The sequence below is a fragment of the Streptomyces sp. NPDC056503 genome, from assembly GCF_042794995.1.
GTDB lineage: Bacteria > Actinomycetota > Actinomycetes > Streptomycetales > Streptomycetaceae > Streptomyces.
Genome location: NZ_JBHTST010000004.1, coordinates 1 through 57,671, shown reverse-complemented (window position 1 = coordinate 57,671; position 57,671 = coordinate 1). Strand labels below are relative to the sequence as shown.

Here is a 57,671-nt window from a genome sequence, read left to right as displayed (position 1 = left end):
ACGCTGGTCGTCTCCCGCGCGACCAAGGTGGTGCTGCTGACCAAGCTGGGCCGGTACGAGAACGCGGGCGACTGGAACGCCAAGCCGCTGCACGCCGCACTGGGCGCGCTCTCCACCGACTACGCGACCCTGCTCGGGCGCCACGCCCCCTTGCACCAGGCGATGTTCGACGGTTCCAGCCTCGACCTCGACGTCTCCGCCGCGGACCGCCGGCTCTCCACGTCCGAGCTGACCGCACGCCAGAACGGCAACCGCTGGACGGTCGACATCGCGCTGATGGAGCGGATGTACGACTGCGGGCGGTACCTGTTCGTCAGCTCCAGCGGCATCCTGCCGCCACGCCTGACCGGGCTGTGGGCGGGCAGCTGGAACGGTGCCTGGGCCGACGACTTCACCACCGACGCCAACGTCAACCTCCAGGTCGCGGGCGGCAACATCCTCGGCCACGGCACCGCCATGAACGGCTTCTTCGACCTCGTCCTCGGCCAACTCGACGACTGGCGCAGGAACGCCACGAACCTCTACGGCGCACGGGGCTTCCTCGCCCCGTCGCGCACCGACGGCGAGCACGGCCACATGCTGCACTTCAACGACGGCGACTTCCCGGGCCAGTGCTGGACCGGAGGCGCCGACTGGATGCTGTACCCGCTCCTGGAGCACTACCAGGTGACCGGCGACGAGGCGTTCCTCCGGGACAAGCTCGGCCCGGCCCTGATGGAACTCGCCCTGTTCTACGAGGACTTCCTGACCCGCACCGACGCCGACGGCAAGGTCGTCTTCGTCCCCTCGTTCTCGATGGAGAACTCCCCCTCCAACACCGGCCAGATGCTCTCCACCAACGCGACCGGCGACATCATGGCCGGCCGCCACGCCCTCCAGGCGGCCGTCGACGCCGCGAACAAGCTGAACGTCGAGCAGGGCAGCGGGCAGGGAGTGGCCCGGTGGACCGAGCTGCTGTCCAGACTGCCCGACTACGCCGTCAACGGTGACCAGGCGCTGGCCGAATGGTCCTGGCCCGGCCTGAACGACCGCTACAACCACCGCCACGCGCAGCACCTGTACGGCGCCTGGCCCCTGCACGAGATCAACCCCGAGGAGAAGCCGGAGCTCGTCTTCGCCGCGCGCAAGGCCCTCAGGATCCGCGGGGACGAGAACTACTCGGCCCACGGCAGCCTCCACCGCGCCCTGGCGTGGAGCCGGCTGAAGGACGGCGCCGGCGTCTACGACAACATCCGCAAGATCCTCGGCAGCGACATGGTCTTCCGCTCCCTGGTGACCTCCCACAACCCCGACCTGCACACCTACAACTGCGATGCCGCCAACGCCCTGCCGGCGATCATCGCCGAGTCCCTGATCTACACCAGGCCGGGGATGCTGGAGATCCTGCCGGCCCTGCCCGAGCAGTTGGCGCGGGGCGCGATCCGCGGCGTCCGGGGCCGCAACCGGGTCCTCGTCGAGAGCCTGACGTGGGACACGACGGCCCGCACCGCCACCGTCACCCTCGTCTCCGACGTCACCCAGACCCTGGACTTCGTCTGTCGCCGCGGCATCACGTCGCTCTCCACCACGGCCTCCGTGGCGGCTTCCCCCCTCGGCGACCACGCCAGGAGGCTGTCCCTCACGGCGGGTACGCGTACGGAGGTCACCGTCGGCCTGCTCACCGGGACGTACCGGGTGGTCAACCGGGCCAGCGGCAAGGTCCTCGACGTGGCGAACGAATCGACCGGCAACGGGGCGTCGGTCATCCAGTGGCCGTGGTCGGGCGGGGCGAACCAGCAGTGGCGCCCGGCGCCGAACTACGACGGAACCTTCCGGCTGTCCAACGTCCACAGCGGCAAGGTCCTCGACAACCCCGGGGCGTCCACGACCCACGGCCAGGCGCTGGACCAGTGGACGGACACCGACAGCCCCAACCAGTGGTGGGACCTGGTGGCCGCCGGCGCGAGCGGCCGCTACCACCTGGTCAACCGGGCCAGCGGTCTGCGGGCGGCCGTCGAGAACGGTTCGACGGACGACGGCGCCAGGATCGTCCAGGTCCCCGCCGACAGCTCGGCCGGCCAGGAATGGGAGCTCGTCGCCCTCTGACCGCGCGCGGGGTCGCGGGCGACGGCGGCCCGCCGGCCGCCTCGCCCGTGCCCGTCGCCTCGCCCGCGACCGCCGGTTCGCCTGGGCCCTCCGGGGTCTCGCGCGGCCCCCTTCCCCTCGCGAGTCCCGGGCACGACCGCGGCGGCGGGCGACATGACCGTCGCACCGCCGGTGGCGGAGAGCCTCCTCGCCGTCCGGCCCGTCGCGGGCCCGGCGGAGCGCCCCCCTGACGGTGGGGCCGCTCCGGTCAGTCCGAGGTCGCGACGGACTGGTCGACCGCCGCCGGGCTGAGGGTGTCCTCGATGACCATGACGGCGGCTCCGATCACGCCGGCGCGGTCGCCGAGTTCCCTTCCGCGGATGGACAGATGCTGGGTGGCCAGCGGGAGGGACCGGCTGTAGATGACCTCACGCACCCCGGCGAGCAGGTGCTCCCCGGCTTCCGAGATGTCGCCCCCGATGATGATCACCCCGGGGTTGAAGAAGTTCACGAGCGCGGCCAGGACGTCGCCGATGTCCCGGCCCGCCTGGCGGATCAGCTGGATGGCGGTGGGGTTGCCGGCGCGGACCAGTGCGACCACGTCGCGGCCGTCCGCGGCGTCGAGGCCCGCGTCCCGGAGGCGTGCGGCGAGCGCGCCGCCGCCGGCGACCGCTTCGAGGCAGCCGGTGTTGCCGCAGCGGCAGGGCTCGTTCGCCGCTCCGGCCACCCGGATGTGGCCGATGTCGCCGGCCGAGCCCTGGGCGCCGCGGTGGAGGCGGTGTTCCGTGATGATCCCGCACCCGATGCCGGTACCGACCTTCACGAAGAGGAGGTGCTCGACCTCGGGACTGGCGGCCCAGTGTTCGCCGAGGGCCATGATGTTGACGTCGTTGTCCACCAGGACGGGTGCGCCGAGGCGGGGGGCGAGCCAGCCGGGCACGTCGAAGCCGTCCCAGCCCGGCATGATCGGCGGATTCACCGGTCGGCCCGAGGTGTGCTCGACGGGCCCGGGGAGGCCGATGCCGACGCCGCACACGTCGGCGAGGGTGCGGCCGGCCTCGCTCAGCAGCTCCGTGAACTCGTCGACGAGCCAGCTCAGGACGGCCTCCGGGCCCTCCGTGATCCGTACGTCGCGGGTGCGTTCGGCGAGCACGCGGGTGGCCAGGTCCGTCACCGCGATCCGCGCGTGGGTGACCCCGAGGTCGGCGGCGAGGACCGCCCGTGCCTCGGAGTTGAAGGAGAAGGCCACTGCGGGCCTGCCGCCCGAGAAGATCGAGTCCTCCGAGGGGCGGATCCACTGCTGGTCCGCCAGGGCGTCGAGTCGCTGGGTCACGGTCGACCTGGCGAGGCCGGTGAGCTGCACCAGTTCGGTGCGGGTGCGGGCGCGGCCGTCGCGCAGGATCGCCAGAAGGGCGCCGGCGCCTGCCGGTTCGGTGGTCAACTCCCCGTCTCCATCCATGTCGGTGCTGCGGGATTGGTCTGAGCCTTATTAATCATAACTGTCGACGTCCTTATGGTTGACGGTCGGAATAAGTCGTCTCTAGGATCCGAAACATGCTCGATATACGACGACAGTCGGCGGAAGTCAGGGTAGGTATCGTCGGAACTGGCTTCATCGGCCGGATCCACGCCCGAGCCGCGCGACAGGCCGGCGCCCGCTTGGTGGGCGTCGCCGGGGCCGACCTGGCGAACGCCACGGAGGGCGCCGAGGCGCTCGGCGCCGAGAAGGCCTTCGAGTCGGTCACGGAACTGATCGACTCAGGCCTGATAGACGTCCTGCACGTCTGCACCCCCAACCACCTGCACGCGCCCATCGCCCTGGAGGCGATGGAGGCCGGCCTGGCCGTGATCTGCGAGAAGCCACTGGCGACCGAGGCCACCGCGGCCCGGACGATGGCCGAACGGGCCAAGGACACCGGAGTGACGGCGGCCGTCCCCTTCGTCTACCGCTTCCACCCGATGGTCAGGGAGGCCAGGGAACGACTGACCGCGCTCGGCCGCGTCAGCCTCATCCAGGGCAGCTACCTCCAGGACTGGCTGATGGAGTCGACCGACGACAACTGGCGGGTGGACCCCAAGCAGGGCGGGCCCGGCCGCACGATCGGCGACATCGGCTCGCACTGGTTCGACCTCGTCGAGTTCGTGACCGGGGACCGGATCACCAAGCTCTGCGCACAGACCTCGGTGGTCGTTCCCGAGCGCGCGGGCGGCGGACCGGTCCTCACCGAGGACCTCGCCACCGTGCAGTTCGTCACCGCCTCCGGGGCCCTCGGCTCGGTCGCCGTCAGCCAGGTCGCCCCGGGCCGCAAGAACCGCCTCTTCCTGGAGGTGTCCGCCGCCTCCGGAAGCCTCGCCTTCGACCAGGAGAACCCCGAGCAGCTGTGGCTCGGCGGCCGGAGCGGCTCCCAGGCCCTCGTCCGCGACCCGCTGAGCCTGTCGGAGGCCGCCAAGCGGTACTCGCCGCTGCCGGCCGGGCATCCGCAGGGCTTCCACGACTGCTTCGACGCCTTCGTGGCGGACGCCTACGCCGCGATCGGCGGGGACGCCCGAGAGGGGCTGCCCACCTTCGAGGACGGCGCCCGCGCCGCCCAGCTCACGGACGCCGCCCTCCGGTCGGCACAAGAAGGGGGGTGGGTCGAGTGCTGACCATGACCGGCATCTGCAAGAGCTTCCCCGGCGCCCGCGTCCTCACGGACGTCGACCTCGACGTGGAGCGCGGCGAAGTGCACGCCCTCATCGGCGAGAACGGCGCCGGCAAGTCCACGCTGATGAAGATCCTCGCCGGCGTCCACACCCCCGACGAGGGGACGATCGCCCTCGACGGCCGGACCGTCTCCTTCAAGCACCCCACCGACGCCCAGCGGGCGGGCGTGGCGATCATCTACCAGGAACTCACCCTCCTCCCCGAGCGGACCGTCGCCGAGAACGTCTTCCTCGGCCGTGAGCCGAAGCGCCGCGGCCTGGTCGACAGCGCGGCGATGGAATCGGCCACCGCGAAGCTCCTCGAAGAACTCGGCGAAGGCTCCTTCGGCCCCCGGGACCTGGTGCGCCGGCTCTCCGTGGCCCAGCAGCAGGTGGTCGAGATCGTCAAGGCGCTCTCGGTCGACGCCCGCATCGTCGTCATGGACGAGCCGACGGCCGCCCTCGCCGAGAGCGAGGTGGAGCTGCTGTACCGGCTCGTCCGGCGGCTGAGCGAGCGCGGCGTCGCCGTCCTCTACATCTCGCACCGGCTGCGGGAGATCTTCGAACTCGCCGACCGCGTCACCGTCCTCAAGGACGGGGCCAAGGTCACCACCCTCCCGATCGGGGAACTCACCACCGCCGGACTCGTCCGGCTGATGGTCGGCCGCGAGCTCACCGACTACTACCCGGCCCGCGCGACGCGTCCGGCGGGTGACGTCCTGCTCTCGGTACGCGGCGGCGGCAACGACTTCCTCGACGGAATCGACCTGGAGCTGCGCGCGGGGGAGATCGTCGGCCTCGCCGGACTGCAGGGGGCCGGCCGCACCGAACTCGCCAAGGCCCTCTTCGGCGCCGAGCCCTTCACCCGCGGCGAGATGACGCCCCGCCGTCCCGGTTCGGTACGGGACGGAATCGCCGCGGGCATCGGGCTCGTCACCGAGGACCGCAAGTCCGAGGGGCTCGCCCTGCACCAGACCGTGCGCGACAACGCCCTCCTCGTGGCCCGGGCCCGCCGCGGACGGGTCGGGACCTCGGTCCTGGAGCTCCTGAAGCGGGTGCGCCTCGCCCCGCCCAGTCCCGAGAAGGAGGTCCGGTACCTCTCCGGCGGCAACCAGCAGAAGGTCGTCCTCGCCAAATGGCTGACGGTCGCTCCGAAGGTCCTCCTGTTCGACGAGCCGACCCGCGGCGTCGACGTCGGGGCGAAGGCCGCCATCCACGAGCTCGTACGGGAACTCGCCGAGGACGGCATGGCCGTCCTGATGATCTCCTCCGAGCTCCCCGAACTCATCGGCATGAGTGACCGTGTCGTCGTCCTGAGGGACGGCCGCATCGCCGGCCACCTGCCCGCAGACTCCTCGGAGGAAGCCGTGATGCACCTGGCGGCCGGATCATGACCCAGCCACCCCAGACCCTCCCCGTGAAGGGAATCTCCGTCCGGGGCTTCGCCGCGGACAGTCCCGCCAGGCCCGTCTTCGTGGCCCTGGGCGTCATGCTCATCGTGGCGTGGGTCCTGTTCGCCTTCGACGGGGGCCAGTTCTTCAGCGAGAGCAACATCGTCGGGATCCAGCAGCGGTCCGCGGCCCTCGGCATCGTCGCCGTCGGACAGACGCTCGCCATCCTCGCCGGTTCGCTCGACCTGTCCGTGGCCTTCCTGATGAGCCTCTGCTCGCTCGTCGCCGCCGAGACCATGGCCCAGTACGGCGTGCTGCCGGCGATCGGAGCCGTCCTCCTCGTCAGCGCCCTGACCGGGCTCGTCAACGGCTTCGCCATCACCACGCTGAAGGTCCACGCGTTCATCGCCACACTCGGGGTCTCGCTCGTCATCAAGGGCATCCTCGAATACCGCTACGACGGACCCGCCGGTCGCGTGCCGGAGTCCTTCCAGCACCTCGGGTACGACCGCGTCGGACCCGTGCCCGTCTCGGCCCTGCTCTGGCTGGCGATCGCGGCGGCGGCCTGGTTCGTGCTCCGCCGCACTCCGCTCGGCTACCGCATCTACGCCGTCGGCGGCGGACCCGAGGTGGCCCGCCTCTCGGGCGTGCGGACCGACCGCGTCATCGTCGCCACCCACATCCTCTGCTCCCTGACCGCGGGAGCGGCCGGTCTGCTGCTCGCCGCCAGGCTCGGCGCGGGAGCCCCCACCGTCGGCACCGACGGCGGCTACGACCTGGAGTCCATCGCGGCCGTCGTCCTCGGCGGCACCGCCCTCGCCGGCGGTAAGGGCGGCGTGGCCGGAACGGTCGGCGGCGTCCTCCTCCTCGCCGTCCTGGACAGCGTCTTCAACCAGATGGAGATCGACTCCTTCGCCAAGGACGTGGTGCGGGGCGTCGTCCTCGTCGCCGCCCTGGCGATCTACGCCCGCCGGAGGTTCGCCCGATGAGACGCAACCTGCCCATCTTCGGCGTCCTGGCCGTCCTCCTGGTGGCGATCGCGATCGCCAACCCCTTCTTCCTCGAACCCGAGGGCTTCCTCGCCTTCGTCAAGCGGGCCGCCCCGCTGGCCATCCTCGCCGCCGGCCAGTACTTCGTCATCGTCTCCGGCGAGTTCGACCTCTCCGTGGGCTCGCTCGTCACCGCCGAAGTGGTGATCGCCGCCCGGCTGATCGACGGGGACTCCGGCGCCACCTGGCCGGTCATCCTGCTCCTGCTCGCCTTCGGAGCCCTCATCGGTCTCGTCAACGGGGTGGTGACCACCCTGCTGCGGGTGCCGTCCTTCATCGTGACCCTGGGCTCGCTCCTGATCCTGTCCGGAGCGGTGTTCCTGTGGACCGACGGATCCCCGCGCGGCGCACTCTCCGAGGAGTTCCGCCAGTTCGGCCGCGGCAGCCTGGGGCCGGTCCCCTGGTCGGTCCTCGTCCTCGTCGCCGTCGTCGCCGCCGTCATCGCCCTGATGCGCTCCGACTTCGGGCGCACCCTGATGGCCGCGGGCGACAACCCGACTGCCGCGGGCCTCTCCGGGGTGCGCGTGCTGCGCGTGAAGACGGTGGCCTTCATCCTGTCCGGACTGTCGGCCGCGGTCTGCGCGGTCCTGCTCGGCGGATTCGCCGGCGTGTCCGCCAAGGTCGGCGAGGGCCTGGAGTTCCAGGCCATCACCGCGGTGGTCCTCGGCGGTGTCGTCCTCGGCGGAGGCCGCGGATCCGCCGTGGCCGCCATCGCCGGCGCGTTCACCCTGCAGGCCCTCTTCACCCTGCTCAACCTGTACGGGATCTCCGGCGCCCTGGAATACACCGTCCAGGGGCTCATCCTCGTCATCGCCGTCGCCCTCGGGGCCGTCCAGTTCCCGCGGCGCGCCAAGTCCGCCTCCACCACCGCATAGAGGAAGCATCATGTCGCACATCCAGAGAAGCGTTCTCGCCGCCACCGCAGTGGCCGCCCTCGTCGCGCTGACCGGCTGTTCCAGCGACCTGCCCGGAGGCGGGGCCGGTTCCAGCGCCTCGTCCGACGCCCAGAAGGGCAAGGACGGGGAGAAGAAGACCGGCGAGCAGTCCTCCTTCTTCGTCCAGGCCGACTACGACGCCCAGCTCGCCATGCGGACCAAGCAGCCCACCGGCCCCGCCGACAAGCCGTGGGAGCAGGCCATCGACCCGCAGCCGGTCGACACGGCCGCGTACAAGAAGGCCGGCCCGTACCACCTGTGCTTCTCCAACGCCGCCACCAACAACCCCTGGCGCCAGGTGGGCTGGAAGACCATGCAGGCCGAGGTCGCCCTGCACAAGGAGATCGGCGAGTTCACCGTCCTCGACGCCGAGGGCAAGGACGACAAGCAGATCTCCGACATCGCCGAGCTCCAGGCCAAGGGCTGCGACGCGCTCATCGTCTCCCCGAACACCACCGCCACCCTCACCCCGGCGGTCAAGGGCGCCTGTCCGAAGGTCCCGGTCATCCTCTTCGACCGCGGCGTCGGGACGGACTGCCCGGTCACCTTCATCAAGCCGATCGGCGGCTACGCCTTCGGCGCGGACGGCGCGGAGTTCCTCACCCAGAAGGTCAAGCCCGGCGGGAAGGTCCTCGCGCTGCGCATCTCGCCCGGCGTCGACGTCCTGGAGACGCGCTGGTCGGCCGCGAAGAAGGCCTTCGACGAGAGCGAACTGGACGTCGTGGGGGTGGAGTTCACCGACGGCGACGCCGCCAAGACCAAGAGCATCGTCACCAACTACATCCAGCGCCACGGCAAGATCGACGGCCTCTGGCTGGACTCCGGCGCCACCGCCGTCGCCGCCGTCGAGGCGTTCGAGGACGCCGGCCTGCCCGTCCCGCCGCTCAACGGCGAGGACCAGCAGGACTTCCTGCAGAAGTGGAAGGACGCGAAGCTCACGGCGATCGCCCCGACCTACCCCACGTACCAGTGGCGCACCCCGATCATCGCCGCGCTCAAGGTCCTCAAGGGCGAGAGCGTGCCGAAGGTCTGGAACCTGCCGCAGCCGGCCATCACCGAGGACAAGCTGAACGACTACCTCAAGCCCGGCATGCCGCCCCTGCACTACGCGCTCTGCGGCTGCGAGAAGATGGCGGGCTACCCCCAGAACTGGGGCGGCAAGTAGATGGGTGCCATCGGCGTCAACACCTGGGTCTGGGACTCGCCGTCGACCGACGCCTCGCTCGCCCGGCTCGTCCCGCGCATCGCCCGATGGGGCTTCGACACCGTCGAACTGCCGGTCGAGCAGCCGGGTGACTGGTCCCCCGAGCGTGCCGCCGAACTCCTGCACCACCATGGACTCGGCGCCTCGCTGGTCCTCGTCATGGCCCCCGGCAGGGAACTGGTGGCGGCCTCACCCGAGACGATCCGAGACACCCAGGACTACCTGCGGCACTGCGTCGACGTCGCGGTCGCCGTCGGCTCCCCGACGATCAGCGGCCCCGCCTACGCCTCCGTGGGACGGACCTGGAAGCTCGACGCGGACGAGCGCCGCTCCGTCCTCGCCGAACTGCGCGAGAACCTCCGGCCCGTTCTCGCGTACGCGGGCGAGCGCGGCGTGCGCGTCGGCGTCGAGCCCCTGAACCGGTACGAGACCAGCCTGATCAACACCGTGGAACAGGCCCTCGACGCCCTCCCGGACGAGTGCGGCCTCGCACTCGACACGTACCACCTGAACATCGAGGAAAGGAGCCCCGCCCAGGCGATCCGGGACGCGGGATCCCGCATCGCACTCATCCAGGTCTGCGGCACGGACCGGGGCGCCCCCGGCGCCGACCACTTCGACTGGGCCGCCTTCGCCACGGCGGTCAAGGACGTCGACTACACCGGTCCGCTGGTCATCGAGTCCTTCACTCCGGACAACACCACCATCGCGACGGCGGCCTCCATCTGGCGTCCGCTGGCGACGAGTCAGGACGCGTTGGCCACCGAAGGACTCGCCTTCCTGCGCACCCTGTGACCCCTCTCCACGTGTAGTTCCCTCCCAAGGAGAATCCCCCATGTCACGACCATGGGTGAAGCGCGGCCTCGCCGCCCTCACCGTATCGCTGCTGGGTCTCACCACCCTGCAGGCCGCGCCCGTCCTCGCCCACGAAGGGCACACGGCCGACGCCGAGTTCAAGGTCCTCCTCTTCACCAAGACGGCGGCCGGTGCCTACCGGCACTCCTCCATGGACGCGGCCATCCAGGCCTTCCAGCAGCTCGGTGCCGACAGCGGCATCGAGGTGGTCGAGAGCGACGACGCGAACGTCTTCAGCACCACGGGCCTCAGCACCTACGACGCCGTGGTCATGCTCCAGTCCTCGGGCATGGTCTGGGACACCGAAGCCCAGCGCGCCGCGGCCCAGGAGTTCGTGCGCGACGGCCACGGGATCGTCGCCGTCCACAACGCCACGGACATGAACATCGAGTCCGAGTTCCCCTGGTGGGACGAGGTCGTCATGGCCGGCGCGCACATGACCGCGCACTCCAGCATCGTGCAGGGCACCGCCAAGGTGGCGGACAAGGTGCATCCCTCCACCGTCGGACTCCCGGACCGCTGGGTGCGGACCGAGGAGTGGTACAACTTCGACGAGAACGCGCGCGGCGGCGTGCACGTCCTCGTCACGGCGGACGAGACCACCTACGACGCCGGCGGCGCCAAAATGGGCGCCGACCACCCGATCTCCTGGTGTCGCAACGCCGAGGGCGGCAAGGTCTGGGCCACCGCCATGGGCCACGAGACGGCCTCCTACTCCGAGCCGCTGTTCCGGCAGCACCTCCTCGGCGGCCTCAAGTGGGCCGCGGGCGCGGCCGCGGGCGACTGCGGCGGCACCGTCTCCGACCGCTTCCAGAAGGTCACCCTGGACGGCGCTCCCGACCAGCCCATGCAGCTCGACGTGGCCGCCGACGGCAAGGTGTACTACATCTCCCGCTCGGGCAAGGTCAACGTCATCCACACGCACGACGGCGCGTCCGAGACGCACGTCGCGGGTCAGCTCAGCGTCTACGACGGTGGTGAGGACGGCGGCATCGGCCTGGCCCTCGACCCGGACTTCGCCACCAACCGGTGGATCTACGTCAACCACTCGCCCAGCGGCACCGCCGAGGTCAACCGGGTCACCCGGTTCACCGTCAACGCCGACGACACGCTCGACATGGCCAGCGCCACGACCGTGATCGAGGTCCCGGCCTACCGGGGGTCGGACGAGCCCGGCCACACCGGCGGCAGCCTCGCCTTCGGACCCGGTGGCAACCTCTACGTCGGCGTCGGCGACGACACCAACCCGTTCGAGTCGGACGGCTACGCGCCCATCGACGAGCGGGCGGGCCGCGAGAAGTTCGACGCCCAGCGCTCGTCCGCCAACACCAACGACCTGCGCGGCAAGATCCTGCGCGTGCACCCCGAGGCGGCCGGCGGCTACACGATCCCCGCGGGCAACCTGTTCGCGCCGGGCACCGTCAAGACGCGGCCCGAGATCTACGCGATGGGCTTCCGCAACAGCTTCCGCTTCGCGGTCGACCCGGAGACCGGCTGGATATCCGCCGCCGACTACGGACCCGACGCGAACCAGGAGAACGCGAACCGCGGTCCCGAGGGCACCGTCGAGTGGAACCTGATCAAGGAGCCTGGGTTCTACGGCTGGCCCTACTGCGTCGGTGACAACATCCCCTTCAACGACTACAACTTCGCCACCTCGACCTCCGGCGCCAAGTTCAACTGCGCGGCCCCGGTCAACAACTCGCCGAACAACACCGGTCTGACCACGCTGCCCGCGGCCAAGCCCGCGCAGGTCTGGTACGACTACCACGCCTCGGAGGAGTTCCCCGAGATCGACCTCGCCGGTGGCGCGGCCCCGATGGGCGGCCCGTTCTACCACTACGACGCGGCCAGCACCTCCGAGCGCAAGTTCCCCGAGTACTACGACAAGACTCCCTTCTTCTACGAGTGGAGCCGCAACTTCGTGAAGGAGTTCCGCCTCGACGACGCCGGCGACCTCCTGAAGATCAACCCCTTCGTCGCCCAGCTCGGTCTGCGCGCGCCGATCGACATGAAGTTCGGCCCCGACGGCGCGATGTACCTCGCCGAATGGGGCAACGGCTACGGTCACGCCAACACCGACGACGGCATCTACCGGATCGACTACGTCGCCGGCAACCGCGCTCCGCTGGCCAAGGCGACCGCCTCTCCCGACTCCGGACAGGCTCCGCTGGAGGTCACCTTCTCCTCCACCGGCTCCGCCGACCCGGACCCCGACGACGTGCTCACCTACACGTGGGACTTCGGTGACGGCTCCACGGGCACGGGCCCGAACCCCGCGCACACCTACACCACCAACGGCACCTACACCGCGCGCCTGACGGTCACCGACGCCGACGGCAAGACGGGCACCACCAACATGCCCATCGTCGTCGGCAACACCCGGCCGACGGTCACCTTCACCACCCCGGGCAACGGCCGTGTCTTCTCCTACGGCGACACCATCAACTACCAGATCAGCGTGACCGATCCGGAAGACGGTGCCATCGACTGCTCCGAGGTCGTGGTGACCGCCGCGCTCGGCCACGACAGCCACAGCCACGACACCGGCCAGTACACCGGGTGCAGCGGTTCCATCACCACCGGAGCCTCCGGCCACGACGCCACCGCCAACACCTTCCTCGTGCTGTCGGCCGACTACACCGACAACGGCGGCCTGAAGGGCACCACGAGCGCGACCCTCCAGCCGCGCCTCAAGCAGGCCGAGTACTTCACCGGCCAGTCCGGGGTCCGGATCGTCGACCAGAGCGGAGCCCAGAACGGCAAGCGCATCGGCGACATCTCGGACGGCGACTGGATCTCGTTCAAGCCCCTGAACCTGACCGGCGTCGAGTCGGCCACCTTCCGGGTCTCGGCCCCGTCCCACACCGGTGGATCCATCGAACTCCGGTCCGGCTCGCCGACCGGCGCGCTCATCGCCACCGCTCCCGTCCCGTCCACCGGCGGCTGGGACAACTACGTCAACCTCAACCCCGTCGCGGTCACCGACACCGCCGGAACCCAGACCGTGTACGCGGTCTTCAGGGCACCGTCGGCGGACTCCTTCGACCTGGACTCGATCACCTTCAACGCGCCCGGCACCGGGACGCCCGCCCCGCAGAGCGGTAGCACCTACACCGTGACGAGCGAGCACAGCGGCAAGCGGGTGGACGTGCGGAACGAGTCGAGCGCCGACGGCGCGGCCGTCATCCAGTGGTCGGCGACCAACGGAGCCAACCAGCAGTGGCGGCTCACCGACGCCGGTGCGGGTGCCTTCACCCTCACCGCGCAGCACAGCAACAAGTGCCTGGACCTGGTCTCCAAGAACGCCGCCAACGTCCAGCAGTGGACGTGCGTGGCCGGCGCCTCGGACCAGAAGTGGAAGCTCGTGAGCGCCGGACTCGGCACCTACCGGATCGTCTCGGTGCTCAGCAACAAGTGCCTGAACATCCCCCAGGCCTCGACCGCGGACGACGTCCAGCTGGTCCAGTCGAGCTGCAGCACCACCGCGGCCAGCCAGAAGTGGAGGTTCGGCCAGGTCGGCTGAGCCCCCTCCCGACACCCGGTGCCCGCCCCTCCTGACGGCGGGCGGGCACCGGGCCCCACCCTCCGGCACCCGGTGTCCGCCCGCACCTGACGGCGGACGGGCACCGGGCCCGCCCCTCTCCTCACCCCCCTTCCTCCCCCACCCCCTCCCTCCACCCCTCTTCCTCTCCGCATCCCTTCCCGACCCCAGAGGTGCCTGCGTCATGACACGTCCGATCACCCTCTTCACCGGGCAGTGGGCCGACCTGCCGTTCGACGACGTCTGCCGGCTCGCCGCCGGATGGGGCTACGACGGCCTGGAGATCGCCTGCTGGGGCGACCACTTCGAAGTGGACCGCGCCCTCGCCGATCCCGCCTACGTCCGCCGGAAACGAGAAGTCCTCGACCGGCACGGGCTGGGGGTGTGGGCGATCTCCAACCACCTCGTCGGCCAGGCCGTCTGCGACAACCCCATCGACGAGCGGCACCGGGCGATCCTGCCCGCCCGCCTCTGGTCCGACGACGCCGAGACGGTACGCCGCAACGCCGCGCGCGAGATGGAGGACACCGCCAGGGCCGCCGCCCTGCTCGGCGTCGACACCGTCGTCGGCTTCACCGGCTCCGCGATCTGGCACACGGTCGCGATGTTCCCGCCCGCCACCCCGGGCATGATCGAGGCCGGCTACCGCGACTTCGCCGACCGGTGGCACCCCGTCCTCGACGTCTTCGAAGAGCAGGGCGTCCGCTTCGCGCTGGAGGTCCACCCCAGCGAGATCGCCTACGACTACTGGACCACCCGGCGCACCCTCGAAGCCATCGGCCACCGGGCCTCCTTCGGCCTGAACTGGGATCCCTCCCACATGGTCTGGCAGGACCTCGACCCGGCGAACTTCCTCCTGGAGTTCGCCCACCGCATCTACCACGTCGACTGCAAGGACACCCGCGTCCGCGTCGGCGACGGCCGCCGCGGCAGGCTCTCCTCCCACCTGCCCTGGGGGGACCCCCGCCGGGGCTGGGACTTCGTCTCCACCGGTCGCGGGGACGTGCCCTGGGAGGACTGCTTCCGGGCGCTCAACGCCATCGGCTACACGGGACCGGTGTCCGTCGAATGGGAGGACGCCGGGATGGACCGCCTGGACGGCGCCGCCGAGGCGGTCGGGTTCATCCGCCCCCTCGCCGGGATGAGGCCCCCCGCCGCGTCCTTCGACGCCGCGTTCGCCACCCCCGCACCGAAGGAAGGCACCGCCCATGAGTGACACCCCCGCGCCCGGCACCGGGCGGACCGGCGTCTGGTTCGTCGGCGCCCGCGGTTCGGTGGCGACCACCGCCGTCGTCGGCGCCGCGGCCGTCGCGGCGGGGCTCGTCCCGCCCACGGGGATGGTGGCCGACCTGGCCGAGTTCGCGGACGCCGGGGTGCCGGCGGTCGACCGGCTGGTCTTCGGCGGCCACGACGTGACCGAGGTCCCGCTGCCCAAGCGGGCCGAACAGCTCGCCGCCGGCGGGGTGTTCCCCCCGGCGCTCCTCCCCGCCGTCGCCCGCGCGCTCGAAGCCGCCGACCGCGAGATCCGGCCCGGCGCCCGCACCCCCTCGGACCGCCCCCAGCGGGAGACGGCCGCCGCGCTGGCCCAGGACATCGCCTCCTTCCGCGACCGCCACGGACTCGACCAGGTCGTGGTCGTCGACGTCTCCTCGACCGAGCCGCCGGCCGCCCCGCACCCCGCCCACGACGACCTCGCCGCCCTGGAGGAGGCGCTGGGGGAGACGCCCGGCGTGCTGCCCCCCAGCTCCCTGTACGCCTACGCGGCGCTCCTGGCGGACTGCGGCCACGTGGGCTTCACGCCCTCGCCGGGCCTCCGGCTCCCCGCGCTGCGCGAACTCGCCGCACTCCAGGGCCTGCCGTACGCGGGCAGCGACGGGAAGACCGGCGAGACCCTGGTCCGCACCGCGCTCGGGCCGATGTTCGCCCACCGCGCGCTGCGCGTGCGGTCCTGGTCGGGCACGAACCTGCTCGGCGGCGGCGACGGCGCGACCCTCGCCGACCCCGAGGCGGCCCTCAGCAAGAACACCTCCAAGCGCAGCGGCCTGACCGCCATGCTCGGCGACCAGGTGGAGGGGCTCACCCACATCGACTACGTGCCGAGCATGGGCGAGCTGAAGACCGCCTGGGACCACATCGCCTTCGACGGCTTCCTCGGCACCTCCATGACCCTCCAGTTCACCTGGCAGGGCGTCGATTCGGCACTCGCCGCGCCCCTCGTCCTCGACCTCGCCCGCCTCCTCGCCCGCGCCCGGGAGCACGGGGCCGGCGGGCCGCAGGAGCAGCTCGCCTTCTTCTTCAAGGACCCCGTCCGGGCCGACGGCTCCCCGGCCGAGCACCGCCTGGTCGCCCAGTTCGAGGCGCTGACGGCCTGGTACGCGGAGGCGGGCCGGTGACGGGCGCCGTGACCACGGCCCACGCGCTCGTGGAACTCGTCCGGGCACCGGCCGCGCTCACCGTGCTCGGCGACACCCTCGCGGGCGCCGCCGCCGGCGGCCGCCCGGCCCCGCCGGGGCGGACGGCACGCCTCGCCGCCGCCTCCACCTGCCTGTACTGGGCGGGCATGGCGCTCAACGACTACGCCGACCGCGAGGTGGACGCCGGGGAACGCCCCCACCGCCCGGTCCCCTCCGGCCGGATCAGCCCGCGCACCGCGCTCCTCACCGCCGCCGCGCTCACGGGAGCGGGCCTGACGGCGGCCGCTTCCGCCGGCCGTGACGCCCTGGCCGTCGCCGTACCGCTCGCGGCCACCGTCTGGGCCTACGACCTGGCCCTGAAGAACACGCCGTACGGGCCCGCCGCGATGGCCACCGCCCGGGGCCTCGACGTCCTCATGGGCGCGGGAGTACGGCGGACCCGGCAGGCCCTCGTACCGGCGGCCCTCCTCGCCGGGCACACCTACGCGATCACCGCGGTGAGCCGCGCGGAGACCCTCGGCGCGGCCGCCTCGCTGCCGGCCGGCGCGCTGGCGGCCACCGGCGCGGTCGGCCTGGCCGCCGCCGCCCTGACCCCACCGGCCGCCGCCGGCGCCCACCGGGCCGCGCAGACCGCCCTCCTCGGCGGCTACGTCCTCGCGGCCGGCTCCGCCCAGCTGTCCGCCACGGTCCGCCCCGACCCCACCCGCCTGAAGCGCGCGGTGGGCGCCGGAATCCACGCCATGATCCCGCTGCAGGCGGCGCTCACCGCACGCGGTGGCTCCGTCCGCGCCGCGCTCACGCTCCTCGCCGCCTACCCCCTGGCCCGGAGCCTGTCACGAAAGGTGTCCCCGACATGACCGCTCTGCGCTTCGGCTACGGCACCAACGGCCTGGGCGACCACCGCCTCGACGAGGCGCTGGAGGTGATCGCCGGGCTGGGATACACCGGAGTCGCCCTCACCCTGGACCGCGGCCACCTGGACCCGTACGCCCCGGGCCTGAGCCGCCGGCTCGCCAGGACCCGGCGCAGGCTCACCGCCCTCGGGCTCGGCGTCGTGGTCGAGACCGGCGCCCGCTACCTGCTGGACCCCTGGCGCAAGCACGCCCCCACCCTGCTCGACAGCGACCCCGAAGGACGCGCCCGCCGGCTCGGCCACCTGCGGCGGGCCGTCGGGATCGCCGCCGACCTGGAGGCCGAGGCGGTCTCCTTCTGGAGCGGCACCCCCGAGCCGGGGATGGGCCACGACGAGGCGTTCCGGCACCTCCAGGACGGGTGCGCGGCGGTCGTGGAGGCCGCCGGACTCGTCGGCGTCCGGCTCGGCTTCGAACCGGAACCGGGGATGCTGGTGGCGGACCTCGACGGCTACGAGCGCCTGCGCGAGTCCCTCGGGAACCCGGACGCCTTCGGCCTGACCCTCGACATCGGGCACTGCCAGTGCCTGGAGCCCTTCCCGCCGGACGAGTGCGTCCGACGGGCGGCGCCCTGGCTGGTCAACGTCCAGATCGAGGACATGCGCCGAGGCGTCCACGAGCACCTGGAGTTCGGGCAGGGCGAGATCGACTTCCCCCCGGTCCTGGCCGCGCTGACCGAGGTCGGATACCGGGGACTGGTCTCCGTCGAGCTGCCGCGCCACGGACACAGCGGCCCCCGGACCGCCGCCCGCTCGCTCGACGCCCTGCGCGCCGCCTCGGAACACCCCTGGACGGCCGACGCGGTCCGGCGCGTGCGCGCCGAACCCGCCTCCCTGGCCGAGCTGTTCCCCGTGGCGGCGCGACGGACGGGTGCCGGGGCGGGGGAGGCCGTACGCGCCCGACTGCTCCAGGCGCTGCCCGGTACCGCGCCGGAGCGGGCCGCGGCCCTGGAGGAGGTGTACCGGCGCGGGGACGCGGCCGAGCGGCTCGCGGTGCTGCGTGCCCTTCCGCTCCTCGACCAGGACGGAGCCGTCGGCCCGACGGCGCTGCCCTTGATCGCCGACGCCCTGCGCACCCACGACGTCCGCCTGGTGACGGCCGCCGCCGGCCCCTACGCGGCCCGGTACCTCGACCAGCCGGCCTGGCGCCAGGCCGTACTGAAGTGCGTCTTCATGGGCATCCCGCTGGCCGCGGTCGCGGGTCTGGACCGGCGCACCGACACCGAACTCATCCGCATGTTCACGGCCTTCGCCGCCGAGCGCACCGCCGCCGGCCGACCGGTGCCCGACGACCTGCTGACCCAGCTCGACCTCCACGACACCGGAGAGCGCCATGCGCATCTTTGATCCCCACATCCACATGACCTCCCGCACCACCGACGACTACCGGGCCATGCGGGCCGCGGGTGTCCGGGCCCTCGTCGAGCCCGCCTTCTGGCTGGGCCAGCCGCGCACCTCCCCCGGCAGCTTCCGCGACTACTTCGACACGCTGCTGGGCTGGGAGCCGTACCGCGCCGCCCAGTACGGCATCCGGCACTTCTGCGCGATCGCGCTCAACCCGAAGGAGGCCAACGACCCCCGGTGCCTGCCGGTCCTCGACGACCTGCCCGGATACCTGGTGAAGGACAACGTCGTCGCCGTGGGCGAGATCGGCTTCGACTCGATGACCGACGCCGAGGAGCACGCCTTCACCACGCAGCTGGCACTCGCCCGCGAACACGGCCTGCCCGCCCTCGTGCACACCCCGCACCGCGACAAGGCCGCCGGCACCGCCCGTACGCTGGAGATCGTCCGCGCCGACGGCATCGACCCCTCCCTCGTCGTCGTCGACCACCTCAACGAGGTCACCGCCCCCCTCGTCGCCGCCTCCGGATGCTGGATGGGCTTCTCCATCTACCCCGACACCAAGATGGACCCCGACCGGATGGTGGCCATCCTGGAGCGGCACGGCACGCGCCGCGTCCTGGTCAACTCGGCGGCGGACTGGGGCCACAGCGACCCGCTGCGCACCCACGCGACCGCCCTCGCCATGCTCGACGCCGGGTTCACCCGGGACGACGTGGACCAGGTGCTGTGGCGCAACCCCGTCGAGTTCTACGGGCAGAGCGGCCGGCTCGTCCTGGGTGACATCGAACCCCAGGCGGAGGAGCCGCTGTTCGCCGGGAACTCGATCCGGAGGGGCGGCAGCTGATGCGCCTGCGCCACCCCGGCGGCGACCTCGTCCACCTGGGCTACTGCACCAACGTGCATCCGGCCGAGGACCTCGACGGCATCCTCGCCCAGCTCGACGCCTACGCCCTCCCCGTCCGCGCACGCCTGGAGGAGCCCGTCCTGGGCGTCGGGCTGTGGCTCGCCCACCAGGTCGCCGCCGCGCTCGCCGCCGACGCCCGCCTGACCCGGCGGCTGCGCGCCGAGCTCACCGCCCGCGGACTGGAGGTCGTGACCCTCAACGGCTTCCCGTACGGAGGCTTCCACCAGCCCGTCGTCAAGCACGCGGTGTACCGGCCCGACTGGACCTCGCCCGAACGGCGCCGCTACACCGCGGACCTGGCCCACGTCCTCGCCGGGCTCCTGCCCGACGACGTCGGGGAGGGCAGCATTTCCACCCTCCCGTTCGGATGGGGCGCCGACTGGCGACCGCACCACTCCGACCTGGCGGCACGTCAGATCCGCCTGCTCGGTGCCGAACTCGGCGAGATCGGCCGACGGACCGGCCGGACCGTGCGGGTCGCGTTCGAGCCGGAACCGGGATGCGTCGTGGAGACGACCACGGACGCGGTACGGCACCTGTCGGACCTCGACCCCCGTCACTTCGGCCTCTGCCTGGACGTCTGCCACCTCGCCGTGGCCTTCGAGACGCCGGACGAGGCACTGGGCAGGCTGGCCCGGGCGGGCATCCCCGTGGTCAAGACGCAGGTCTCCTGCGCCCTGCACGCGGAGGACCCGGCGGACCCCGCCACCCGCGCCGCGCTCGCCGCCTTCGCCGAACCCCGCTTCCTGCACCAGACGCGGGCGGCGCGGGCCGCCGCCGGGACGGACGACCTGCCGCAGGCGCTCACGGGCCCCGGGGCCCTCGACACCACGCGGCCCTGGCGGACCCACTTCCACATCCCCCTCCACGCCGACCCGGCACCCCCGCTCACGTCGACCCGGCCGGTGCTCCGTGCCGCCCTCGCCGCGCTGCTGCGCGCCGACACCCCGGTCACCCGGCACTTCGAGACGGAGACCTACACCTGGTCGGTGCTGCCGCGGCCCCCGGCCGACAGCGCCGGCCTGGCCGACGGCATCGCCGCCGAGCTGGCGTGGGCCCGCGACGAACTGCTCGGCCTCGGACTGACCGCCCCCGAACCCGCACCGGCCCGTTCGGCCGATCCGAACAGGAGTGTCCGATGAGCGTCGTCGTCCTCGATGTCGTGGGGCTCACCCCGCGCGTGCTCGCCCACATGCCCCGCCTGCGGGCCGTGGCCGACCCGGGGTTCACCGCACCGCTCGACACGGTGCTGCCCGCGGTCACCTGCTCGGTCCAGTCCACCTTCCTCACCGGGCTGACGCCCGCCGGGCACGGCATCGTCGGCAACGGCTGGTACGACCGCGACATGGGCGAGGTCGCCTTCTGGCGGCAGCACAACGCCCTGGTGCGGGGCGAGAAGGTCTGGCAGACCGCCCGGCGCACCCGTCCCGGTCTCAAGGTCGCGAACATCTGCTGGTGGTACGCCATGGGCGCGGACGTCGACATCACCGTCACCCCCCGCCCCGTCTACCACTACGACGGCCGCAAGTCCCCCGACTGCTACACGGTCCCGGCCGACCTGCGCGACAGCCTCACCGCCGAGCTGGGACCCTTCCCGCTCTTCGACTACTGGGGTCCGAAGGCCGGCATCGCCTCCTCCCGGTGGATCGTCGACGCCACCCGGCGCGTCCTCGCGGACCACGACCCGGACCTCACCTTCGTGTACGTCCCCCACCTCGACTACGACCTCCAGCGGCACGGCCCGAACTCCCCCCGGGCGCGGGCCGCCGCCGGCGAACTCGACACCGTCCTGGCCCCTCTCCTGGACGCCCTGTCGGAGCGGGGGAGCACGGTCGTGGTGCTGAGCGAGTACGGCATCACGGAGGTGCGGCGTCCCGTCGACATCAACCGGGTCCTGCGCCGCGAGGGCCTGCTGGACGTGTACACCCAGCAGGGCATGGAGTACCTCGACCCCTGGACCTCCCGCGCCTTCGCCACCCCCGACCACCAGGTCTCCCACGTGTACGTCGCCGATCCCGCGGACCTGACACGCGTACGGGAGCTGCTGCTGGCGACGGAGGGGGTCGAGGAGGTCCTGGACCGGGACGACCAGGAGAAGGCCGGGCTGCACCACGCCCGTGCCGGGGAACTGGTCGCCGTCGCCTCCGCCGACAGCTGGTTCACCTACTACTACTGGCTGGACGACGAGCGGGCCCCGGACTTCGCCCGCGGCGTGGAGATCCACCGCAAGCCCGGCTACGACCCGGCCGAGCTGTTCTTCGATCCGGCCGATCCGCTGGTCATGGCGAGGGCGGCCATGACCATGGCCAAGTTCAAGATGGGCGTACGGACCGCCATGTCCGTCGTCCCCACCGACCCGTCCTGCGTCCGGGGAAGCCACGGCCGCCTCCCGGAGGACCCGGACGACGGCCCCGTCCTGCTGTGCTCCAGCCCGGCGGGCACCCGGGAACGCTTCCACGCCACCGAGGTGAAGGAGTTCCTGCTCTCCTGCCTGGCCGACGCGGCCGAGAGCTGACGCCCGCGGACGGAGGAGAGGAGCCGGCTCACGGACATCCCCCGGCCGGAGGAGCCGAGCCGCCCCCTCGCCGCCTCCGGCCGGGCAGGACGATCACCCACCCGCACGCCCCGTCCTCCTCCCTGGGGGACACGACACAGGTCAGGTACTCCATGATTCCAAGAAGACGAGAAGGAACGCCGGAACGGTGCCTTCCGAGCCGGGACCCGGACCGGAGGAAGGGGAGGGCCGGGCGTGCCCGCCCGAGGAACCGCCTGGTGTCCGTGTGCATGGCGGTGGTGCTGGGCGTCGGGGCGTACCTGGTGCCCGTGCTGGCCAGCCCTCCGACGGCGGCCGCGGCGGAGCCCACCGGTTCGCTGGCGCCGGTCACCGACGGGTTCGGCTCCTCGCTCGGAAGCAACTGGCGGACGGTCGGCGGGTCCTGGCGGACCAGGTCCGGCGTGCTGAGGGGCAGCGGTGAGCTGCGGCGCCCGCTGTGCGCCTGCGGCCCGGACGAGGAGCTCCGAGAGGCCCGCGTCTCCCTCCGGTTCAAGGTCCCGGCCTCCTCCACGGACTCGTGGGCCTCGGTGGCGGTGGCGCTGAACGGGGCAGGCGACGACGAGAGCCTGTGGGTGACGGCGCTGCCCTACCAGTCGGGTCCGCGGATCCAGATCATGCGCAGGACCTCCAGCGGCGAGACCACGTACGCGGAGACGCTGCGCGACACCACCCTGACGCCCGGCTCCTGGTACCGCCTCGAACTGGAATGGCGTCACGGCATCGCGTTCGCACGCGTCTGGGCGGACGGAAGCGCGCGCCCCGCGACGCCCATGGCCGGCCATGTGCTCGACGCGGTCGACTTCCATCCGGTCTCAGGAGGCATCCGCACCTACGGCCTGCCCTCCGTGGACGCGGACGACTTCTCGGCGACCTGGCTGACCAAGGGCGACCTGCGGAGCGTCACCGACAAGGGCGGTTTCGCTCCCCTCTCGCAGAACCTGGTGGCGCCGCCGACGTACAGCGCGGACAGACTGCCCAAGCCGGTCATCGACGGCAACCCCGAGTGGAAGACCCTGTACGACGAGGCGTGGTCGATCCTTCACGACAGCCACCTCAGGAGGCCCGTGTCCACCTCGCCGTTCGTCCGCACCTACATGGACGAGGCGTTCGACACGGACATCGTCTTCCAGTGGGACACGATCTTCATGACCTTGTACGGGCGGTACATGGGCGGCGATTTCGACGCGATGGGTTCGCTGGACAACTGGTACGCGATGCAGGAACCCACGGGTGCCATCTGGCGCATCTACGTCGAGAGCAGCGGGGCCCGGCACCCCTGGGCCGACGGAGCGAGCGCGGTCAACCCGCCGCTGTTCGCCTGGGCCGAGCTCAAGTCGTACCAGATGACCGGTGACCTCGCCCGGGTGCGCCGGGTCCTCCCCGCCCTGCAGGCCTACGCCGACTGGGTCTCCGTCGGCCGCTGGTCCCAGGAGGCCCCGCACCAGCTGTACTGGAACAACGGCGTGGGCAACGGCATGGACAACCTGCCGACCCAGCCCGGCCACGGCGGAGACGGATACGGCACCGGGCAGGTCGACATGAGCAGCCAGATGGTGCTGATGTGGGACAGCCTGGCCCAACTCCACGCGGCGACCGGGGACACGGCACGGGCCGAGGACTCCGGGGCCCTGGCCGACGCCACCGCCGACCGCGTCAACCGGTTCTCCTGGAACGAGACGGACGGCCGCTACTACGAGCTGACCAGCGCGAACGAACAGTGGAAGATCGACAGCATCGCGGGCTTCTGGACTCTCGTGAGCGGGGTGGCCCCGAGCGACCGCGCCCAGCGCCTGGCCGGCGCGCTCACCGACACCCGGAAGTACTGGACCGACATGGTCTTCCCCGCCCTGGCGAAGGACGAGCCGGCGTACCGCACGCACGGAGAGTACTGGCGGGGCGGTGCGTGGGCACCGACCAACTACGCCACGATCAAGGGCCTGAAGACCTCGGGCAACGCGGCGCTGGCCCGGGCCGCCGCGGAGAAGTACCTCGCGGGACTGGCCGAGGTGTACGACTACACGGGCACCCTGTGGGAGACGTACGCGCCCGAGAGGCAGCCCGGGTCCTGGATCACCGGCTCCCGGAGCGAGGGCGGCCCGGTGGTGGCGCCGGGCAAGTCCCTCGACGCCTCCGCCACGTATCTCTCACCCGCGACCACCTCGTGGGGTGACGGGGCCAACTCCACGGGAGGCACGGACAACATCTCCAAGTCGGACTTCGTGGGCTGGACCGGCCTGGGCCCCATCGCCCTGCTGATCGAGGACGTCATCGGCATCGAGGTCGACGCCCCGCACCGGACCATCGACTGGCGTCTCACCCGCACCGACCGCAACGGGGTACAGGACCTCTCCCTGGGGTCTCTCGGCACGGTGTCGCTCGTGGCCGACGCGCGCTCCGGTGAAGCCAGTCCGGTCCGGGTGTGTGCGACGAGCACGGCCTCGGAGCCTCTGACCTTGAACATCAAGGACAGTGCGGGGCAGACGCGGACGGTCACCATCGCCGCCCACGCCTCCGGCCAGTGCCAGACCGTCTGAAATAAGCCCGGTCGTGCTTCGACCGGCCCGATGCCACGGTCATGGCGGGGGTCGCCATGACCGTGGCCGAGTTCCGGCTGGGGTGGTTCTCGGGGAGGGGCGCGTCGAAAATCAGGGCGCCACCATAGAAGATGTCGCCGCGGATCGCGGATCGCGGATCGCGGATCGCGGATCGCGGCGTCGCTGCCGAGCTGCATCAGCTGGGCGGCGAGGACGACGGACACGCAGAGGAATCGGCCCAGGGCCTCCGAAGGAAACGGCCTAGAACTATTGATCACGAGCGTCGTCAACGCTGTTGGTCTTGATCATGGCGAAGACCTCCGGTGTGGTGAAGGCGTCTAGGCTTCACCCCACACGGAGGTCCTTTCGGCGGCAACATCCCCCACAGCGACAGATGGCGAACCGCTACACGATCACGGGCGCCGGCAGCGTGGTCGACGAACGGGTCTACAAGGGCCGGGGCACAAGCGCCCTCGACATCGTCTGCGGTCAGGTAAGCAACAAGCCGGCCCGATACTTCCTGTCCACCCGACTCACCCACCGGATGCTTGTCACCAACATCCGGCCCACCGTCACTGACGGCGAGCGCGACCAGACCATCTCCGAGTTCGCCCGGAAACCGGCGAGCGCCGACCCGTTCCGCGAACTCGAGTCCCTGCCCCGCCGCCCCGCAGCGCACCGCGGCCGAGGTCATGGCACGAGCGGCGTGGGCACCGCCTACAGGCCCTTAAACGGCCCCATCAGCACATCGTCTTCCTCGCCCAGCCCGACCCGGACGAAGAGCGCTACCTCGACGAGCTCACGCACGACGACGACGACTTCACCGCCCTGAAGGGCACCGCCGTCTGGGAAAAGGTCCTTGCCGTAGGGGAGTTCACCCCCAGGGCGCTGCAGCACAACCTTCGCGACCAGGACTACGGCAAGACCCTCTTTCACCTGTTTGCGTAGACCTGTTTCTTGTGACGCATCACGTGGAGTGCGTGGCGATCCTTGAGCCGGTGAAGTAGGGGCACCAGGTGCAACTGCCTGACTGATGCCTCGCCCGGTTCCCCTTCGGAGGGGTGCGGACGCCCTAGCGTGAAGGTGGCTTCGGTGTGGTCGATGGGGACGGGTGGGTATGGCTGGAGAAGCGGTTCGGGAGTTTCCTTCGGTGCTTCCCCTGGGGGAGCCGTGCTCGCCGCCGGGGGAGTGCGTGACGGTGCGGCGGACGGTGCGGTTGGCCGGCGGTGTGGCGGAGCGGCTCCGGGACGGGCGGGGGCTGCTGGTCGCGGCGGTGGCGCTGCTCGCGGGGCGGTACTGCGACGGTGACGGGTTCCGGGTCGGGGTCCGGCGGGGGGGACGGGCGGGAGTCCTGGACGTTTCCCTGCCGGCCGGGGGCTCGGTCGGTGAGCTCTGTGGCGCCGTCGGGGCGGGACTGGCCGGGGGCTGGGTCGCCGGTGGGTCGGAGGCCGTCGAGGGGCTTCGGGTCCGCTGTGTGGTCGACGGGGCGGTCGAGGGGGTGGCCGGGGACGAGGTGGTGTTCTCCGGTGAGGCCACCGCGGAGGGGTTCTCCGTGTTCCTCGACTGTCATGAGCATGGCTTAGCGGGCGGGTTCGGCGAGCGGATGCTCGGGCATCTGGCGCATCTGCTGGAGCAGATGGCCGAGGACGCCGACCGGCCCGTCGCGCGGCTGAGGGTGCCGAACCGGGCCGAGCAGGCGCTGTTGTCCGGGTTCAACGAGACGCGGCGGGACTACCCGCGGGACGCCTCGATCGTCGCGCTCTTCGCCGAACAGGCGGCCGCCCGGCCCGAGGCGGTCGCCGTGCGGAGCGAGGGCGAGGCGGTCACGTACCGCGAACTGCACGAGCGCGCCGAGAAGCTGGCCGGAGTGCTGTACGCCCTCGGAGTGCGGGCGGGGAGCCGGGTCGCCTTCACGCTGGACAAGTCGCCGCTCGTGCTCGTCGCGATCCTCGCCATCCTGCGCGTCGGCGCCGTGTACGTGCCCGTCGACCGGGCCGTCCCCGCCAACCGCCGGGACTTCCTCCTCGCCGACAGCGGTGCGGGTCTTCTGCTGGCGGAGGGGGAGGAGGCCGTCGTCGGCGGCGTTCCCGTGCTGGACCCGGGCGACGTGGCGGAGGGAGAGGGGGAGGGGGTGTCCCTTCCCGACCTCGGCGGGGTGGCCGGTGAAGCCGCCTACGTGATGTACACCTCCGGGACCACCGGGCGGCCCAAGGGCGTTCTGGTCGGCCAGCGGGCCGTGCTGCGGCTGGTGCTGGGGACCGACTACGTGCGGCTCTCCGAGGGCTCGGCGATCCTCCAGACCGGGGCGCTCGCCTTCGACGCCACCACCTTCGAGTTCTGGGGGGCGCTCCTCCACGGCGGCACGGTGGTGTTCGCCCCCGAGGGCACGGTGCTGAGCGCGGCGGAGCTGAAGGCCGCCATCGCCCGGTACGGCGTGAACACGCTGTTCCTCACCACCGCCCTCTTCCACCAGCTCGTGGAGCAGGACGCCGGGGTGCTGGCGGGGTGTCAGGTGCTGGTCGGCGGCGAGATGCTGTCCTCCGGGCACGTCGCGCGGGCCATGGACGCCTGTCCCGGTAGCTCCTTCGTCCACGTGTACGGGCCGACCGAGAACACCACGTTCTCCGTCGCGCACCCGATCACCCGGCGCTACACCGGACGGGTTCCCATCGGGCGGCCGATCGCCAACTCGACGGCGTACGTCATGGACCGGCACGGCAACCCACAGCCGCTCGGCGTGCCCGGCGAGCTGTACGTGGGGGGCGACGGGCTGAGCGAGGGGTACCTCGGACGGCCCGAGCTGACCGACCGGGCGTTCGTGCGCGGCGGGATCGACGGCGTCGAGCGGCTCTACCGGACCGGTGACGTCGTGTGCTGGACCGGCGACGGGGAGCTGGACTTCCTGGGACGGGTCGACCACCAGGTCAAGGTGCGCGGCTTCCGGATCGAACTCGGCGAGATCGAGAGGCAGTTGGTGCTCCTCGGTGGAGTGCGCGAGGCCGTCGTGCTGCTGGAGGAGCGGGAGGGCGGGGCGGCCTCGCTGCGCGCCTATGTCACCGGCGGCGTACCGCTCGATCCCGGCGAACTCCGGGACGGCCTGCGGGCGGAGCTCCCCGAGTACATGGTGCCGTCGTCGTTCGTCCAGGTCGAGGCGATGCCGTTGACGCGGAACCAGAAGATCGACCGGGCGGCGCTCGCCGCCCTCGCGCCGGCGGCGGCGGTCCGTCCGGCCGATCCGGCCGCCGAGCCGGGGCGGCGGTTGCCGCGCACGGAGCGGGAGGTCCTGGTCGCCGGGGTCTTCGCCAGGGTCCTGGGGGTCGAACAGGTCTTCCTGGACGACGACTTCTTCGACCTCGGCGGGCACTCGCTGCTCGCGATGCGCCTCTGGAGCGGGCTGCGCTCCGCGCTGGGGGTCGAGATCGAGCTGCGGCAGATCCTCGACGCCCCGTCGGTGGCCAGGCTCGTGGCCGGCCTCGACGACGGGCGGACCGGCGGCCCGGCCCGCCCGAAGCTGGCCGGTCGGACGAGCTGACGCGCGTACGCGGTCCTGTCCTGATGCCGGCGGAGGGTCTTTCGTGCCCTGCCGGGCCGACGTGTACCGGGCCGGTGTGTTCCGGGCTGACGTGACCCGGGCCGACCTGTCCTGACCCGAGCCGAGCCGAGCCGAGCGTTTTCTTCTGATGGGGAGTGGTGTGCGTGTTTCCTCTGTCGTCCGCGCAGCAGCGACTGTGGTTCTTCAACCAACTCGAAGGGCCCAGCGCCGCCTACAACGTGCCCGTGGTGATCCGGATCGGCGGCGACCTGGACGTGCCGGCCCTGGAGGCGGCCCTCGGCGACGTCGTGGAGCGGCACGAGATCCTGCGGACCGTCTTCGTCCCGGTCGGCGGGGAGCCCCGGCAGCGCGTGCTGCCGCTCGACGACGCGCGGCCGACGTGCCGCCCGGTGGACGTCGGGGCGGAGCGGGTCGAGGGCGAGCTGCGGGAGCTGGCGCGGCAGCCGTTCGACCTGGAGGGCGACCGGCTCCTGCGGGTGCGGCTCCTGCGGGAGGCGCCGGACCGACACGTGCTGGCCCTCGTGCTGCACCACGCGGTGTGCGACGGGTGGTCGATGACCCCGCTGCTGCGTGACCTCGGCACCGCGTACGCCGCGCGGAGCGGCGCCGGCGCGCCCGTCTGGGAGCCGCTGCCCGCGCAGTACTCGGACTACACGCTGTGGCAGCGACAGCTGTTGGGCGGCGAGGACGATCCCGAGAGCCTGTCCAGTCGTCAGCTGCGCTACTGGTCAACGGAGTTGGCCGACCTGCCGGAGGAGCTGCGGCTGCCCTTCGACCGGGTGCGGCCGCCCGTCGCGAGCCAGCGGGGCGGCGCGGCCGCGTTCGCGATCACCTCGCAGGCGCACGGCGCGCTCGCCGGGCTCGCCCGGGAGACCCGCAGCACGCTGTTCATGGTGGTGCAGGCGGCCGTCGCGGCGCTGTTGTGGCGGCTGGGCGCGGGGCACGACATCCCGCTCGGCACCCCCGTCGCCGGGCGTACCGACGAGGCGCTCGACGATCTCGTGGGGTGCTTCATCAACACCCAGGTGCTCCGCGTCGACGTCTCCGGCGAGCCGACCTTCCGCGAGCTGGTCCAGCGGGTGCGGGAGACCAACCTCGCCGCCTACGAGCGTCAGGACCTGCCCTTCGAGCGCATCGTGGAGGCCCTGAACCCGGTCCGTTCCCGGGCCCGCCACCCGCTCTTCCAGGTCGGCGTCGAACTGCACAGCGGCGGCATGGCCCTCGACCTGGCGGGACTCGACACCCGGGTCGGGCTCCTCCCGTCGGGCGTGGCGCGGTTCGACCTGTCCGTCGTGCTGCGCGAGCCGGCCGGCGGCGCCCCCGACGGCCTCGGCGGGACCCTGGAGTACGCGACGGACCTCTTCGACGCCCGTACCGCGGAGGCGTTCGCGGAGCGGCTCGTCCGCTTCGTGGACGAGGTCGCGGCGGACCCGGACCGCGGGCTCGCCGACGTCGACATCCTCACCCCGGACGAGCGGGAGACGCTCCGCCGGAGCGCCGACACGGAGGAGGAGCAGCCGGACGTCACGGTCGTCGGCCGCTTCGAGGAGCAGGTCGCCCGGACCCCGGACGCCACCGCGCTCGTGGCCGGGGACGTCCGGCTCAGCTACGCCGAGCTCAACGCCTGGGCCAACCGGCTCGCGCACCACCTGCTCGACAGCGGCGTGGGCCCCGAGAGCGTCGTCGGCGTGGCGCTGCCGCGGACGGCGGTGGCCGTCGTCGCGTGGCTCGCGGTCGGCAAGGCGGGCGGCGTCTACCTCCCGATCGACCCGCAGAACCCGCTGGAGCGGATCAGGAGCATCCTCGGCGAGGCCGCCCCCGCCGCCCTGGTCACCACCGAGCGGCTGGCCGCCGACGTGAAGGACGCGGTGCCCTCCCGCGTCCTGGTCACCGAGCACCGGCAGCCGCACCGCCCGGACCACGACCCGACCGACGCGGACCGGCCCGGACCGCTGCTCCTCGACCACGCCGCGTACGTGATCTTCACCTCCGGGTCCACGGGGCGGCCCAAGGGCGTCACGGTGCTGCACCGCGCCCTCGCCAACCTCTGGGAGTACCACACCCGGGTGACCTTCCCGCCGCCCGCGACGCCGGAGGACCGGCTCGGGGTGGCCCTCTCCGCCTCGCTCGCCTTCGACACCTCGTGGGAGGGCATGCTGGCCCTGATCGCCGGCCACGAGCTGCACCTGCTGGACGAGAGCCTCCGGCGGGACCCGGCCCGCATGGTCGCCCATCTCGCCGCGCACGGCATCAAGCAGCTGGACGTCACGCCCAGCTTCGCGCAACAGCTGCTGGAGGAAGGGCTGTTGGAGGGCGAGACGGCCCCCAGGACCCTGATGCTGGGCGGCGAGGCGGTCGGCGAGGCCCTGTGGAGCCGGCTGAGCGCCGTACCCGGCACGACCGTCTACAACTACTACGGTCCCAGCGAGTTCTGCGTCGAGGCGGCCGGCTGCGCGCTGCACGAGCACCCCACCGCGACCATCGGCCGCCCCCTGCGGAACTCCCGCGTCCACGTGCTCGACGAGCGGCTCAGGCCGGTGCCGCCCGGGGTCGTCGGCGAGCTGTACCTCGCGGGCGCCAACCTCGGGCGCGGCTATCTGAACCGGCCCGGCCTGACCGCGGAGCGCTTCGTCGCGGACCCGTTCGGGGCGCCGGGCGAGCGGATGTACCGCAGCGGAGACCTGGGGCGCTGGACCCCGGACGGGTACCTGCTCTTCGAGGGGCGCGCCGACGGCCAGGTCAAGCTGCGGGGCTTCCGCGTCGAGACCGGGGAGATCCAGGCGGTCGCCCTCGGCCACCCGACGGTCGGGGACGCGGCGGTCGTGGTGCGCGAGGACACGCCGGGGGACCAGCGGGTGGTCGCGTACGTCGTCCCCGCCAAGGGGGCCCGTATCGACACCGCGGCCCTGCGCGCCGATCTCGCCGGCCGGCTGCCGGACTACATGGTCCCCGCCGCGTTCGTCGTCCTCGACGCGCTGCCGCTGACCCGGAACGCCAAGCTCGACGAGCGCGCGCTGCCCGCCCCGGAGTACCTCGCCGAGTCCGCCGGCCGGCCGCCCGTGACCGAGAGGGAGAGGAGCGTCGCCGCGCTCTTCGCCGAGATCCTGAAGCTGGACGAGGTCTCCCTGGACGACAACTTCTTCGAGCTCGGCGGGCATTCGCTCTTCGCCACCCGGCTGGTGAACCGCATCAGGACCGAACTGGGCCTGGAAGTCGACCTGATGGCCCTCTTCGAGACCCCGACCGTCGCGGGCGTCGTGGCGAGCCTGGAACGGAGCGGTACGTCCGGGGCCCGCCCGCGCCTGCTGCCCCGCGCCTGACCGCGGACCGGATACGCGGAGGACGCCCGGGGGAGAGGCCCCCGGGCGGGAGCGACCCCCGGCGCGGAGGACGGCCGGGGGGAGACCCCGGCGGGACGCCCGGCGCGGAGGGCGCCCGCCGGGGACACACGCCCCGCCGGGGAGACGCCCCGGCCGGGGACACGCGCCCGGCCGGGGAGACGCCCCCGCCGGGGAGACGCCCCGGCGGGGCAGACGAGGAGACGGGACCACCATGACACCCGAGATCGACGCGTGCTTCGCCGCCCTCAGGGCCGAGCACGGGGCGGACTCGCTCGACCGCGTCGAGGAGATGCTCCAGCCCAGGCGCCGCAGCGAGCACCGCCACCCCCTCCAGGCCGCCGCGAAGTGGGTGCTGCCGGGAATCCCGCAGCTCCCCTGGCACGACCCGTACGGGCACCCGGAGATCCTGCCGCTCGTCAAGGCCCTGGAGGCGGCGCACCCGGAGATCAAGGCGGACCAGGAGCGGGCCTGGGCGTCGAGCCGGGAGCGGTTCTCCGACTACGAGCACTACCTGGTGCGGCAGCGCGACTGGCAGGCGCTCTACCTGTACCGGGACGGGCGGCTCGCCGAGGAGGCGGCGCCGCTCGCCCCGACCGCGTACGCCGTGATGGAGGAGCACGCGGTGGGGACGGGGCTGATCTGTCCGCTGCTCGAATCGCACTTCTCCACGCTGCTGCCGGGCGCCGCGATCGCGCCCCACTGCGACCTGTGGAACTTCAGCATCAACCTCCACCTGGCCATCGACATCCCCGACGGCGCGGGAATCCGCGTGGCCGACGAGACCCGGAGCTGGGAGGAGGGGAAGTGCCTGCTCTTCGACTATTCCTTCGAGCACGAGGCGTGGAACGACGGCGACCGCACCCGCACCTGCCTCCTCGCCGACCTCTGGCACCCGGACACCACCCTGCCCGAACGGGCCGCCCTCACCGTCCTCATGACGGAGATCCAGCGCATGATGGCCTGACCCGAAGGACACAAGGACCATGACCGAGACCACGGCACTCGACCACGTCGACCTCGCCGACCCCCAGCTCTTCGCGGACCCCGACCACCACGGGCTCTTCCGGCGGCTGCGCGACCACGACCCCTTGCACTGGAACCCCGAAGGCGTCGAGCCGGGGTTCTGGTCGGTGACCCGCTACGAGGACTGCCTGGCCGTCCAGAAGGACTCCGTCACCTTCAGCTCGGCCGGCACCAACGTCCTCGGTCAGCAGCGCTGGACGGGCGACGAGGGATCCGGCCGGATGCTCACCCACACCGACGGCAGGCGCCACACCGAGCTGCGCCAGATGGTCAACCAGTCCTTCACGCCCCGGGCCGTCGCCAAGCTCGAACCCTATCTGCGGTCGGTCATCGGGCACTCCCTCGACCGGGCCCTGGAGGAGGGCGAGGTCGACTTCGTCGACACGGTGGCCCTGCTCCCCATCGCCTCCATCGCCGCCCTGCTCGGCGTCCCGAAGGAGGACTGGGAGCTGCTGCTCGGCCTGACCAGCGCGGCCTTCGGCTCGGCCGACCGCGAGCTCCAGACCTCCCCCGACGCCCGGGTCAGCGCGGCCGTCGCCCACAGCCGGCTCCTGCTCTACTGCCAGGACCTCATGGACCAGCGCAGGGTCGCGCCGCGGGACGACCTCGTCACCCGCCTCGTCGAGGCCCAGCGGGACGGGCTGCTGAGCGAGGAGGACGCGATGCTCTTCTTCGACCTGCTGCTGCTCGGCGGGAACGAGACCACCCGGCACGGTGCCGTCGGCGCGCTGCTCGCGCTCATCGAGTCCCCCCGGCAGTGGGAGCTCCTGCGCGCCGACCGGAGGCTGCTGAACTCCGCCGTCGCGGAGGTGCTGCGGTACGTGTCGCCCAGCAAGCACGTGCTGCGCCGGGCCGAGCGCGACGTGGAGCTGCACGGCCGCCGGATCGAGGCGGGCCAGGACGTGGCGATCTGGCACTTCTCGGCCAACCGGGACGAGCGGGCGTTCCCCGACCCGGACGTCTTCGACATCACCCGGAAGCCCAACGCGCACCTCGCGCTCGGTTCCGGCCCCCACTACTGCCTCGGCGCCTCGCTCGCCACGCTCGAACTCGGCTTGTACCTGGACGAGTTGTGCAACCGGGTCGCCTCGGCGACGGTCCTCGCGCAACCCGCCCTGCTCGCCACCTCGGTCATCAACGGCTACAAACACCTCCGAGTGCGGCTGCTGCCCGCGTGACCGCCCCGCCGGTCACCAGAAAGGAACCCCTGTGGAAGGCCAAGCCTCCGCGCCGGCCGAGGCCGAGGTGCGGGAGCCCCGTTCGCTCCTGCGGAACAGACACTTCCTGCTGTTATGGGCGGGCCAGACGGTCGGCGAGCTCGGCGCCCGCATCACCACGGTGGTCGTCCCCCTGGTCGCGGCCACCACCCTGCACGCCAGCGCCTTCCAGATAGCCCTGCTGACGTCCTTCGCCTGGCTGCCGTTCCTCTTCTTCTCCCTGCCGGCCGGGATCCTCGCGGACCGACTGGACCAGCGGAAGCTGATGGTCGGCTGCGACCTGGGCCGAGTGGCGCTGATGACCTCGGTGCCGGTCGTCGCCGGTCTCGGGGAGCTGCCGCTGTGGTACCTGTACGTCGTCGTCAGCGCGTCCGGCATGCTGTCCGTGCTGTTCAGCGTGGCCTACCGGGCCCGGATGCCCGTCGTGGTCAAGGCGCACCACCTCGCCGACGGCACGGCCAAGCTGGAGACGAGCCGGGAGTTCGCCGAGTTCACCGGACCGGCGCTCGGAGGCCTCCTGGTGGACCTCTTCGGCGCCACCCGGGCCTTCCTCGGCAACGGCCTCGCCTACCTGGTGAGCGCCGTGACGCTGTGGTTCGACCGGACCCCTGCCGCCGAGGATCCCGCGGAGGAGACCGAGGCGGCCGAGGAGCGCGAGCCGCTGCGGAAGGAGGTGGCCGAGGGGCTCGCCTTCATCCGGGGCCGGAGCGAGCTGCTCGCCATCCTGGCCTGCTCCACCACCTCCAACTTCTTCGTGATGGCGGTGAGTTCGCTCGGCGTCACCTTCATGGTGCGCGAACTGGACGCGCACTCCTGGATGGTGGGTCTGGCCTCCAGCATCAGCGCCGTGGTCGGCATCGCCGTGGGACTCGTCGCCAACCGCGCCATCCAGCGGATCGGCACCGCCCGGGCGATCCGGCTCGCCATGGCCGTGCCGGGCCCGCTGTACCTGCTGATGCCCCTGGCGCCCGCCGGCTGGGGTTTCGTGCTCTACGGCTGCGGTCTCGCCGCGTTCTCCGTCAACGCGGTGCTGTACAACGTCGCCGCCACCTCCTACCGGCAGCGGATCACGCCCTCCCACCTGCTCGGGCGGGTCAACGCCTCGTTCCTGTGGATCTGTTACGGGGTCATCCCGCTCGGCGCCCTCTTCGGCGGCGCGATGGCCGCCTGGTTCGGTCTGCGGACCGCGCTGCTCGTCAGCGTGCTGGGGATGTGGAGCGCGGCGCTGTTCGTGGTCTTCTCGCCGCTGCGGCGGATGAGGGACCTGCCGGAGGAGTAGGGGACGGCCGCCGCGTACGGAACGCGGGGACGGGGGCGGGGAGACCGGTGCCGACAGAGGCCGGCCTCCCCGCCCCCGTCCTCCGTTCCCGGGCCCTCCCGGACCGGGGGAACGCGGGGGGAACCGCAGGGGAACGGCCTCGGGGATGCTCGATCACGTCGGAAAGAGACCACCCCCACGCCTGAGGAGTCCCATGAAGACCATCGCCATCGGACGGATCGTCGCGGCGGTCGCCGCCACCCTGGCCCTCGCGGTGGGCGCCGCGTGGGAGGCCGCCGACGCGTACCGGCCCGCCACCGTCGCGGGCGACGTGGCGGGCGACAGCGCGGGCGGTGGGGAGAACTCCGACCCGTCGCCCGTGTGAGCACCCGCCCGTGCTGCCACCGACCCGGAGCATCGAGCTCGTCGAGCGCACCTGCGGCCCCGTCCACGCCGAGCAGTTCCGCATCCGGGAATCGGCGCCGAGGCCGCTCGCACCCGGATCGGCCCTGCTGGAGAACGTGTACCTGCTGATCGAGCAGGATGTGGTCCGGCTGCTCACCCGGGGCTGGCAGCTGCACATGCCCATGCCGGGCGGGGCGGCGATCGGCCGCGTGATTGCCTCCCGCACCCCGGCGCTGCCGGTCGGGACGCTCGTCCGGCACGTCACCGGCTGGACCACCCACACCCTGGTGTGGGCGGGGCAGCCCGGTCTCCGGGTCGTCGAGGCGGCCGCGGGGCTCCCGGTGACCGTCCACCTGTCGGCGCTCGGCGCCGCCGGCGCGACGGCCTGGCGGGGCGTCCGCGACATCCTGCGGCTGCGCCCCGGCGAAGTGCTGTACGTGGCCTGCGGCACGAGCGTCACGGGCAGCCTGGTCGGCCAGTTCGCGCGGCTCCGCGGCGCCGGGCGGGTGCTGGCCGGCGTACGCGGGGAGGAGGCGGCGAGGGTGGCGACCCAGGTGTACGGCTTCGACGAGACCTACGACATCCTGGAGTCCGCCGCGCTCGGCCGGCTGGCCGGACCGTCGGCCGGGCGGGTCGACGCGGCGTGGGTGGACCTGGACGACGCCCACGTCGCCGTGGTGGCCAACTCCCTGCACCGGCACGGCGGCCGGATCGCCCACACCACCCAGCGGGTCCGCCCCGCGGGCGCCGCGATGGGGCCCGGGCCGGTGACGCGGGAGACCGCCGTCGGCGGGGCCCGGGTGGTCGTCCACACCTACTTCTCGGAGAACCACGGCTCGCCCCGGCGGGCCATGGAGGCACAGGTCCTCCGGTATCTCGCGACAGGACGGATCATCGTGAACGAGACGATCGTCGACGGTCTCGACCACGTCGTGGGGGCGTTCCTGGGGACCCTGCGCGGAGAGCTCACCGGCGCGGTCATCGCCCGGCTCGCCGACGGGTGAGGGAGCCCGGCCGCCCGACCGCCGAGGGCCTGATGGTCGAGGGCCCGTCCCGCCCGGGCCGCCCGACGCCCGGGCCGCCCGACACCCGCCCTGCCCGGGGTCTCCCGACACCCCGGGTCACCCGACACCCGGACCACCCGACACCTGGACCGCCCGACACCCGAGACGACCGGACTTCACAGGAGACGGCATGGGGAACGAGACGACGGAAACATCCAGCGCCACACGCTTCGGGACGCTCCTCCAGGAGTACCGCAAGCGCAGCAGCTACACCCAGAGCGAGCTGTCCGGGTTCTCCACCGTCAGCGTCCGGGCCATCCGCAACCTGGAGCTGGGGCAGGCGAAGAACCCCCGCCGCGAGACCGTACGGCTCCTCGCGGACGCCCTGCGGCTCGGCGGCGAGCAGCGGGCGGCCCTCCAGCTCGCCGCCGGACTCGGCGTGCACGACGTCGCCTTCGACGACCTGCCCCCGCTGCCCCACGCCGGGGCCCGCCCCCTGCGCGGGAGGGAGGCGGAGGAGGCCCGGCTGCTGCGCCTCTACCGCACGGAGGGCGAACGGCTGGCCTTGATCACCGGTCTCGGCGGCGTCGGCAAGTCCCGGCTGGCCCTCGCCGTGGCGCGGGCCCTCCAGGCCGAGGACGGCATGGCCACGCTCTGGTGGAGCCTGCCCGATCCGGCCGGACGGGAGACGGGGCGCCGCACCGGCGCGCCGCCGCTCGCCGGACTGGACGGGCTGCTCGCCGCGCACGGGGGATCCGCCGCCGACGCCGTCCGGTTGATCGGCGACCGCTCCGTCCTCCTCGTCCTCGACGGGAACGACGGCGAGCGGATCACCGCCGACACCCTCCGGACGCTCCTCGACGGCTGCCGCGGCCTGCTGGTCCTGCAGACCTCCCGTACCGCGCGCGACGGCCGGTGGCCGGGGTTCCGGCTGCCGCTCCACCCCCTCCCCGTACCCGCGCTCAACGCGGTGGAGGACCTCCAGCGGGTCGAGGCCGCGCCGGCCGTCGCGGTCCTCCTCGACCGGCTCGCGGACCTCCAGGCCGGATTCCGCCTCGACCGGGGCAACGCCGCCGACATCCTGGAGATCTGCGCCCAGCTGGACGGACTGCCCCGGGCCCTGGAGTCGGCCGCCTCCTGGCTGGTGGTGTCGTCCGCCGCCGAACTCGTCCACCTGGCGCGCACCGAACCCCAGGTGCCGGCCCGGGCCGTCAGCGGCGGCGACGACGCCGACTGGGTGACGCGGGCGCTCGAACACGCCCTCACGGCGCTGGATCCGGCTCACATCGGCCTACTCGCCGAGCTCGCGGGCTGGGAAACTCCGTGGACGGTGCGGCAGTTCGCCGACGGCCTCGGCATCGGACGCGTCCAGGCGGCGACGGCGGTGCACGCCTACCTCCAGTGCGGGCTGGTCCGCCGGATGCCGTCCGCCCACCACGTCGTCTTCGGCGTCGTCCACGTGATGCGAGCCCCGCTGCTCGACCGCCCGGAACGCGACCGCCGGTGGGACCACCCCACCGCGGAACGGAACGAGGAGAAGAACCATGAGGCCGGAAACAGCGATCGGACTGCTCGCGGACTCGGCTCGGCTGCGGGTCTTCTCCGCGGTCGTCCTGGGCGCGGCGACGCCGCCTGAGGCGGCGCGGGCCGCCGGCACCAGCCCGCGCGAGGCGGCCACCGCCCTCAGGCGGCTCCGGGCCGGCGGCCTCCTGGAGGAAGCCGACGGCCGGCTGCGCGTGCCGGAGGGGGCCTTCGAGGCGTCGGCCCGCGAGGCGTCGGCCCGCGAGGCGTCGGCCCGCGAACCGCAACCCGGGAGCCCCGCCGAGGAGTTCCGTACCGGCGACCCCCGGCGCGACGCGCTGCTGCACCACTACGTGCGCGACGGCCGGCTCACCAGCCTCCCCGGACCGCTCCAGCGCCGCCGCGAGGTGCTGCGGCACCTCGCGCTGAACTCCTTCGAGCCCGGCCGGCGCTACCCCGAGCCCGAGGTCAACGAGGTGCTGCGGGACTGGGCCGGGCGCGCCAGGACCGACCACGTGGCGCTGCGCCGCTACCTCATCGAGCTGAACCTCCTCGACCGCCAGGACAGCGTGTACTGGCTCCGCGACGACATCTGGGCCGACTTCCATGTCTGAACCGCGCTGGACCACCGTCGTACGCCCCGCCACCGGCACGCCCCGGGCCCGCGTGGTCGTCCTGCCCCACTCCGGCTCCGGCCCCAACACCCTGCTGCCCACGCTGAGGCGGCTGCCCGGCGACCACGAGGTCGTGGGGGTCACCCTGCCGGGCCGGGAGCGGCGGTTCGGCGAAAGCTGCGAGGGCGTCGCCGACGACCCCGGCGGGGTGCTCCGCGCGGTGCTCGCGGAACTGACCGCCGCGCCGCCGCTGCCCACCGTCCTGTTCGGCCACAGCATGGGCGCCGTCTTCGCCGCCACGCTCGCGGTGGAGGCCCCCGCGCTCTGCCGGGGGCTGGTGCTCAGCGCGTACCCCGGCGACCCCGCCGCGGCCGAGCGCACCGCGGAGTGGACGGACGAGGAGCTGCTCGACGTCGTGCGCAGGGGCGGCGGGACCCCCGAGGAGGCCCTCGCCGACGCGGCCGTCCGGGAGCACGTGCTGCGGGTGATGCGCTGCGACCTCACCCTGGAGCAGCGCTTCGCCACGAGGATCGCGGCGCGGCCGCTGCCCGTCGCGCCCACCGTGCTGGGCGGGCTGGACGACCGGATCGTGTCGCCGGCGGAACTCGCCGGGTGGGCCGGCCGGGCACCCGCCGGCACCCGGCGGCGCGTCTTCCCCGGCGGCCACTTCTATCTGCTGGACCCCGCCCACGCGGACGCCGTCGCGGCGGAGATCACGGCCGCGCTCCGCGCCGGCGCGGGCGCGGGCGGGCGGCGCTGAGGCCCGTCACACAACGACTCACCCATGAGGGAAGGGAGACGCGGGTATGCGACGCCCCAGGACAGCGGAGCCGCTTCCGCCGCTCGCGGCCTTGGTCTACCGGTGGTCGCTGGACCACGGCGGCGTCTCCAGCGCCGACCGGCCGACCCTGGCGGCGGAGCTGGACGGCGCGGCCGACGAGATCGAGCGCGCGCTCGACGCGCTGCTGGCCCACAAGCTCCTCGTGCCGACCGCCGGCGCGCTCGTCCCCGCCAGCCCGGACTCCGCCATGGCCGGGCTCATCACCCCCATCGAGCTGGAGATCAAGGAGCTGGAGCACTACGCGGGCGACCTCACGGCACAGGTCCACTCGCTGCGCGCGATGTACTTCGAGAGCCGCCGCGAACGCAACCGGCGCGAGGCCGTCGACGTCGTCGAGGGGCACGGCAGGGTCCGCTCGCTCCTCGACGCGTACGCGCGCCGCTGTTCCTCGGAGATCCTCAGCGCCCACCCGGGCACCACCACCCGCACCGAGATCGAGACCTGGCTGCCCCGGGTCCCCGGGCCGGACCGGGGCATCCGGGTGCGCGCCCTCTTCCAGCACCCCGTGCGGGCCAACCCGGGGCTGCGCGAGCTGCTGGACGAGCTCTCCGACGAGGGGGGCGAGGTGCGCACCGGCGACGAACTCCCCGACCGGATCGTGATCTTCGACCGGGAGACGGCCTTCCTGCCCAGCAGGGCGGGGCACGGCGGCGCCGTGGTGGTCCGGGAGCCCTCCACCGTCGACTTCCTGCACCGCGCGGTCGAACAGAGCTGGTCGACCGCGGTCGCCTACGACGCCCACACGATGACCGCCGACCGCTACGCGACCGCCGGCGACGAACTGAAACGCGCCATCGTCCACATGCTCGCCGCCGGCGCCAAGGACGAGCACATCGCGCGCCGGCTGAGCATCTCGGTACGGACCTGCCGCCGCCACATCGCCGAGGTCATGCTGGAACTCCGGGCGTCCAGCCGCTTCCAGGCGGGCGTCCAGGCGCTGCGCTCGGGACTCCTCAGCACGGCGGGGTACGGCGAGGCCTTCGCCGGGGACGACACCCCGGGTCTGGCCGACGTCGCCGGCTGAGCACGCGGGACCCGAACGCGGCTCCGGACCCGAACGCGGCTCCGGACCCGGACCCGGACCCGGACCCGGACCCGGACCCGGACCCGGACCCGGACCCGGACCCGGACCCGGACGCGAACGCGGACCCGGACTCGAACGCGGACCCGGACTCGGCTCCGGCGCCGGACTCGGCTCCGGCTCCTGACCCGGACCCGGGTCCGGCTTCGGACGCGGCCCCCGGGCAGGGCCGTGGGGTACGGCTCCGGTCACGCGGGCAGCTCGCAGACCCCCTGCCGACAGCGCGTGAGCCGGGTCGCGGGCAGCCCCAGGCCGTCATAGATCGCGCAGGCGGCCGCCTGGTGCTCGTCCGCCGCCCGGGTCCTGCCCTCGTGCTCGGCGACGGCCGCGAGCCCGGACCGCGCGCGGGCGCTCTCCAGGCGGTAGCCGGTCGCCTCCGCGTACTCCAGCGCGGCCGTGAAGCACTCGTGCGCCCGGCCCGTGTGACCGAGCGCGAGATGGATCCGGCCCGCCGTGCGGAGCGTGGCGCAGGAGTGGACCGACGGCCCGCCGTCCAGCCGGGACAGCGCCTCGTCGACGCTCTCCCACGCCCGCCGCGGGTCGTCCTCCGCGATGTGCGTCTCGGCGAGCAGCACCAGGGAGTGCACCCCCGCCTGGGTGCCGCCCATCTTCCGGTCCAGGCGCAGCGCTTCGGCGATCCGCTCCCGGGCGCACTCCGGCGCGTCCTGGCGCAGCAGGGAGGTTGCGAGGGCGTTGAGGAGGTTGATCCGCGTGCTGATGTCGACGGCGGCGTCGAGCCGCAGCGCGGACTCGGCGTGCGCGCGGGCGTCGGCGAACTCGCCCTTGATGGAGTACAGCGTGCTCAGCGAGTTGCGCGCGGTGGCCTCCTCCTGGGGGGCGGGATGGTTGCGCAGCAGGGACAGGGCCCGCAGCAGCACCGCCTCGCACTCCGCGTACCGGCCCGTGCGCTCGTGGCAGACGCCCAGCCGGTTGAGGATGCTCACCTGCCCCGGTTCGTCGGCCGCCTCCACGGCCAGCGACAGCGCGCCCTCCAGATGGCGCACCGCCTCGTCGAACCTGCCGAGCCGCCACAGCGCGACGCCCACGTTGGTCAGACTGATCCGGATCAGGTGCCCGTCGCCCAGGGCACGTGCCGCGGCGAGACCGATGGCGGCGCTCTCCTGGAGCAGTTCCGCCGTCCCGCGCATGTGCAGGTAGAAGACGAGGTTGCGGGCGATCGTGCTGGTCAGTTCGTGCCAGGGGCCGGCGGCACCGGCCCGCAGCACGGCGAGCATGCCCCGCTGCTCCGCGTCGAACCAGGTGAGGGCCGACTCCACGTCGACGATCGTCGGCAGGCGCGCGGGAGCCGCGGCCCCGACCTCGACGGGTTCGGCGCGGCCGGGGAAGAGCTGGGCGCAGGCGATGTCGCTGACGCGGGCGAGGTAGCCCATCAGCCGGGCCAGCGGCTCGTCCCCGTCCGCCCCGCTCGCCCCGTCCGTCCCGTCGTGCCGATCCGGCTGCTGGGCGATCGCGAACGCCCGGACGAGATCGTGGAACGAGTACCGGCCCCTGGCCCGCTGTTCGAGCAGATGGACGTCGAGCAGGCCCTCCAGGACCTGCTCGGTCTCCAGCAGCCCCGTGCCGAGGACGGCGGCCGCGGTGTGACTGTCGAAGTCCCTGACCGGCAGGCTCCCCAGCCTGCTCAGCACCGTGCGCTGGGCGGTGCCCAGCGCCGCGTACGAGGTGCTGAGGCAGGCCCACAGGCTCCGTTCGCCGCTGGTCAGCTCGTCGATGATGCGGGACTGTTCGGCCAGCCGGTCGGCGAGCTCCTCCAGCTTCCAGTGCGTCCGGTGCAGCAGCCGCGCCGCGCAGATCCGCAGGGCCAGCGGCAGATGGCCGCAGAGCTCCGCGATCCGCCACGCCTGCTCCTCCTCCGCCCGCACCCTGGCCCGGCCGAGCACCCCCTCCAGGAGCGCGACGCTCTCGGTCGGCGAGAGCATGCCCGGCGACAGCGCGATCGCGCCGTCGAGGTCCGAGAGCCGGCGCCGGCTGGCGACGATGACGAGGCTCTCGGAGGAGTGCGGGAGCAGGGGGCGCACCTGTGCCGCGCTCACCGCGTTGTCGAGGACCACCAGCACCCGGCGCCGGCTCGTCAGCGAGCGCCACCGCGCCGTCAGGAGCTGGGAGTTGGTGGAGAGGCACTCGTCCGGCACGCCCATCGACCCGAGCAGGAAGGCCAGCGCCTCGTGCTCGGACATGGGCCGGGCGCCCGGGGTGAACCCCTGGAGGTCGAGGTAGAGCCGGCCATCGGGGTAGAGCGCGGCGACCCGGTGCGCCGCGTGGATGGCGAGCGCCGACTTCCCCGAACCGCCCATCCCGTCGATGGCGACGATCCGGGGCCCGCCGGGGCTCGCCGCGCCGGAAGGGGACCCGGGGTGGGTGCCCGAGCCGACGGCGTCGAGGAGGTCGAGCACCTGGTTGCGTCCGGTGAAGTCCGGCAGGTCGTACGGGAGGGTGTTGACTTCGGGGGGCTCCGGCGGTTCGGCCGCCGTGATGTCCGGCGCGGCGGCGGGTCCGGCAAGCTCGGGGTCGCCGCGCAGGATGCGCTGGTAGAGCGCGGAGATGACCGGGCCGGGTTCGATCGCGTGCGACTCGTCGAGGACCCCGCGGAGCCGGTGGTACTCGTCCAGCGCCTCGGCCTGCCGGTCGCCGCGGTACAGCGCCACCATCAGCTGGCCGCACAGCGTCTCCCGCGTCGGGTGGTCGTTCACCGCCTCCCGCAGCGCCTCCAGCACGTCGTCCGACTCGCCGAGCGCGATGTGGACGTCGAAGAACTGCTCCAGGGCGGCGATGCGCTGTTCCTCCAGCGCGTCGGAGGCGGCCTGCAGGAGCCGGCTGCCCGGCTCGTCGAGCAGGGGGCCCCGCCACAGCGCGAGGGCGCTCGCGAGGTGCCCGAGCGCGCGCCGCTGCCGTCCGTCCCGCAGCGCCACCCGGGCGAGCGCGGTGCCGGCCTCGAACCGTCCCTGGTCCACGGACTCGTCGGCGAGGAGCAGCCGGTAGCCCGGGCCGACCGCGGTGAGCAGCCCTTTCAGGGGCGGCAGCCGCTGGCGCAGGTCCGAGACCATCTTGCGGATCTGGTGCGAGGCGGTCTCCGGATACTCCTCGTCCCACACGGCCTCCACCAGGCGGGCCAGCGGCACCACCTGGTTCCGGCTCAGCAGCAGGTGCACGAGGAGGCGCTCCTGGAGTCTGCCGCGCAGTCTCACCGGGGCCCCGTCCAGCCGGCACTCCAGAGAGCCCAGAATGCGGAAGTCCAGCCCCGGATCCAACGCGTTCTCTAACACGAGCCCCCACAGTTTCCGCCCACGTCGGGTCAACGACGTCCCAGAAAGAGCGTAGGGATTCTAGTCTCGTTAGTTTGTTCTGCACAGAACTTTATGCGCGGATCGAGCCATGCGGCGATACGTCTTCCTCCCGATCGCCTTGCAGTTCGAGGCCGTTGACGCGGTGCACGCCCCGGGCGGACCGGAACTCGAAGTCGAGCGCGGCCCGCGCCGCCTCGATGGTGCGGATGACCGATTCGTGGCTGTCGCAGACGCCCGAGACGGTGTCCAGCGTCATGGTCTGCGAGGTGCCGGACAGCTCGTCACCGGGGCGCACGAAGTTCCGGTACGCGGTGACCCCCGGCAGCGCCCGCACCCGCTCGGCCCCGTACACCCGCTCCAGCCGGCAGGGGTAGAGCGGAGCCAGGTTGTTGTACTGGAAGTGCACCCGGCCGCCGAACTCGAACGGGCGCAGCTCCGGGTCCCGGTCGAGCGCGATGAGACCGGCCGCCCGCACGAGGTCCACGCCGCACGACTCGCGGGCCATCATGTTGACGTAGCCGGAGATCCGGCCGTTGATCTCGATGACCCGGGGCCCGTCGGGCGTCAGCTTCACCTCGGTGTGCGTCAGTCCCCGCCCGCCGCCCACGGCCTCCAGGGCGCGGGTGACGAGGCCGAGGATCTCGGCCTCCTCGTCGGCGGGCAGTGGACTGGGCCAGATCCTGCCCGTCCCCCGGAACGGCGGCATGACCGGGGTCTTCCCGGTGAGCGCGAAGTGGACGACGCCGTCCCGCGTACAGGCGCTCTCGACCGACACGTAGTCGCCGAACGGCCCGCTCGGCCGGCCCTCGAAGAACTCCTCCACCACGAACGGCGACCAGCCGGCGCTCGCCGTCGCCTCGGTCACGGCCGCCCAGGCGGCCTCGGCCTCCGCCGGCGTGCGCATGCTGTACGTGTCGCGGCTGCACCAGCCGGTGACCGGCTTGACGATCGCGGGCAGCCCCACCGCCGACAGCGCCGACGGCCACGCGTCCGGCGACTCCACCAGCCGGGTCCGGGTGCGCTCGACGCCCGCCTCCCGCAGGGCCCGGCGCTGGAGCGCCTTGTCGGTAAAGAGCCGCGCCGTCCGCGGCGAGTGGCCGGGCAGCCCGCACGCGGCGCCGAGCTCCGCCGCGGTCCGGATCATCCCCTCGCTGAAGGTGAGCAGGGCGTCCGGCCGCAGGGCGCGCACCAGCTCCGCGTCCCGCTCCGGAGCCCCGGTCAGCTCGCGTACCTCGCCGAGGAGCTCCATCACCGGCCGCATCTGCTCGACGTGCGCGGAGCCCGGCGGCACCAGGAAGACGACCTCGCCGAGTTCGTCGAGACCGCTGCCGATCTCGCCGGCCGGGACCGAGCCCGCGTCGTAGACGACCGCCAGCAGCGGCCGGGGTCGGGTGGTCACAGGGAAACCTGCCCTTCGTGGGGGACGGCGGGAACGGAGAGCGCGGCCGGCTCCGCCAGCTCGGTCAGCGCGTCGCGCAGCAGGACGGCGTACGTGTCGACCGCGGACCCGGCCACGAGGTCCGGGTCGAACCCGATGCGGACCTCGGCCGTGTCGCCGTCGATCTCCAGGTTGACGTGGAGGGGGAAGCTCGGCTTGCCGCGCCGCCACCAGCCGCGTACCTCCGGCGCGTGCGCTCCGCCCAGCTCCCGGTAACCGTGGAAGTTCATGAAGTTGAACACCACGTCGAAGGGCCGGCGGCCCAGCCGCTCCACGAGCCTCGCCTGCGGATAGGCCGCGTGCGGCGCGCCCCGGCGCTCGGCCTCCGCGGCGGCCGCCACCAGCGCGTCCCAGCCGCCCGTCACCTCGCCGAACCGCACGGGCAGCGTGTTCAGGAAGAGGCCGGCCGCCAGGTCCGCCCCGGGCACCGGCGGGCGGGTGTTGAAGACCAGGCCGGTCACCACGTCGCGCGTACGGCCCCGCCAGCTCCCCAGCGCGCGGGCGTGCGCCGCCAGCGCCGTGGCCTTCGGCGAGACGCCCCGCGCCCGCGCGGCCCGTTGCAGCCCGGCGACCACACCGGCGCCGAGCGGGAACGCGCGGTGCTCCCGGGCGTCCGGCGTCCCGGAGTGCGCGCCGTCGTCCGGGAGGAGCAGCGGCGGGACCCGCGCCTCGCCGAGCCAGTGGCCGGCCGCCTCCGCCGACTCCGCCGCCTCCCGCTCGGCCCGCAGGAACGCGCGCTGCGCGTCCGGGGACGGCTCGGGCAGCGCGGCGTCCCGTCCGTCGGCCGCCGCCTGGTACAGCGTCATCAGCTCCACCGCGAGCCGGCTCAGGCTCCACCCGTCCAGCAGGGCGTGGTGCGCCGCGAGGACGACGTGGAACGACCCGGGCAGCGCGACGACGTGACAGCGCAGCAGGGCGGGGGAGCGCCAGTCGAAGGAGGTGCTCACCCGCGCGCCCCAGTCCTCCAGAAGACCGAGGGCGGTCTCCTCGTCGGCCGCCCGGACGACGCTCAGCGGCGGCTCGGCACCGGCCCAGACCAGCTGCGCCGGCACCGACAGCCCCTCGAAGTCGAACGAGGTCCGCAGGGCGGGATGGCGCCGGGCCAGCGCGCCCAGAGCCGTACGGAAGGAGCGCTCGTCGAACGGGGCGCGTACCTCCCAGCCGTCCAGGAGGCGGTACAGCAGCGCGTCCGGGCTGAGCTCGCCCAGGTAGATCATGCCGATCTGGAGCGCGGACGCGGGCAGCGCCTCCTCGACGCCCTCCGGGACGGCGTCCCGGTCCTCCGGGGCGAGCAGTGCGAAGGGCCGTTCGGCGGCGCCGCCCGGGGGAGCGGCCTCGGCCGGCGCGTCGCGGCCGGCGCCGGCGGCCACGATGCCGCGCACCGTCTGGTGGACGAGCAGGTCGCGCAGCGAGACCGGCACTCCGCGCCGGCGGGCGTCGGCCACCACGCGGACCGCGATCAGGGAGTCCCCGCCGCTCGCGTAGAAGTCGCTGTCCTCGTCGAAGCCGCCCTCCGGGAGATGGGCCCTGATGACGTCGAGCAGCACCTCCGTCGCGTCCGCCCGCGGGTCCGGAGCCGCACCGGTCCCGGACCGCGGGTCCGGAACCGTACCGGTCTCCGCCCGCGGGTCCGGAGCCGCGCCGGTGCCGGACCGCGGGGCCCCGGCCGCCGCCGCCCGGGCCGCCAGCTCCTCGCAGGCCGCCCGGTCCGCCTTCCCGTTGGCGTTGAGCGGCAGCCGGTCCACGTGGACCAGACGCCGGGGGATCATGTGGGCGGGCAGCCGCGGGCCGAGCAGCTCCCGCAGCCGCGCCGGGTCGCGCACCGCCCCCACGCAGACGGCGGCGAGCTGGAGCCCGCCGCGCCCGTCCTCGACCGGGACCACGACCGCGGCCGTCGCCTCCGCGTGGGCCAGCAGCGCCGCTTCGACCTCCTCCAGCTCCACCCGTCGGCCCTGGACCTTGACCTGGTGGTCCAGGCGTCCGAGGTGCAGCAGCCCTCCCGCCGCCTCCTCCACCCGGTCCCCGGTGCGGTACCAGGCCTCCGGGCCGGGGGGAACGCCGTCCGCGCCCGGGCCGGCGAACCGGCCGAGGTCGTCCGCCGGATCGAGGTAGCCCGCGAACCGCTGCGGTCCGCGCACCTGCAACTCGCCCTCGGCGGAGACCCGGTGCTCCAGATGGGGATGGACCGCGCCGATCGGGACCGTCCCGTTCGCGGTCCGCGGCCACTCCTCGCGGGCGCGCGGCAGCCGGTACGCCGTGACCGTGACGGTCAGCTCGGTGGGACCGTAGAGGTTCTCCACCTCGCTGCCCGGCGCGGCCCGCGCCCACGCCTCCGCCTGCGCCAGGGTGAACCGCTCACCGGCGAACAGGCTCCACCGCAGCGTCGGCATGCTGCCCGGCCGCAGCACCCCGGACTGCTCGGCCACGGTCACCAGCGACGGGACCGAGTACCAGTGGGTGATGCCCCGGCTGTTGACGAAGCCCACCGGATCGAGCAGTTCCGTACGGGACGGGACGACGAGGGTGGCGCCGGAGCCCCAGGCGACGAACATGTCGAAGACGGAGGGGTCGAAGGTCAGGTCGAAGGTCTGCGAGAGCAGGCAGCCGGGCCCCACGGCGTACCGCTCGATGTGGAGGCCGAGGAAGGCGTCGAGGTTGCGGTGGCGGATGGGCACGCCCTTCGGGCGGCCCGTCGAGCCGGAGGTGAAGAGGAGGTACGCCGTGTCGTCCGGGTCCACCGCCACCTCGTCGGCCGGGGCGCCGGGGTCCGTGGCGAACGCCCGTATCCGCTCCGCGTCCAGGACGATCACCCGTGCACCGCCCTCCCGCGCGAACCGGGTGTCCTGGCCCGGCTCGGCGACCACGGCGGTGATCCCCGCCGCCGAGGCGACGGCGGCGTTGCGCTCGGCGGGGTACGCCTCGTTCAGCGGGACGACGCAGCCGCCGGCCCGGAGGACGCCGAGGTACGCGGCGTACGCCACGGTGCTCCGCGAGGCGAGCAGACCGATCCGGGGGCGGGCGGGCGCGTCCTCCCGCACCACCCGGGCCACGTGGCGGGAAGCGGCGTCGAGTTCGGCGTAGCTCAGGCGCTCACCGGACACCACCAGCGCGGTCCCGTCGGGGACCCGCCGGGCGCCGGCGGCGAACCAGCCGTGAAGTGTCTTGTGCGGCATGCGTGTCCTTGGGTCGGTGACGGGCCGGCGGTCGGCGGGACCCGGGGGCGGCGGGACGGGTGGTCCGGCCGGGCCCGGGGCGGCGGGCGCGTGGGTCAGCCGGACTCGGAGGGCTGGAGCAGCGGTCCGGGCCGGCCGGCGGTCCCGCCGCTCAGCAGCCAGCGGAAGAACTCGCGGTACGTGCGGTGGTAGAAGCGGTGACGCCCCTCCAGGGCGACGTGGAGCTCCCCCAGCTGCGCGATCGGCAGGCTCGGCATCAGATGGTGCTCGACGTGGAAGTTGTTGCCGTTGGTGAACCACGCCATGAGCTTCGAGGACCGGATCGACCGGGTGTTGCTCAGCGAGTCGGTGGTGTCGGTGTCGCAGCCGTAGTGCTCCGGCAGCTCGATCAGGGCGTGCACCGGATTGGCCACCACGAGCGGCAGCAGCCACAGCCAGACGGCCAGCATGCTGCCGGTGACCACGGAGGCGGTCACCACGGCGATCAGCACACCCGCCAGCAGCGCGTGGTCCCGCCGGATGCCGCGCATCGCGGTCGGCCTCTCGTCGGGCAGCCGGCGCCCGGCGGCCAGCCTGGCGCAGACGGCGAGGAAGTTCGCGTAGTGCCCGATCATCGAGAAGCGGTACACCCACACGACCGCGTTCCGGAAGCGGGACCCCGACCCCTCGCCGTACTGGTCGCCGTAGTCGAAGAACTCGCGGTTGTCCGGCGTGCCGAGCAGGCGGTGGTGGCGCATGTGCGCGGAGCGGTACGCCGCGAAGGAGATCAGCATCGGGATGCCGAGCAGCACCCCCGCCACCACGTTCCCCCGGCTGCCGCGCAATCCGATTCCGTGCAGCGCCTCATGCTGGAGTTCGATCGCATGGGCGTACATGAGCCCGAGCAGAATGATTCCGAAGGCCATCAGCCAGGCGGTTCCCGAAAGCACGAGAGCAGTGCCGCCGGCGACCAGGGAGCAGAGGACCGCCAGCTTCAGTGCGAATATTCTTCCGTCCACCGGCCGGCGTATGTGCCCCAGCTCCTTGCGGAAGCCTTCCATGGTTCGCATTCCCTTCGAATGAATTCCTGAGAATCGTCGGCGGAAAGCGCGGCGCCGCGGCGCCGCGGCCGGCCGGAAGCGGTGCCGGGGAGAGCGCGGGCGGGCCGGGGCCTACGCGGCGCCGCCCGCCGGGGCCTGCGTCACCAGGCTCGCCGGCCGCAGGTCGGTCCAGTGCTCCTCCACGTACCGCAGGCAGTTCTGCCGGGTGTCCCGGCCGAACGCCACGTGCCAGCCGGCGGGCACCGGCTGCCTCGCCGGCCACAGCGAGTGCTGGCCCTCGTCGTTCGTCAGGGCGAAGAAGACGCCGTCCTCGTCGTCGAATGGATTGGCGGCCATGTCGGCTCCCTCGTCGGCGGAATGATGAAGGACGTGAAACGCTCGTCGGCGACGAGAATAATGACGGCACCGGTACCCCGGAGGCATCATCGCCGGTAGTTCCGAGGTAGCTTCGGGACCTCCGTGCGAGAGCCGTAGTAATTACCTGTCATGCAGCTTCCTGAAGCATTTCCCGGTTGCCCGGAAAGCGTTCGGCGGCCGAGTGTGTACCGGGCCGACATTCCGGTCGGCGGTCCGGACGCGCGGTGAATCAGGAGAGTCCACGTGGTTTCCATGTCCTACGCCCAGCGCCGCCTGTGGTTCCTGGACCAGGCGAGCGGCGGGGCCGCGACGTACAACGTGCCGCAGGCCCTGCGCCTCACGGGGCCGCTGGACGCCGACGCGCTGGAGTCCGCGCTCGGCGACGTGGTGGAGCGCCACGACACCCTGCGGACCGTGTTCCCGCAGGCCGAGGGCGAACCCCGGCCGAAGGTGCTGGCCGCCGGCGAGGCCGGCCCGCCGCTGACGCGGGTCGACATCGCCGCCGACGAGGTGGCCGAAGCCCTGCGCGCCGAGTCCGCCCGCCCCTTCGACCTGACCCGCGAACCGCCCCTGCGCGCCACTCTGTTCACCCTCGGGCCGCAGCGGCACGTCCTGCTCCTGATGCTGCATCACATCGCCACGGACGCATGGTCCGACGGCCCCTTCAACCGGGACCTCGCCACCGCCTACGCCGCCCGCGCCCGGGGGACCGCCCCCGAGTTCGCGCCCCTGCCCGTGACGTACGCCGACTACGCGCTCTGGCAGCGGGACCTGCTCGGCGACGCCGCCGACCCCGACAGCCTCGCGGCCCGCCAGCTCCGGTACTGGCGCGACGCCCTGGCCGGCGCGCCCGAGGAGCTGGAACTGCCCTTCGACCGGCCCCGCCCCTCCGTCGCCCGGCACCGGGGCGCCACCGTGGACTTCCGGGTCGACCGGGAGACGCACGCGCGGCTCGCCGCGCTCGGGCGGGCGGCGCACGCCTCCACCTTCATGGTGGTCCAGGCGGCCTTCGCCGCGCTGCTGTCGCGGCTCGGCGCGGGGGAGGACATCCCCTTCGGCACCGTCGTCACCGGGCGCGGCGACGAGGCCATGGACGACATGGTCGGCTTCTTCGCCAACACCGTCGTGCTGCGGACCGACGTCTCCGGCGACCCGTCCTTCGGCGAGCTGGTGCGGCGCGTGCGGGAGACGGACCTGAGGGCCTTCACCCACCAGGACGTGCCGTTCGAGCAGGTCGTCGAGGCGGTCAACCCGGCCCGGACGCTCTCCCGCCACCCGCTGTTCCAGACCATGCTGAGCTGGCAGCAGTCGGACGGCGGCGACACCGCGCCGCTCTTCGCCGGGGTCGCCGCGCGGCCCGAGCCGCTGGGCACCGGCACCGCCAAGTTCGACCTGGCCGTCGGTCTCGCCGAGCACACCCGGGACGGCTCCCCCGCCGGCCTCACCGGCACCGTCGAGTACGACGCCGACCTCTTCGACCACGCCACGGCCGAGGCCCTCGCCGCCCGCCTCGTCCGCTGCCTCGACGACCTCTCCGCCGACCCGGACCAGCGGATCTCCGCGCTCGACCCGGTCGGCGCCGAGGAGCGGGAACTGGTCCTGCGCACCTGGAACGACACGGCGAGGCCGCTGTCCGGCGCCGGCCTCCCCGAACTGTTCGAGGCCCAGGTCCGCCGCACGCCCGACGCCGTCGCCGTGGAGGACGACGGAACGGTACTGACCTACGCCGAGCTCAACACCCGCGCCAACCGGCTGGCCCGGCTGCTGATCGAGCGCGGCGCGGGTCCCGAGCGGCACGTCGCCGTGATCGTGCCCCGCTCGGCCGGGCTGATCGTCGGCATGCTCGCCGTCTTCAAGAGCGGCGCGACCTATCTGCCCGTCGACCCGTCCTACCCCCGGGACCGCGTCGACTTCATCCTCGGCGACGCCCGGCCCGAACTCGTCCTGACCGTACGGGACCTGGCGGCGGGCCTCGCCGACCACGATCCCTTCGTCCTCGACGGGCCCGGCGCCGAGGCGGCCCTCGCCCGCCACTCCGGCACCGACCCCGACAACGGCGACCGGACGGGTCCGCTCAGCCTCCACTCACCGGCGTACATCGTCTACACCTCGGGCTCCACCGGCCGCCCCAAGGGCGTCGTCGTCACCTCCCTCGTCCTCGTCAACCTGCTGACCTGGCAGAACGGCACCATCCCCGCCTCGCCCGGCACCCGCGTCTCCCAGTTCAGCTCCATCAGCTTCGACGCCTCCGAACAGGAGGTCCTCTCCGCGCTCCTCGGCGGCAAGACCGTGGTGATCCCCTCCGACGACACCCGGGGCAACCCCGACGACCTGGCGGCCTGGCTCCACGCCCAGGGCGTCAACGAGTTCTTCGCCCCGGACCTCATCGTCCGCGCCGTCTACGACGCCGCCGCCGAGCAGGGCCTCGGCCTGCCCGAGCTCCGCGAGGTCATGCAGGGCGGCGAACCGCTCCACCTCACCGACCAGGTGCGGGACTTCCACAAACAGCGCCCCCACATCACCCTCCACAACCACTACGGCCCGTCCGAGACCCACGTCATCACCGGCCTGCCGCTCCCCGCCGAGCGGGACGACTGGCCCGCCGTCGCCCCCATCGGACGGCCCATCTGGAACTGCCGCACCTACGTCCTCGACGCCTCCCTGCGCCCGGTCCCCGTCGGCGTCACCGGCGAGCTCTACCTCGCGGGCGCCGGCGTCGCACGGGGTTACCTCGGCCGTCCCGGCCTGACCGCGCAGCGGTTCGTCGCCGACCCCTACGGCCCGCCCGGCAGCCGCATGTACCGCAGCGGCGACCTCGTCCGCTGGAACCGCCGGGGCGAACTCGTCTTCGCCGGCCGGGCCGACGACCAGGTCAAGATCCGCGGCATCCGCGTCGAACTCGGCGAGATCAACGCGGTCCTCGGCGAACACCCCCACGTCGCCAAGGCCGCCGCCGCCGTGCGCGAGGACGTCCCCGGCGACAAGCGCATCGTCGCCTACGTCGTGCCCGCCGCCCCGCACCGGCCGGACCCCGCCGAACTGCGCGCCCACGCCGCCCGCTTCCTGCCGGCCGCCATGGTCCCGGCCGCGTTCGTCACCCTCCCCGACCTCCCGCTCAACTCCAACGGCAAACTCCACCGCCAGGCCCTCCCCGCCCCCGACTACGCCGCCCTCACCACGGGCCGTCCCCCGCGCACCCCCCGCGAGGCGACCCTCTGCCGCCTCTTCGCCGAGGTCCTCGGCGTCGAACGGGTCGGCGCGGACGACGGCTTCTTCGACCTCGGCGGCCACTCCCTGCTGGCGACCCGGCTGATCGGCCGGGTGCGCGCCGAACTCGGCGGAGAGATCACCATCCGCACCCTCTTCGAGGCACCCACCGCCGCCGCCCTGGCCACCCGGCTCGACGGCGCCGACCCCGACCGGGCGCTCGCGCCCCTGCTGCCGCTGCGCGCCACCGGCGACGCCGCCCCCCTCTTCTGCGTCCACCCCGCGGCCGGCATCAGCTGGGTGTACTCGGGACTCCTGCGCCTCCTCCCCGCCGACCGGCCGGTGTACGGACTCCAGGCCCGGGGGCTGACCGACCCCGAGCGCGCGCCCGAGGAGGTCGGCCGGCTCGTCGACGACTACCTCGCCCTGGTCCGTTCCGTGCGGCCGCACGGGCCGTACCACCTCCTCGGCTGGTCGTTCGGCGGGATCGTCGCCCACGCCCTGGCGGTGCGCCTCCAGGAGGAGGGCGAGGAGGTCGCGCTGCTGTCGATGATGGACAGCTACCCGGCGGAGCCCGGGGACACGATCGGGCGGTACGCCGACGACGACTCGGCCGTCCTGGACGAGGTCGCCGCGTCCATGGGCCACAGCCGCGCCTCCCTGGAGGCCGCCCTCGCCGGGCTCGGCGGGCTCGACCCGGCGGCGCTGTGCCGGACCTTCGTCGCCGCCGCGGCGGCCATGCGGCGCCACACGCCCGGCGTCTTCGACGGGGACCTCGTCTTCTTCCCCGCGACCGCCGACCCCGGTCACGACCCGGTGACGTCCGAGCGCTGGAAGGCGTACGTGACGGGCCGGATCGAGGTGCACGAAGTGCCGTGCGAGCACGGCGAGATGACCCTGCCCGAGCCGATCGCCCGGATCGGGGAGGTGCTCGCGGCACGGCTGGCCCCCGGCGCCTGAACCGTCCGGCCACGTCCCGGCCGCCCACCGTCCCGGCCGCCCCGAGCCGCCAGCCCCCGCCTCCGAACCCGCTCGTACCCACCCCCGCCCCCGAACCCGCTCACTCCCGAACCCGCCCCCGACCGAACGGCCCGCCGTCGTGGCGGCGGCGCCCATGCCCACCACCGTCAGGAGATGCCATGAGTTCCGACCCGTCCGCCGCCCTCGTCACGGACTCGGCCCTGGAGGACCGGATCACGGAGATCATCCGGGACGCCGGCCTGTGCCGTCCGGCGAACCGGTTCTTCGGTGACGCCCGGACCGCCGAGACCGTCACCCCCGTCGCCGCGCTGAAGGTGGGCCGCCAGTGGCAGGCCATGACCAAGGCCTTCATGTTCACCACCATCGCCGGCCTCGGCGTGATGGCCCGCCGCTTCCACCGCGAGGACGCACCCGACCAGGAGGTGCTGGGCGCCTTCCAGACCGCCTACCGCGTCATCGGCGACGACCTCGCCAACCTCGCCCCGGAGTTCAGCGCCGTCTCGCCCAAGGGCGTCTCCGGCGTGCACTACGTGTGGTGGGAGGAGTCCATCCTCGGCCCGCTCGCCGGCGCGGTCTCCGACGCCGAGGCGGCCGACGCCGCACGGCTCCCCGGGCGCGTGCGCGACCTGCTCGCCAACATGGAGCGGCTCGCGGACTCGCCCCTCGGCGCGGCCGTGCAGCTGCGCGTCGTCGAGGCCATCGCCCTCGACATCGCCGTCGCCTTCCGGCGCATGTACTCCAAGGTCCGCGTGGACGGCGCCGGACCGTACGCCGAGGACGGCGCGCTGGACTGGATCGACTCCCACATCAAGGCCGAGACCGTGCACGCCAAGTCGGTCAGCGACGACGAGACCGGCATGACCGTGGTCGCGGCGACCGAGGAGGAGCGCGCGGAGCTGCTGGCCCTGGCCGAGGAGTACGCCGGCCACTGGGCCGGGGCGCTCGACGCGTTCGCCGACGCCCTCGCCGAGGCTCCCGTGCTGGTGGCCTCCGCGCGCTGACAGCCATCCGTTCGTGAAGGAAGGATCATTGCCGTGTCCGACGCAGACACCGACCTCGGGGCGGTCATCGACGAGGTCGACCGGATCAGGGCGGAGCTCGGCCCGCGGGACGCTTTCCGCCGGCCGGAGTTCCTGAAGGACCTCGCCGACCGTCTGGCGGCCTCGCCCGTGATCCGCCGCCGCCCCGCGGGCCAGGCGCTCATCGAGGACCTCAGGAGCTTCGACTCCGACCCCCGCCTCGTCCGCACCAAGGACCACATCAACAACCGGCGGGACAACCACCTCTTCTCCCTCTTCGACGCCTCCTACTTCCCCACGCTCTCCCTGGAGTACCTGACCTACCGCGAGCTGCCCACCGACGAGCACCTGGCCCGGCGGTACGCCAGCAACACCCTGCCCGTCACCATCGAGCGGAGGACGACCGGCTTCGCGTCCCGCGTCGTCGTCGCCCTCTTCCCCGAGAACCACCTCGACGGCATCCAGAACCCCGACGACCAGATCTTCTACTTCATCGACAAGTTCGTGGAGCGGCACCAGCGCCTCACCCGCCGGCTCATCGGGGCCGTCATGGCGGAGGACGCCTTCCCCGCCCTGCGCACCGCCGACGAGACCGACGTCGAGCGCGCCTCGTCCTGGTGGGTGCGCCTGCACGAGTACCACCACCGGCAGGGCGACATGCCCATCCCCGACTACCTCCCCGCCAAGCGGATCAAGCCCCTCGCGGGCCTGGAGGAGCTCCGGACCGACGTCTCCTCGATGCTGGCGTGCCTGCACGACGAGGAGCTGCCGGCGCGGGACGCGCGCCTCGCCTACGAGTACATGCTCGCCGAACGGCTCCTGCGCTACTCCGTCGAGGGCATCCCCCGGCCGAACTACGACGCCGTGGCCTCCCAGCTGTTCTTCACCTACCTGCTGAAGGCCGACGGCATCCGGCTCGTCGCCGACCGGATCCACCTGCTGCCCTGGCTGCCCGACGTCCTGCGCGCCTTCCTCGACGAGATCGAGTCCATCGAGCGGCACATCCGCACCGAGCCGGTCGAGGACGTGCGGCGGCGGCTCCTCGACTTCACCAACCTCTACACGGACTACGACCCCGAGTCCCGCGACTACCGGCACATCCCCTACTTCGCCGAAGTGAAGCAGCGCCTCGGCGTCTGACACGGAAAGGAGCGGCGGATGCGACCCGTCCCGGCCGGCCCCCTCACCTTCCCCCTCCACCAGGTCGACGCCTTCACCGACCGGCTGTTCTGGGGGAACCCAGCCGCGGTCTGCCCCCTGGAGGCATGGCTGCCCGACGCGGTGATGCAGGCGATCGCCCTGGAGAACAACCTCCCCGAGACCGCCTTCATCGTGCCGGCCGGCGACGACTACGAGCTGCGCTGGTTCACCCCCGCCGCCGAGGTCGACCTGTGCGGGCACGCCACCCTCGGCGCCGCCCACGTGGTCTTCCACCACCTGCGGCCCGGCAGCGACCGGGTGACCTTCCACTCCGCGAGCGGCCCGCTCGTCGTGGACCGGGCGGAGGACCGGCTCGACCTGACCTTCCCGGCCCTGGAACACGAGCCCGTGCCGCCGCCGGAGGCCCTGCTCCGCGGGCTCGTCGGCCCCCGCCCGGTCGCCGTGCACCGCTCGATGGACTACCTCGTCGTGTACGAGGACGAGGAACAGCTCCTGGCCGTGCGGCCGGACCAGGACGTGCTGAGGACACTGGACCTGCGGGGCGTGGCCATCACCGCGCCCGGCCGGGCCGGGGACTTCTCCTCGCGCTGGTTCGGCCCCAAGCTCTCCATCCCCGAGGACTCGGTGACGGGCTCCGCGCACTGCGCCCTCGTCCCGTACTGGGCCCGCCGGCTGGGCCGTGACCGGCTCGTCGCCCACCAGTTCTCACCGCGCCTCGGCCGGCGCCGGACCATCCGGCTCGACTGCGAGCTCCGCGGCGACCGGGTCCTCCTCGGCGGCGCCACCCGCGAGTACCTGACCGGCACCGTACGCCTCTCCGCCGCCGACCTCGACCAGCGTCCGGACCCCGGCGGCCACGGCGTTCCCGGCGAGCAGAAGGAGACCGTCCCGTCATGACGCGCACGACCCGGATCACCACCCTGGACCTCGACACCGACCGCCTCGCGACCGACCTGGCCCGCGCCGAGCGCTTCGGATACAACGACTCCTACGGCGAGTTCATCTGCGGCTCCTGGCGCAGCTGCATGCTGTGGAACCGGACGGGAGACGTCGACGACCGCTTCCTGGAGGACTACGCCGGCCCGGCCCGCAGCACCGAGTACGGCGCCGCCCTGCCCTACCTGACCGAACTGATGGAACGACACTTCCTCCTGGAGCACCTGAAGTTCGCCCGGATCGCCCGGCTCACCCCGGGCAGCGTGCTCGTCCCGCACCGCGACTACCTCGAACTCGACGCGGACCTGACGCGCATCCACCTGCCCCTGCGCACCGACGAACTCTGCTCCAGCTCCGAGGACGAGACGATCTACCGGATGCGCCGCGGCGAACTGTGGTTCCTCGACGCCACCAGGGCCCACAGCGCAGCCTCCCGCTCGGACCGCGACCGGGTGCACCTGATCCTCGACTTCTCGACCGCCACCCCGGCCGAGGCGCTGCGCCCCGGACTCCCCGTGAGCACCGGCATACCGGAGGACAGCCTCGTCGCCCGGCGGCCGCTGCGGCCGGGCGAGTACAAGCACTTCGAGGCGCTGGCCGACGTCATCGACGAGACCAACTACCAGGACGTCCTCGCCCTGGTCATCAAGCGGTACTTCGAGGCGGAGCTGAAGGCCGCCGACGTCTTCCGCTGGCTGGAGGGCATCACCCGGGCCAGCGGCCGGCCGGAGCTGGTGGCGCAGGCCGCCCGCCACGAGGAGCACTGCCTGGTGAGCCGCTGACGCCACCGGAGACGACGGTGCGGGGAC

Annotated in this window: 39 protein-coding genes (1 of these 39 running past the window's edge); 33 read left to right on the top strand and 6 right to left on the bottom strand. The window is 73.0% G+C overall.

Annotated features, from left to right (window positions below; translation table 11 throughout):
- Window positions 1-2,085 carry the 3' portion of an RICIN domain-containing protein gene (locus tag ACFQ8C_RS02125; RefSeq protein WP_383451335.1) on the top strand. Its footprint begins 816 nt before the window's first position, so 2,085 of the gene's 2,901 nt are visible here — the last part of the coding sequence; the start codon falls outside the window, past its left edge; its stop codon occupies window positions 2,083-2,085.
- Between the two features lie 247 nt (window positions 2,086-2,332).
- Here ACFQ8C_RS02125 and ACFQ8C_RS02120 read toward each other — a convergent pair whose 3' ends face one another.
- A complete protein-coding gene (locus ACFQ8C_RS02120; RefSeq protein WP_383451333.1) occupies window positions 2,333-3,505 on the bottom strand; it encodes an ROK family protein in 1,173 nt (390 codons plus the stop codon).
- Window positions 3,506-3,618: 113 nt separating this feature from the next.
- On the opposite strand from ACFQ8C_RS02120, the gene ACFQ8C_RS02115 reads away from it, so the two are divergent.
- From ACFQ8C_RS02115 to ACFQ8C_RS01985, 27 genes are all read left to right on the top strand, one after another.
- A complete protein-coding gene (locus ACFQ8C_RS02115; RefSeq protein WP_383451331.1) occupies window positions 3,619-4,710 on the top strand; it encodes a Gfo/Idh/MocA family protein in 1,092 nt (363 codons plus the stop codon).
- 2 nt (window positions 4,711-4,712) lie between these two features.
- Complete coding sequence (locus ACFQ8C_RS02110) at window positions 4,713-6,140, top strand: sugar ABC transporter ATP-binding protein (protein WP_383451408.1); 1,428 nt, start codon at window positions 4,713-4,715, stop codon at window positions 6,138-6,140.
- Window positions 6,137-7,126, top strand: a complete 990-nt coding sequence (locus tag ACFQ8C_RS02105; RefSeq protein ID WP_383451328.1) for an ABC transporter permease — start codon at window positions 6,137-6,139, stop codon at window positions 7,124-7,126. Before ACFQ8C_RS02110 ends, ACFQ8C_RS02105 begins: the two co-directional genes overlap by 4 nt.
- Window positions 7,123-8,061, top strand: coding sequence for an ABC transporter permease (locus tag ACFQ8C_RS02100; RefSeq protein ID WP_383451325.1), 939 nt, complete (start codon window positions 7,123-7,125; stop codon window positions 8,059-8,061). Before ACFQ8C_RS02105 ends, ACFQ8C_RS02100 begins: the two co-directional genes overlap by 4 nt.
- A gap of 10 nt (window positions 8,062-8,071) precedes the next feature.
- Window positions 8,072-9,286 (top strand): substrate-binding domain-containing protein, encoded by a 1,215-nt coding sequence (locus ACFQ8C_RS02095; RefSeq protein ID WP_383451322.1) that lies wholly within the window; start codon window positions 8,072-8,074, stop codon window positions 9,284-9,286.
- On the top strand, window positions 9,287-10,120 hold the full coding sequence (locus ACFQ8C_RS02090; protein WP_383451319.1) for a sugar phosphate isomerase/epimerase family protein: 834 nt from the start codon (window positions 9,287-9,289) through the stop codon (window positions 10,118-10,120).
- A gap of 40 nt (window positions 10,121-10,160) precedes the next feature.
- Window positions 10,161-13,706: a ThuA domain-containing protein gene (locus tag ACFQ8C_RS02085; RefSeq protein WP_383451316.1), complete on the top strand. Its 3,546-nt coding sequence runs from the start codon at window positions 10,161-10,163 to the stop codon at window positions 13,704-13,706.
- Window positions 13,707-13,908: 202 nt separating this feature from the next.
- On the top strand, window positions 13,909-14,940 hold the full coding sequence (locus ACFQ8C_RS02080; protein WP_383451313.1) for a sugar phosphate isomerase/epimerase family protein: 1,032 nt from the start codon (window positions 13,909-13,911) through the stop codon (window positions 14,938-14,940).
- Window positions 14,933-16,117, top strand: a complete 1,185-nt coding sequence (locus ACFQ8C_RS02075; RefSeq protein WP_383451310.1) for an inositol-3-phosphate synthase — start codon at window positions 14,933-14,935, stop codon at window positions 16,115-16,117. Before ACFQ8C_RS02080 ends, ACFQ8C_RS02075 begins: the two co-directional genes overlap by 8 nt.
- Entirely contained in the window at window positions 16,114-16,995 is an 882-nt protein-coding gene (locus ACFQ8C_RS02070) for an SCO3242 family prenyltransferase (RefSeq protein ID WP_383451307.1), read from the top strand. Before ACFQ8C_RS02075 ends, ACFQ8C_RS02070 begins: the two co-directional genes overlap by 4 nt.
- A complete protein-coding gene (locus ACFQ8C_RS02065; RefSeq protein ID WP_383451304.1) occupies window positions 16,992-18,395 on the top strand; it encodes an EboA domain-containing protein in 1,404 nt (467 codons plus the stop codon). The genes ACFQ8C_RS02070 and ACFQ8C_RS02065 overlap by 4 nt, the downstream gene beginning before the upstream one ends.
- Window positions 18,382-19,239, top strand: coding sequence for a TatD family hydrolase (locus ACFQ8C_RS02060; RefSeq protein ID WP_383451301.1), 858 nt, complete (start codon window positions 18,382-18,384; stop codon window positions 19,237-19,239). The genes ACFQ8C_RS02065 and ACFQ8C_RS02060 overlap by 14 nt, the downstream gene beginning before the upstream one ends.
- Window positions 19,239-20,441 (top strand): metabolite traffic protein EboE, encoded by a 1,203-nt coding sequence (gene eboE, locus ACFQ8C_RS02055; protein WP_383451298.1) that lies wholly within the window; start codon window positions 19,239-19,241, stop codon window positions 20,439-20,441. The genes ACFQ8C_RS02060 and eboE overlap by 1 nt, the downstream gene beginning before the upstream one ends.
- Window positions 20,438-21,814 (top strand): alkaline phosphatase family protein, encoded by a 1,377-nt coding sequence (locus ACFQ8C_RS02050; RefSeq protein ID WP_383451295.1) that lies wholly within the window; start codon window positions 20,438-20,440, stop codon window positions 21,812-21,814. The genes eboE and ACFQ8C_RS02050 overlap by 4 nt, the downstream gene beginning before the upstream one ends.
- A gap of 257 nt (window positions 21,815-22,071) precedes the next feature.
- Entirely contained in the window at window positions 22,072-24,387 is a 2,316-nt protein-coding gene (locus ACFQ8C_RS02045) for a trehalase family glycosidase (protein WP_383451292.1), read from the top strand.
- 394 nt (window positions 24,388-24,781) lie between these two features.
- Window positions 24,782-25,219 (top strand): hypothetical protein, encoded by a 438-nt coding sequence (locus ACFQ8C_RS02040; RefSeq protein WP_383451289.1) that lies wholly within the window; start codon window positions 24,782-24,784, stop codon window positions 25,217-25,219.
- Between the two features lie 360 nt (window positions 25,220-25,579).
- A complete protein-coding gene (locus tag ACFQ8C_RS02035; protein ID WP_383451286.1) occupies window positions 25,580-27,919 on the top strand; it encodes an amino acid adenylation domain-containing protein in 2,340 nt (779 codons plus the stop codon).
- Between the two features lie 164 nt (window positions 27,920-28,083).
- Window positions 28,084-31,260 carry an amino acid adenylation domain-containing protein gene (locus ACFQ8C_RS02030; protein ID WP_383451284.1) on the top strand — a complete coding sequence of 1,059 codons (3,177 nt, stop codon included), beginning with the start codon at window positions 28,084-28,086 and terminating at the stop codon, window positions 31,258-31,260.
- 232 nt (window positions 31,261-31,492) lie between these two features.
- Window positions 31,493-32,245 carry an aspartyl/asparaginyl beta-hydroxylase domain-containing protein gene (locus ACFQ8C_RS02025; protein WP_383451281.1) on the top strand — a complete coding sequence of 251 codons (753 nt, stop codon included), beginning with the start codon at window positions 31,493-31,495 and terminating at the stop codon, window positions 32,243-32,245.
- Window positions 32,246-32,264: 19 nt separating this feature from the next.
- Window positions 32,265-33,482, top strand: a complete 1,218-nt coding sequence (locus tag ACFQ8C_RS02020) for a cytochrome P450 (RefSeq protein ID WP_383451278.1) — start codon at window positions 32,265-32,267, stop codon at window positions 33,480-33,482.
- Window positions 33,483-33,513: 31 nt separating this feature from the next.
- Window positions 33,514-34,800 carry an MFS transporter gene (locus ACFQ8C_RS02015; RefSeq protein ID WP_383451275.1) on the top strand — a complete coding sequence of 429 codons (1,287 nt, stop codon included), beginning with the start codon at window positions 33,514-33,516 and terminating at the stop codon, window positions 34,798-34,800.
- A 193-nt stretch (window positions 34,801-34,993) separates the two neighbouring features.
- The gene (locus ACFQ8C_RS02010; protein WP_383451272.1) at window positions 34,994-35,164 is read left to right on the top strand and encodes a hypothetical protein; all 171 of its coding nucleotides are present in this window, start codon (window positions 34,994-34,996) and stop codon (window positions 35,162-35,164) included.
- A 10-nt stretch (window positions 35,165-35,174) separates the two neighbouring features.
- Complete coding sequence (locus ACFQ8C_RS02005) at window positions 35,175-36,188, top strand: hypothetical protein (protein WP_383451269.1); 1,014 nt, start codon at window positions 35,175-35,177, stop codon at window positions 36,186-36,188.
- 190 nt (window positions 36,189-36,378) lie between these two features.
- Window positions 36,379-37,824, top strand: a complete 1,446-nt coding sequence (locus ACFQ8C_RS02000; protein WP_383451266.1) for a helix-turn-helix domain-containing protein — start codon at window positions 36,379-36,381, stop codon at window positions 37,822-37,824.
- Window positions 37,733-38,323, top strand: coding sequence for a DUF2087 domain-containing protein (locus ACFQ8C_RS01995; protein WP_383451263.1), 591 nt, complete (start codon window positions 37,733-37,735; stop codon window positions 38,321-38,323). Before ACFQ8C_RS02000 ends, ACFQ8C_RS01995 begins: the two co-directional genes overlap by 92 nt.
- On the top strand, window positions 38,316-39,083 hold the full coding sequence (locus ACFQ8C_RS01990; protein ID WP_383451261.1) for a thioesterase II family protein: 768 nt from the start codon (window positions 38,316-38,318) through the stop codon (window positions 39,081-39,083). Before ACFQ8C_RS01995 ends, ACFQ8C_RS01990 begins: the two co-directional genes overlap by 8 nt.
- A gap of 46 nt (window positions 39,084-39,129) precedes the next feature.
- Entirely contained in the window at window positions 39,130-40,188 is a 1,059-nt protein-coding gene (locus ACFQ8C_RS01985) for a LuxR C-terminal-related transcriptional regulator (RefSeq protein ID WP_383451258.1), read from the top strand.
- A gap of 245 nt (window positions 40,189-40,433) precedes the next feature.
- Here the strand turns inward: ACFQ8C_RS01985 and ACFQ8C_RS01980 are convergent, their stop codons facing one another.
- From ACFQ8C_RS01980 to ACFQ8C_RS01960, 5 genes are all read right to left on the bottom strand, one after another.
- On the bottom strand, window positions 40,434-43,529 hold the full coding sequence (locus ACFQ8C_RS01980) for a BTAD domain-containing putative transcriptional regulator (RefSeq protein ID WP_383451255.1): 3,096 nt from the start codon (window positions 43,527-43,529) through the stop codon (window positions 40,434-40,436).
- Between the two features lie 91 nt (window positions 43,530-43,620).
- Window positions 43,621-44,949, bottom strand: coding sequence for an ATP-grasp domain-containing protein (locus tag ACFQ8C_RS01975; protein WP_383451253.1), 1,329 nt, complete (start codon window positions 44,947-44,949; stop codon window positions 43,621-43,623).
- Window positions 44,946-48,161 carry an AMP-binding protein gene (locus ACFQ8C_RS01970; RefSeq protein WP_383451251.1) on the bottom strand — a complete coding sequence of 1,072 codons (3,216 nt, stop codon included), beginning with the start codon at window positions 48,159-48,161 and terminating at the stop codon, window positions 44,946-44,948. The genes ACFQ8C_RS01975 and ACFQ8C_RS01970 overlap by 4 nt, the downstream gene beginning before the upstream one ends.
- A 95-nt stretch (window positions 48,162-48,256) precedes the next feature.
- Window positions 48,257-49,210 carry a fatty acid desaturase family protein gene (locus tag ACFQ8C_RS01965; protein WP_383451247.1) on the bottom strand — a complete coding sequence of 318 codons (954 nt, stop codon included), beginning with the start codon at window positions 49,208-49,210 and terminating at the stop codon, window positions 48,257-48,259.
- Window positions 49,211-49,312: 102 nt separating this feature from the next.
- Window positions 49,313-49,537 (bottom strand): MbtH family protein, encoded by a 225-nt coding sequence (locus tag ACFQ8C_RS01960; RefSeq protein WP_383451244.1) that lies wholly within the window; start codon window positions 49,535-49,537, stop codon window positions 49,313-49,315.
- A 273-nt stretch (window positions 49,538-49,810) separates the two neighbouring features.
- Between ACFQ8C_RS01960 and ACFQ8C_RS01955 the strand changes: the two genes are divergently transcribed.
- From ACFQ8C_RS01955 to ACFQ8C_RS01935, 5 genes are all read left to right on the top strand, one after another.
- On the top strand, window positions 49,811-53,725 hold the full coding sequence (locus tag ACFQ8C_RS01955; protein WP_383451404.1) for an amino acid adenylation domain-containing protein: 3,915 nt from the start codon (window positions 49,811-49,813) through the stop codon (window positions 53,723-53,725).
- Between the two features lie 179 nt (window positions 53,726-53,904).
- On the top strand, window positions 53,905-54,747 hold the full coding sequence (locus ACFQ8C_RS01950; protein WP_383451241.1) for a DUF6202 family protein: 843 nt from the start codon (window positions 53,905-53,907) through the stop codon (window positions 54,745-54,747).
- 33 nt (window positions 54,748-54,780) lie between these two features.
- Window positions 54,781-55,905, top strand: coding sequence for a DUF6421 family protein (locus tag ACFQ8C_RS01945; RefSeq protein WP_383451239.1), 1,125 nt, complete (start codon window positions 54,781-54,783; stop codon window positions 55,903-55,905).
- Between the two features lie 18 nt (window positions 55,906-55,923).
- Window positions 55,924-56,823 (top strand): PhzF family phenazine biosynthesis protein, encoded by a 900-nt coding sequence (locus ACFQ8C_RS01940; protein ID WP_383451236.1) that lies wholly within the window; start codon window positions 55,924-55,926, stop codon window positions 56,821-56,823.
- The gene (locus ACFQ8C_RS01935) at window positions 56,820-57,644 is read left to right on the top strand and encodes an aspartyl/asparaginyl beta-hydroxylase domain-containing protein (RefSeq protein WP_383451233.1); all 825 of its coding nucleotides are present in this window, start codon (window positions 56,820-56,822) and stop codon (window positions 57,642-57,644) included. Before ACFQ8C_RS01940 ends, ACFQ8C_RS01935 begins: the two co-directional genes overlap by 4 nt.
- Window positions 57,645-57,671 lie beyond the last annotated feature (27 nt).

What these genes read in the sequence shown, in the direction of transcription:
- ACFQ8C_RS01955 (WP_383451404.1), top strand. Translation starts at nt 49,811, where the DNA reads ATGTCCTACGCCCAGCGCCGCCTGTGGTTCCTGGACCAGGCGAGCGGC.
- ACFQ8C_RS01970 (WP_383451251.1), bottom strand. Translation starts at nt 48,161, where the DNA reads ATGCCGCACAAGACACTTCACGGCTGGTTCGCCGCCGGCGCCCGGCGG.
- ACFQ8C_RS02050 (WP_383451295.1), top strand. Translation starts at nt 20,438, where the DNA reads ATGAGCGTCGTCGTCCTCGATGTCGTGGGGCTCACCCCGCGCGTGCTC.
- ACFQ8C_RS02065 (WP_383451304.1), top strand. Translation starts at nt 16,992, where the DNA reads ATGACCGCTCTGCGCTTCGGCTACGGCACCAACGGCCTGGGCGACCAC.
- eboE (WP_383451298.1), top strand. Translation starts at nt 19,239, where the DNA reads ATGCGCCTGCGCCACCCCGGCGGCGACCTCGTCCACCTGGGCTACTGC.
- ACFQ8C_RS02095 (WP_383451322.1), top strand. Translation starts at nt 8,072, where the DNA reads ATGTCGCACATCCAGAGAAGCGTTCTCGCCGCCACCGCAGTGGCCGCC.
- ACFQ8C_RS02060 (WP_383451301.1), top strand. Translation starts at nt 18,382, where the DNA reads ATGCGCATCTTTGATCCCCACATCCACATGACCTCCCGCACCACCGAC.
- ACFQ8C_RS02110 (WP_383451408.1), top strand. Translation starts at nt 4,713, where the DNA reads ATGACCGGCATCTGCAAGAGCTTCCCCGGCGCCCGCGTCCTCACGGAC.
- ACFQ8C_RS01940 (WP_383451236.1), top strand. Translation starts at nt 55,924, where the DNA reads ATGCGACCCGTCCCGGCCGGCCCCCTCACCTTCCCCCTCCACCAGGTC.
- ACFQ8C_RS02010 (WP_383451272.1), top strand. Translation starts at nt 34,994, where the DNA reads ATGAAGACCATCGCCATCGGACGGATCGTCGCGGCGGTCGCCGCCACC.
- ACFQ8C_RS02100 (WP_383451325.1), top strand. Translation starts at nt 7,123, where the DNA reads ATGAGACGCAACCTGCCCATCTTCGGCGTCCTGGCCGTCCTCCTGGTG.
- ACFQ8C_RS02085 (WP_383451316.1), top strand. Translation starts at nt 10,161, where the DNA reads ATGTCACGACCATGGGTGAAGCGCGGCCTCGCCGCCCTCACCGTATCG.
- ACFQ8C_RS01965 (WP_383451247.1), bottom strand. Translation starts at nt 49,210, where the DNA reads ATGCGAACCATGGAAGGCTTCCGCAAGGAGCTGGGGCACATACGCCGG.
- ACFQ8C_RS01960 (WP_383451244.1), bottom strand. Translation starts at nt 49,537, where the DNA reads ATGGCCGCCAATCCATTCGACGACGAGGACGGCGTCTTCTTCGCCCTG.
- ACFQ8C_RS02080 (WP_383451313.1), top strand. Translation starts at nt 13,909, where the DNA reads ATGACACGTCCGATCACCCTCTTCACCGGGCAGTGGGCCGACCTGCCG.
- ACFQ8C_RS01950 (WP_383451241.1), top strand. Translation starts at nt 53,905, where the DNA reads ATGAGTTCCGACCCGTCCGCCGCCCTCGTCACGGACTCGGCCCTGGAG.
- ACFQ8C_RS02115 (WP_383451331.1), top strand. Translation starts at nt 3,619, where the DNA reads ATGCTCGATATACGACGACAGTCGGCGGAAGTCAGGGTAGGTATCGTC.
- ACFQ8C_RS02040 (WP_383451289.1), top strand. Translation starts at nt 24,782, where the DNA reads ATGGCGAACCGCTACACGATCACGGGCGCCGGCAGCGTGGTCGACGAA.
- ACFQ8C_RS02090 (WP_383451319.1), top strand. Translation starts at nt 9,287, where the DNA reads ATGGGTGCCATCGGCGTCAACACCTGGGTCTGGGACTCGCCGTCGACC.
- ACFQ8C_RS02020 (WP_383451278.1), top strand. Translation starts at nt 32,265, where the DNA reads ATGACCGAGACCACGGCACTCGACCACGTCGACCTCGCCGACCCCCAG.
- ACFQ8C_RS02075 (WP_383451310.1), top strand. Translation starts at nt 14,933, where the DNA reads ATGAGTGACACCCCCGCGCCCGGCACCGGGCGGACCGGCGTCTGGTTC.
- ACFQ8C_RS01935 (WP_383451233.1), top strand. Translation starts at nt 56,820, where the DNA reads ATGACGCGCACGACCCGGATCACCACCCTGGACCTCGACACCGACCGC.
- ACFQ8C_RS02000 (WP_383451266.1), top strand. Translation starts at nt 36,379, where the DNA reads ATGGGGAACGAGACGACGGAAACATCCAGCGCCACACGCTTCGGGACG.
- ACFQ8C_RS02025 (WP_383451281.1), top strand. Translation starts at nt 31,493, where the DNA reads ATGACACCCGAGATCGACGCGTGCTTCGCCGCCCTCAGGGCCGAGCAC.
- ACFQ8C_RS01985 (WP_383451258.1), top strand. Translation starts at nt 39,130, where the DNA reads ATGCGACGCCCCAGGACAGCGGAGCCGCTTCCGCCGCTCGCGGCCTTG.
- ACFQ8C_RS01995 (WP_383451263.1), top strand. Translation starts at nt 37,733, where the DNA reads ATGAGGCCGGAAACAGCGATCGGACTGCTCGCGGACTCGGCTCGGCTG.
- ACFQ8C_RS02105 (WP_383451328.1), top strand. Translation starts at nt 6,137, where the DNA reads ATGACCCAGCCACCCCAGACCCTCCCCGTGAAGGGAATCTCCGTCCGG.
- ACFQ8C_RS01990 (WP_383451261.1), top strand. Translation starts at nt 38,316, where the DNA reads ATGTCTGAACCGCGCTGGACCACCGTCGTACGCCCCGCCACCGGCACG.